A 57,671-nucleotide genomic window follows, 5' to 3' on the forward strand; every position below is an offset into this window, starting at 1 on the left:
AAATGATCATTTGATTATTTGCAACCTTGCTACAAACAGCTAAAAGGACAACAAGATCTGAAAGCAACTGCCGCTCTGCTTGCATAGAATGCTAACAGAACTACAGCCTAATGCTTATTATTATCTGAAAAGGAGATCTCTCCATGTTACGTTTGATGTGTAAAGGAAAAATACATCGTGCTACAGTTACTGAAGCCGATCTGAACTATGTGGGAAGCATCACGATCGACTCGCTTTTGATGGATAAAGCTCATATATTGCCTTACGAAATGGTACAAATAACCAATCTCAGGAATGCTACTCGATGGAAAACCTATGCGATACCCGATACAGCAGGCGCTGGGAAAATCGGTTTAAATGGTCCGCCTGCTCAGCTTTTCCAGCCTGGTGACCTTGTTATTATTTTGAGCTTGGGCCTGATGACGCAAGAGGAAATTGAGCTGCTGAAGCCAAGCGTCGTTTTTGTTGACTCCCGGAATCAATTGGTCAGCGTCGAGGCGCATGATCTGGTTATCAGCGAGCAAGAGGCGCATCGCAATGAGTAGGCGCAGCTCAAGCAAATGGAGCAAGTATAAGGTTCTTAAGAAATCGCAGTCATTGGTCCGCTACTTGCCAGCAACCTATCCGTTGAAAAAAAAGCCATTCTGGCGATTGTTAAACCAATACGATGAGGTTATTGTCAAGCCTACGGGCAGCTATGGTGGACGTGGGGTGCTGCTCATTAAAGCATTGGGCGGGCAAAAGTTCCTAGTACGTGCTGGAGCTAAAAGGAAAAAGATAACCGGCACAACCAAGCTGCTGAATTACGTGCGGCCTCCATCCTCAAAAAATTTAATCGTCCAGCAAAGAATCTCGCTTGCCACTATCAACGGGCGCCCTTTTGACCTAAGGGTTATGGTACAACGGCTGCGTAAATCCTCCTGGGAGATAACAGGGAAGCTAGCCAAGGTGGCAGGAAAAGGCTATATCATTACAAATATGAGGAGGAGCCATGGCTCCATACTCCCCGTGAAGAAAGCGATTCAACGCTCGCAATTAAAAAGCTTGTCCACCCACAGCCTGCTTGCCCATATCGATCAGGTGGCCTTGTTAACCGCCAAGCAGCTCAAAAGCTATTACCCTCGAATACGGTCGATAGGGATAGATCTGGGCCTCGATAAAAGCGGCAAGGTTTGGATTATAGAAGCTAATTTCAAGCCTGCTGCCTCGCTTTTCCTCAATCTCAAAGACAAATCGATGTATCGAAGAATCCGATTTTTTTCAAAATAAGATTAACTAACAGCCCATGGATCAGAAACATCCAAGGGCTTTTTTGTGTCCGGTCATGGAGAGTGGATGGACTTAAAATCTTGATAGCTTTTAATCAGCGGTAATTGCAGTTTAGTTGGGTAAAGCGTGTATTTCATTGCGTGCGAGGTATTGAAAAGCACTACCTTATCCTGGCCGAGGATCCAGCCCGAATCGATCAGCCGCTGCAATCCCGCCCAGGTAGCGGCTCCCTCCGGGGATGAAGAAATACCGCATAATCCCATTGCAGCCGTTGCTGCATGGATTTCTTCGCGAGTAACAGCAATGGCTGTGCCCTTTGTTTCGCGCAGGATCGAGACAATCAGATTCCTGTTAGGAGGCCGTGGCACCCTCATGCCTGTAGGCATCGGGCTTCCTGCCGGGAGAGTTTCGGGCTGGGCATGCTGCCAAAATGCCGAAACGATCGGTGTGCAGCCGTCCTCCTGAACCGCAACAAACCGCGGCAGCGCTCCCGTCACCAGCCCCATTGCCAGCAGCTGGTGAAAGGCTCGCCAAAGCCCGATAAGGCCGGAGCCTCCGCCTGCCGGATAAACAATAACATCCGGCAGCGTCCAATCCAGCTGCTCGGCGAGCTCGAAGCCCATCGTTTTTTTTCCTTCCACTCTTCCGGGCTCTCGCATGGTGCCTACATTATACCAGCCTTGCTCAAGCTTGCCTTCTTCTACTATAGCGCCGGCATCATGGATCAAACCATCGACCCTATAGGTGTGCGCCCCATAGTTGACACACTCCTCTATAATAAGCCCAGGGCAATCCGCAGGTAGGAATACGTAGGCTTCCATTCCAGCCCGGCTCGCATAAGCCGACAACGCCGCAGCTGCATTCCCGTTCGATGGCAATGCGACTTTTTTGATTCCGCTTTCGTTGATTAAAGTAAGTGCTGAAGCAAATCCCCTAGCTTTGAAGCTGCCGGTCGGGTTTTGCTCCTCCCTTTTTACGTAGAGACCTCCCAAAGGCAGCTTTTTCTCCCATTCTGTAAGCCTGACAAGTGGCGTGCTTCCTTCACCCAAGGAAATGATGCTGCTTAACTTAGCTATGGGCAATAATTCATGGTATTTCCACATGGAGGCCGGCCTTGCTCGCAGCCGCTTTTTCGTAAATGTCAGCGCCGCGCGCTGCAGGTCATATTCAACCAGCCATGTGCCTCCGCAGGTGCATTTCCCTTCTAAAGCAAACGGTATTTTTCGGCTGCATAACGAGCATATTAACCCAAATTTGTCCAAAATGGCAGTCCTCCGTTGTCGTGTAACTTCCACTGAAACCTCTAGCTTCCAGCTTCATAGCACTGCATCCTAGGTGCCAGTGTCGAGACAAAATTGGTGGCATTCCAGTTTTTATAACGTATTCGGGTTTATGCTTAAAATCACGGTTATCGCCTATTTTTGAATAAATGGACGTTTTCCCCCTTAAGAATGTAAGGAATCCGTTCCGAACCTTTTTACAGATTTAATGCGAGCACGTTCGATTTCAACCTCGCGATTGCGTGGATCGGCGTTGGTAACCAGTGAATCCAGCAAGGTTCGGGCAACCAGCGCGACTTCTTCAATCGCACGGTTAAACGCAGCCTCGTTCGCTTTTGAAGGCTGTGTGAAGCCAGACAGCTTTCTGACGAATTGCAGCGAAGCCGCCTGAACCTCTTCATCGGTCGCTGTCGGTTCAAAGTTAAATAATGTCTTTATATTTCGGCACATGACGTTTCTCCTTTTAGATACATTTATTTTAATAATAACGTAATAGCGATAACAATAAAACCAAAAACCCCCGAATTGGGATTCGAGGGCTCTTACATATATTTTTAAATCACATTGGTATGCTCATTCTTGAATTATCGCGCTCTCGTCCATATGCATGATTTCCCATAGATGTCCGTCTACGTCCTGAAAGCTCCATTGGTACATAAAGCCGTGGTCCATTGGTTCACTGGAAGCCTTGCCGCCAGCGGCTAATGCTTTATTGACCAGCTCGTTCACTTTTTCCTTGCTTTCAGCAGAAATGGCGATAATAACCTCTGTAGTTTTAGCAGAATCAGCAATTTCTTTGTTAGTGAAGCCTTTAAAGAACTCCTCAACCAGCAGCATCACGAATATATGCTCACTAATAATCATACATGTTGCATTTTCATCGGTAAACTGGGGTTTAATTCAAAACCAATGGCCGTAAAAAATTCGACGGATTTATTCAAATCTTTTACAGGTAAATTAACAAAAATCTTATCTGCCTGAACGCCCATTCATCGATCACCTCAAAGTTAGAATATCATGCACGTGGAATGCTTGTCTTTCTTAAGCACTTCCTTAGTATAGCATCTACTTGAGGCTGGGATTTCTTATCGATTGCTATCTTTATTCAAATAGCTTCAGCCCACCGCTGCCCGCGTTCGTTGCAAGGCAGCATCCATATGGAGCACCTGCTTAGCCAAGCCTTCGATTCGTTCGATGACGTAAGGATCGACAATTTCATTATTACCTTTAAAATGGTCCTATGCGCATATACATAATCCAAAACGGTATAGGCTCGGAAGTAGCGACGGCTTCCTCGAATTTTGATTTATGACTCTACTTAATGGGTTGGGTGTCTCTAATGATATGTCCCTGCCCTAATTCGATTTCATAAAAGCCAGCCATCTCCCGGGCCTGCCATTGGATAGGTGTATGACTACCCATTACAATAATGTTGCGTATGTCAGCCGCGCTCTCTGATGGCAGCATGAAAGCTTTAGAGAAAGCATAAATTTCTCTCAGTGTAGTATGAATGGCATTTACCAGCTTATCGTTGTGGGCTTTTCCCATCAGATTCATAATAAGGGCTCCCTGCTTGGATAGCTTTTGGTGGGTCATTGTGAAAAACTCCAAGGAAGTTAGATGCAACGGGGTTCCCTTTTTCGTGAAGGCGTCCAAAATGATATAATCTAACGTTTGACCAGCCTCGTTCGCGAGCAGCTCGCGTCCGTCTCCGACCCTTATATTATCCATATCATAATTGAAATAAGACCTGCTTAGCTCCACTACCTTCGCGTCAATTTCCGCTACGGTAAACCGCTTTTTGGGGTAATGGCCGGCAATCGTCCCAATTCCATGCCCAATGATAAATACCCGCTCGAATGTAGGGGCATGGTTATCCATCAAGTGGATAATTGCCCGAGGATACTCTAACACAATGCGTTTCGGATGGTTTAGGTCCATTGCACCTTGCACCGCATGATCGGAAAATTGCAAAAAGCGAAATTTTCCTTGCTCCCCATAAAGCTGAGTAGCCTCATATACGGAAATCTCATCATGGATGCTGGACTCTGCCGCTAATAAATACAAATCGTCGATCCCCTTTAGACTTCATTATGTAGGCGTTACCTGCTGCTGGACTGAACAACACGTTGGAGGAAGTTATTCATTAAAAAAGACAAAGAAATAAGAATGGGAGGGTCATCCTCTCGAGGCGTATAAAGCATCACCTGCTGGTAAGGGACAGCAGTATGAGGCAAGACTGTGATCGGCTCCTTCGACCTTGTACGCAAGGTCCTCTGTGGAAGCAAAAAATCGATTGCCTGTGTTCCCCACGACACCGATGTAGCCATTAGGTAATAAGTGCCTGGTTTGACGCCCGTCAAACCGAAATAACCCAAGGAAGAAACCAATGTTCCATAAAGGGGCATTCCTTCAGGAATCGGTTTGGCGAACAAGCCGATCAGGATAACCCCTTCGAATGGAACCTCAGCTCGAATGGTGCCTTGGATGGTTTCAGCCTGATTGAGGATAGGATAAGTACGCTCCCAACTTTCAAGTTTCATCAACGAGTGTAAATGGCTGTCAGCTTGCAGCTTGGAGTTGCGAAAATCGGATGGCGTTACGCCCACCCGTTCAGAGAATCGTGTGGTAAAGGTGCCCAGGCTTTGCTGCCCAATTTCCAGCCCGATATCGCGGACACTTAAATTGGTTTGCAGCAAAAGTTCCTTCGCTTTTTGCAATCGAAGAGACGACACATAATATAACGGAGAGAGCCCGATTCGTTCCTTGAATATCCGTGCAAAATGATAAGGGCTATAGCCTGCATAATCTGCCAATCGGGAAAGCAGCAGCGGTTCATATAGGTATTGATGAATGTATGTAATGACGCCGTCTATTTCTGCATACCGTTCAGTCAACGTTTTCCACCTACCTTCACAATAGGATACAGAACAATAGTTCGCATTAATTCTACCACACATTTCCTTTTTTTGAAATGGGACAAGTTGAATTGCTTTGTTAGGTAATCTCCTGCGGTGGAGCGAGGACGGGTAAAGGTGTATGGGATTCCAGCTGTTTGCTCAAAGATAAAAACGACCTTTTCCGCTCATTCCGCGGTTAAAGGTCGTTTTCACTGTAAGGAATATACAACAAAGCAAGTTAGAAGCTTTACAACAAAGCTCCTTCTGGATAGTCTACAGTTTTTCACAGCAGTATAACTATCGAAGTCCCAGTTCCTTCCTCAGACTCGATGCTTAATGTCCCGCCATGCCTTTCTACAATATTCAAACAGACAGTTAAGCCGAGCCCTGTCCCGCTATCTTTTGTTGTATAAAAAGGCTCAAATAGCTGGCTCATTTTATCTGGGGGAATGCCGCAGCCTGTATCGGAAATCCGCAATTCCACTTTGTCCATCACCCTTCTCGTCTTAACGATAACCTTCCCTCCCGCTTCCATGGCTTCCATCGAGTTTCGCAACAAATTAAGCAGCAGTTGCTTAATTTCCTTATCATCCAAAAGTAATTTATGTAGGGTTTCATCAAGACACAACCTCACGTCATGCCCTTTTAAAATAGCTTCTGCAGATATAATCGGATACAGGGTTTCTATAATTTTATTAAGGCATAGAGATTTCCTTTCGACAGTCCGATTTTTGGAAAGTGCCAGGAAATCGCTAATAATCTCATTAGTTCTGTCGAGCTCGTCGAGTATGATTTTGAAATAACCTTGATCCGATTCATTTTTTTGGGCCAAAAGCTGGATAAATCCACGGATGGTTGTTAATGGATTTCGGATCTCATGTGCAATACTGGCAGCTAACTGTCCAATTGTTGAAATTTTATCCGTTCTTCGGAGTAATTCCTCCTGCTGGGCTTTCATTTCTTCCAGATTTTTTTTGTCTGTAATATTCTGAATATGCGAAGTGTAATACAAGGGTTGTCCTACTTCATCATGGACTAGGGAAACCCCCAAAAACCCCCATACATTTTGGCCATTCTTATGGATGTATCTTTTATCCATATTGTAATTTGTAAGCGTTTGATTGCGAAGTTGCTCAAGAAACCAAATATCTGCTTTTAAGTCATCTGGGTAAGTGATTTCCTGGAAACTTTTTTCAAGCAGCTCCTGCTCGGAATAACCGATAAAATCACATAATGCCCTATTCACCTTTATTATATGCCCATCCAGAGCTACAAGAGCCATACCTATAGGTGCGTAATCGAACGCGTTACGAAACTTTTCCTCGCTCTCGCGCAATTCTGTTTCCGATTCTTTGCGCTCCGTGATGTCCCGACTGATACATACAACATAGGGATGCTCAATTCCTGTAATCTGGATCGTTTTATATGCGGTTTCGAACCAAATATAATGTCCTTTTTTATGACGGATTCGATAGCTAATTACTCCATTGCTGTTGTGGCACTGCTCACTAATCGTTTTCCTATCCTCGGGATGAAGGTATTCATATTGTACAGTACCCAATAATTCTGCTTGATCATAACCCAACAAAGTGTGAACGGATGGGGAGATATATTGGCATAATCCATCAATGGTAATAAAGGTAACTATATCTTCATGCGAGTTTTCAGATATTAAGATGAATAATTCATCAAAATCTTGTACCCTTTTCTTAAATCTGTAATCTACAGAAGTTGAGCTGAAAGAATTAACATCATCACAACTATCCAACACCATAAGTTACTTCCCCTTCATGTCATAGTTGTACAAGTACTATACTAGTCGCGTTGTTAGGTAATAATGGGTTACTGGCTTAAGCTACTCAGTAAATTAGGTATATTATACCTAATTTAATTTACTATTTATGTTCAAATAAGTAAATAGATTTGCGATCCTTTTCATAATTTAGTAGCGTTCTGAAATCACTACTATTTTCTTAACATTGTTTGTAATATGACATTTGTCATGTGGAGTAGCTGACACTTATGACTTACGCCAAGCGGCAACAATCTCTAGAATAGAAAGTGAAGCTGACGTCCTACAATCATAGCTTACGTAATCACTCCAAGGAGGAAGCCATGTCAAGTTCCGATCACACTCACGCTAGTTTAAGAAAAAATGTCGCTCCCTATGAAAAATCCAATCTCAAATCGAGCATCGGTCAGTTGCTTAACACATTGCCTCCTTTCTTCCTACTCTGGATTGCCGCTTATTTAAGCTTATCGGTATCCTATTGGTTAACGTTAGGCTGCTGCATTCTAGCTTCCGGATTTTTGATCCGCATTTTTATCGTGTTTCATGACTGCTGCCATCAATCTTTCTTCAAAAACAAATTAGCCAATGAAATTCTTGGTACTATAACAGGAATTCTTACCGTTTTCCCTTATCACCAATGGAAGCATAGCCATTCCCTCCATCATGCAACAAGTAGCAATTTAAATAAACGCGGCGTTGGCGATATTTGGATGCTGACCGTTGATGAATATAAAGCCTCATCGTTTTGGCATCGCCTTGGCTACCGTCTATACCGCAATCCTATCGTCATGTTCGGCATCGGACCCATTTTCACTTTTCTCATTCAATCCCGCTTTAATGTAAAAGGAGCTAAACGTTCGGAGCGGATCAATACTTGGATTACTAATTTTGCCATTGTCGCTTTATACGGCTTTCTTTGCTGGGCAATAGGCTGGCAGGCGTTCCTGCTCATCCAAGGCCCGATTTTTTGGATATCCGGTTCACTTGGTATCTGGTTGTTTTATGTTCAGCACCAATTTGAGGACTCTTACTTCGAGGATGAAAAGGAATGGAATTATGTAAAGGCTGCCATTGATGGAAGCTCTTATTACAAGCTCCCTAAAGTGCTGCAATGGATCACGGGGAATATCGGCTTTCATCATGTCCACCATTTGAGTCCAAGAGTGCCTAATTATAATTTGGAGCAAGCCCATAACGCTGTACCGCCGCTTCAGCAAGCCACGACGATTACAATTCCCACCAGCCTCAAAGCGCTCGGTTACAAACTATGGGATGCCGAGAACCGTACCTTTGTTGGCTTTAAGGAAATTAAGCTGAAGTAATGGTAAAATAGGATAAGGGAATGACCGAAGCTTAGTCATCTAGCCATTTCGGTTGTTCCAAAGCTGTTTTTCGATTTAGGAGCGACGCTACCATGCTGAAAAAGTATCATATTTTCCCAAAAAGCTCCGGCTTAAATCTTTATATGTGGCTCGGGTTCGGCATTATGCCCTTTTACTTTATAATCCGTTCCTCCTCCAATCTGCAGATTGTATCAGGAATCCTGCTTATTATTGCCTTCTTCTTCTGTTATAGGCTGACGCTTTCTTCCAAGGGGTGGCCGGTATATGTCGGCATCAGCTTGCAGATTGCTATTTCCATTGCTATGACCATTCTGTTTAGTTATAGTTATTTCTCGTTTTTTTTGGCTTTCTTTATTGGTAATATCCAGAATCGAGCAGGTTTTATTACTTTGTATACTATACATTTGGTCACAACGGTGATAACTATCAACATTGGCTTTGTCTTAGAAAACAAATTTTTCGTTACGCAGCTTCCTTTTATTTTAATCAGCCTGATCGGTGTCATCCTGCTCCCTCTTGGCAGCTATAACCGGAACAAGCATGGAGTACTTCAAGAGCAGCTTAAGGATGCGAACATCCGAATTGCCGAGATGGTCAAGATCGAGGAACGGCAGCGGATCGCCCGCGATTTGCATGATACACTGGGACAAAAGCTTTCGCTTATTGGGTTAAAAAGCGACCTAGCGAGCAAATTAATTATTAAAGACCCGGAGCAGGCACGAGCGGAGATTAAAGATGTGCAGCAAACAGCCAGAACCGCGCTAAAGGAAATACGCCAATTGGTTTCACAAATGCGTGGGACAAGAATTGAAGAGGAAATTTTTCGCGTTGAGCAAATTTTGAAGGCCGCCGAAATTGAGTTCAGCCTGCAAGGCAACCATACGATATCCGACATTTCGTTATTGTCCGAAAATGTGCTCAGCATGTGCCTGAAGGAATCAGTCACTAATGTTGTCAAGCATAGCGGCGCTTCGCTCTGCTCGCTCACCTTTGACCAGACACAAGCTGAGCTTCTGATGAAGGTGCATGACAATGGTAGTAACCGGAGTGAGGAATTGAAAAACCTGAAGGGTAATGGGTTACAAGGTATGAAGGAGCGACTGGAATTCGTAAATGGAAGCCTGAAAGTTGTTTTGGCGGAAGGAACCACGCTCATCATGAGAATCCCAAAAAATATAAAACAACCCGATAAGGATGATCACTTATGATTCGAATTGTGATTGCGGAAGATCAACGCATGCTGCTGGGAGCCCTTGGCTCTCTGCTCGATTTGGAAAAGGACATGGAGGTTGTCGGCAAAGCGGTTAATGGGGAGCAGGCGCTGGAGCTTGTCCGTCTGCATCAGCCAGATATATGCATTATGGACATTGAAATGCCGCTGAAAAACGGGCTTGAAGCCGCGGAGGAGTTAAAAGGAAATCCCTGTAAGGTGATTATCTTAACGACCTTTGCACGGACGGGGTATTTCGAGCGTGCGATCAAAGCGGGGGTTTGTGGCTATTTATTAAAGGACAGCCCCAGCGAAGAGCTGGCTCATTCCATCCGCAGCGTGCTGGCCGGCCGCCGTATTTATGCATCTGAATTGGTCGATGATGCTTATAGCGCAGAGAACCCGCTTACCGAGCGGGAAACAGAGGTGCTGGAGCTGATTGCCGACGGCAAAAACACAAAGGAAATCGCAAGCGAGCTCTACCTGACTACAGGGACCATTCGCAATTATATATCTGTTATCCTCGATAAGCTCGAGGTCAAAAATCGGATTGAAGCTATCAAGCATTTTAATGAAAAGGGCTGGTTCAAATGAGCGCCGCCAATCCATAAACCCCTCTGGAGGTTCGCAGAGGGGTTTTAGGTATGCATAAGTTTACATGTACGGGTTTAAACTTAAAGCAAGGCTTCAACGGCCGATCCCATATCAAGCGGCGAAACCGTGGATTCGAAGCGTTGAACGGGATTGCCTTCTTTATCAATCAGGAACTTGGTGAAATTCCATTTGATAGCATTACCTTCAAGCATTCCGGCTTTTTGCAACATATTGTGCAGCATTTTACCTGTGCCATCCTCCAGGTCAAAGCCTTGGAACGGCAGTTGCTCCGTCAAATAACCAAACAACGGATGCTGCCCTTCACCCAGTACATCTACCTTCTCAAAAAGCGGAAAGGTAACGCCATAGTTGATCTGGCAGAAGGTATCAACCTCTTCGTTAGATCCAGGCTCTTGCCCGCCAAATTGGTTGCAAGGAAAACCAAGGATAACAAGCCCTTGATCCCGATACTTCTCATACAGCTTCTGTAGCTCGGAATATTGCGGTGTAAATCCGCATTTGCTGGCGGTGTTGACAACAACGACCACCTTGCCTAAATATTGCTCCAATTGAACTTCCTGCCCTCGAATATTAGTTGCACGAAATGCTGTAGCTGTCATGTTTATTCCTCCTGTATAGTTTGATGAACTTCCTCTAACAGCTCAGTAAGCCGTTTCCTCATGGCGAACGCTTCTTCCGGAGCCATCTTAATCTGACAAAATACCTGCTCTGGCACCTCGTACGCATGTTCCTTCATCGCTTGGCCTTGCTCGGTCAGCTTGATGATGACGCTGCGCTCATCCTTAGGATCACGGGTTCTGCTGATGAGCTTCATGCCCTCAAGCTTCTTCAAAAGCGGCGTTAATGTCCCTGAATCCAAATAAAGCTTTTTGCCCAACTCTTTAACCGTCAAACTTTGTTGCTCCCACAGCACCAATAAAGCGAGATATTGGGTGTAAGTGAGACCCAGCTTATCAAGTATCGGCCGGTACAACTTGATTACTTCTTTAGAGAAAGCATAAATCGCGAAGCAAAATTGGTTTTCAAGCTTCAATAATTGTTCCCGGTTCATGTGCAACCTTTCTCCTTACTTTTTTAATGTATTTCATCAAATACAATTGCATACAATTAAAATAACACTTTTAAAAGGTGCTGTCAACCTTTGCTTTAATTAAAGACCCAGCTCTTGAGTTTCATTAACAATGTTAAATAGGATATCAACCGTAGTTTAGGGCCCCTTATTGTACTATCCTGCTGCCGTTAAAAACAACAACTGCTTTTTCTTTTTAATTTGATGTTTCTCTCCGTTGAATAAAATGATAGGATAATGACAGTTTACACATAAAAGCAAGTATACAAAATGGAGGATGATCACTATGGACAACTATCAAGGCAGCAAAGGTACAGAATTCGGAAGAAATGAAAGCGAGCTTAAGGGAGTAAGCCTGCTTGGAAACCAAGGAGTAGCTTACCCTTCCACATACAACCCGGAGATTCTCGAAACCTTCGTGAATAAACATCAGGACAATGATTATTTCGTCAAATTTAATTGCCCTGAATTTACAAGTCTGTGCCCCATGACCGGACAGCCCGACTTTGCCACCATTTACATCCAATATATGCCTGATATCCATATGGTTGAAAGTAAGTCGCTTAAGCTATACCTGTTCAGCTTCAGGAACCATGGCGACTTTCATGAGGATTGTGTCAACATCATCATGAAGGATCTTATCCGATTGATGGATCCCAAATACATTCAAGTGTGGGCGAAGTTTACCCCGCGGGGTGGCATCAGTATCGACCCTTTTGCCAACTATGGGCGCCCGGATACAGAGTACGCCAAAGTGGCCAAAGATCGTTTATTTGCACACGACATGTACCCTGAGCACATCAATAACCGCGGTTAAAGTATAGTTGCAGATGGAATACTGACATACTACTGTCAGTATTCATGGTTTATGCTTAGGTTAATGGTTCTTCCGCGACCGCGGCTTAAGTGCCTACACCCAATCAGGAGGATTAATTATGTCCGCAACTTTACCAAACCGTCCCACGCCTTCAACCAGCTCGACTCCAACCAAAAGCAATATCGGCGTTATTGTAGCTGCGCTTTTGCTCAGTATTTTGATGGCCTCCATGGACAATACGATTGTGGCCACAGCCATGGGCACCATCGTCGGCGACCTCGGAGGCCTGGACAAGTTCGTATGGGTCACTTCTGCTTATATGGTAGCTGAAATGGCGGGAATGCCTATATTCGGAAAGTTATCCGATATGTATGGACGCAAAAGATTTTTCGTCTATGGACTGATCATTTTTATGATAGGCTCCGCGCTTTGTGGTACTGCGCATTCCATTATAGAGCTCAGCATATACCGCGCGATCCAAGGCATTGGCGGCGGTGCGCTTATCCCCATCGCTTTTACGATTATGTTTGACTCCGTCCCCTTGGAAAGCCGTGGTAAATTGGGCGGTTTGTTCGGAGCTGTATTCGGGATGTCAAGCATTTTTGGTCCACTATTAGGCGCATATATTACCGATTATATCCATTGGAACTGGATTTTTTACATCAATCTGCCGCTTGGGCTGCTTGCTCTTGTATTGATTGCTAGCTTCTATAAGGAATCGCATGAGCATTCGAAGCAACGAATCGATTGGGGTGGGGCTGTTACGCTGGTTGGAGCCGTTATTTGCCTCATGTTCGCGCTGGAGCTTGGCGGAAAGGAATATGCTTGGGACTCTACCTTCATTATCGGCTTGTTTGCCGGATTTGTAGTGTTAGTGCTCGCCTTTATCAGGATCGAACGGCGTGTGGCCGAGCCGATTATTTCTTTTGCCATGTTTACCAAACAGCTTTTTGGCTCCAGCACGTTGGTTGCCATGTTTGGTGGAGCTGCCTTTATTACCGCTTCCGTGTATATTCCCATTTTCATCCAGGGTGTACTTGGCGGAACGGCAACAAATTCTGGTCTAGTGCTGCTACCGATGATGGTTGGTTCTGTGGTGACCGCAACCTTAGGCGGATTTTTGATGAATAAAATAAGCTTTCGCTCCATCATGATCCCGTCTACACTTCTCTTAGTCGTGGGTTCCATCCTGCTCTCCACGCTGAACGCAGAATCGACCCGTTTCATTGTGACCTTCTATATGGTCATTGTTGGCCTTGGCATTGGCGCCTCCTTCTCGGTACTAAGCAATGCTGCGATTCATTTGTTCGCTCCCCGACAGCGAGGTTCGGCTACATCTACGCTTAATTTCGTGCGCTCGCTTGGCATGACGCTTGGGATTACGATCTTTGGCATTATCCAGAGCCATAGCTTCGCGAACAAAATGAAGGAAGCACTTTCCGGAAATACAGCATCACAGGGCCTCTCCGACATGGATCCGCGAAGCCTGCTGTCACCTGCGACCCGAGTGCAAATTCCGACGGATGTGCTAAATAAAATTACGTCCGCCCTTTCCTCCTCCATTTCCTACACGTTCATGTGGGCGATCATTCCCGCTGTACTTGCCTTACTATTCACTTTCACCATGGGTGGGGAGAAATTGGATCCCCATGCCGAAGAAGGGGCACCCTCAGGCGGCCATTGATCGATGGCACAACCGGCTTATTTATGAAAATACTCATCCAGAAGCTGGTTGGCAGCGGCATTTAATTGTTGAATATCAGGTGTTGTAGGAGATAAGTCCTGCACCTGATATTTGTACTTTAAATGGATAATGCGGGCAAGGCTTTGATCAATCATCTCGATACGAATGCGGTTCTCCTTAACCGCATTTCGAAGCGCCTCAATGACGGAAACCACCTTATCATAATCATGCGCGACCATCACTACATTCGACCCTGCCAGCACCGATAGCACAGCCGCTTCACCAAGCTCGTAATTGGTCGCTATAGCTCCCATGGTCATATCATCGGTCATTACCAGCCCGTCAAAGCCCATCTCCTTGCGCAGTAAATCCGTTATGATCTTCTTGGACATGGATGCCGGATATTGCTCATCAACCTTGGGCAGCAAAATATGAGCTACCATAACCGCATCTGCTTGTTGGCTGAATGCCTCTGCGAACGGCAAAAGTTCCAGCTTGCGCAGCCGCGCCAGATCATGCTGGACAACGGGCAGTCCGACATGAGAATCGACAGATGTATCCCCATGTCCGGGGAAATGCTTGACGACTGGCAGCACCTGCTGTGCCTGTAGGCCTTTCATTACTTGAATGCCCATCGTGCCGACAATGGAAGCAACGGGACCAAAAGCGCGGTCGCCTATGACCGGGTTATTCGGATTGCTGTTAATATCTAAAACCGGTGCAAAATCGACATTTAAGCCATAAGCACTTAGCTCCTGACCGAGCACATTACCTACCCCATAGGCAAATTCCTTTTGGTTCGTCTTGCCTACCTCTTTGCTCGGAGGCATTTTTACGATGTCACCAGGCAGCCTTGTTACCTTGCCGCCTTCTTCATCCACACCCAGCCAGAGGGGCAGCTTATTTCCTCTGTTAGTTTGCTTTAAAGCATTCACCAGCTTGATTAGTTGCTTGGAATTTTCTATATTAGGTTTATATAGAATGAGCCCACCTACATGGTATGCTTCAAGCAGCTCCATCGTTTGCGGACTCCTATCGGTTCCATCGATTCCGGCAAAAATCATTTGCCCAAGCTTTTCATCAAGGGTTAGCTGTTGAATCATGTCCTGTATAGGATCAGGAGAAGCGACGGGCATAGGCGTCTTATCCGGTATTTGGGGTTGCACGGGTATTACTGCTTGTGGTGCTGTAGGAGCAGGGATAGCCGCTATAGGCTGCTCAGGCGATCGGATGCCATGAGTGCAGCCACTCAATAGGCTAGAGCACGCACAACCCACTAGGCTCCATCTCGTCCATTTTTTGACCCAATCTTTCTTAAACAATACGCTCATGATGTAGTCACCTTCTTGGAAGTATTAGGATATTTCAAAAATTGTTAACCGCGCTACATACTGGATTACATCCATTGTGGTATATTTATCTTAATTGTTTTTATGAAAGGATTGGATTAGGTGGCAAGCTTGAAACTTATTATACATGATCTTGAAACGATTAAAGCGGGACGTAGGCAAAACGGAGAATGTATTCAGATCGGAGCAGTTAAGGTTTTATTGGAGAATGACCAGTTTCAGGTCGTGGATACTTTCGATTCGTATATTAAGCCTAGAAGTCCACTTGATGCTAGCACCACCAAATTTACTGGTATTACTATTGCGCAGGTTGAACGCGCTGAATCGTTCCCAACCGTCAAAGATTTATTTTTGGATTGGATTGGGGAAGGCGAATATTATTTGCTTTCCTGGTCATTAAGTGACCGTGATATTTTTTTGGATGACTGCCGCAGGCATAAGCTGGAAACCAACTGGCTCAAAAATTATAATGATATTCAAAAAATGTTTATGCTGCGATTCGGGCTTGAACGCAGTATTAGTCTGGTGGCTGCGCTCAAACAACTGGAAATCGAACCTGTTGAGGCTCTCCATAACGGGTTAACCGATGCTTTATTAACCTATCAAATTCTCCTTAAAATATTCCAACCGAATAATCCCATATTTACAATGAATAAAAATGAATTCGTGGAAGGTTATGTTGAAGAAATCGTCTTGCATGAGGATTTTAAAACGAACCCCTTTGCTAAATTGGGCAATTTATTTGGCAACTAAGGTATAGCTGAGTTATAGACCCTTGTCCTGCTAGTTTATTGGGACCAGGGTCTATTCACCTTTTCATTACTTAATCAGCCTAAGCTTGATCGCTTGCTCCTCGGTTAGTATAAATTCCTCGTTAGGCCATATTTCCTCGTCGTTATCCCTGCCAAAAAGAATAATAATGTCCTCCCATATCCCCTTTTCCATCGCTTCGGATGCCGAAATCATAATTTTGATTGCTTCCACCTCCCCATTTAGCTTTTGCACATACCCGAAATTTCTACAAGACGACAAAATTCAACCTATTATTTTCATTTTCACAAAATATGCTCACCTTAATACCTTGTGACTTACTATTTTCAAAAAGATTGCTTTACTCTGTTTGAACATTTATGAGGCTGGGTAAATAAAGAATAGCTGGATGAGAAGAACCAGAGAAAAGAAATACATAATAAAAAAAATAAAAAAAATGGAGTGATTTAAGATGAAAAATTTTAAAATGAAATTGTCCGTACTAGTGGTAGCAGCAGCAATAATGGTTCCTTCCGTGGTGGGTGCCGCAACAGAAACAGCAACACCAGCTAACTTGTTGAACACACCTAACGTTAGTACATCAGCAACCCCAACGACTGCTCAATCCATCGGCGAAACTAACATCAGAGGCATTTTTGTTCCTGGTAACTTTGTAATCAATGCTGATACTAGAATTGCTTATATACTTGGCGGTGTAGGTCTTGTCGTAGTTGATAAATCAACTGCTTTGCCAACTACTTCTTATTACATTAACTAAATAGTCTCGTGTAGGCACCTACCGAACTTTTAAATCCTTACAGCTTATCAAGATGACTCTTAAGATCCTTTAGGAGTCTTCTTTTTTTATGAGGATTTCCCAGCAAATTCTAAAACAATTTTTACCTTTTGTCGTAACATGCTATAATCTAGTAATAACAAAAACTAGCAATAATCATATGGAGGTTAGATAATGAAAAAAATGATCTTGGGTTTAGTCATTGGCATGATGATTGGTTCTATAGCTACTGCCTCTGCAGCTTCACTAAGCGAAGTAACTGCGGTATTTGCAAATTTTATATTTAAAGTTAATGGACAAGTTAAGCAGCTGGATCGGGATACGACACCACTTGTATATAATGGCTCTTCCTATTTGCCTGTTCGCGGAATGGCAAACCTTGTGGGGTTTGATGTCGATTATAACACGGAAAGCCGGACTATTGAGCTGAAGGAGCGTCCGTTTATTCCAATTCCTAAAGTTGAACCTGTTGATCTTACCAAATGGGTGTCCTTGCTGGATCTAAGCTATGCCGGAATAAAAACTACCGTTTCCCCGGGAACCTCCCAAATTAAAATCGAATACGGAACGCAAAACTTTGTGTTTGAGTTACCGAACAATACTAATATCGAGAAGACCTCGATAAGCTCGCCTGGCGAGATTAAATTGCTAATCAGTGATGGCACGACTTACTTAAATATCATGGATTTACAAAGATTGAAATTACCTTTCAGCAATCCTACCCCTGCCACCCCTGTTCTGAAGTAATGGGGTCTGAGCCTATCTAAACGCCCAAGCCTATTGGGCGTTTTTCTTTTCACTTAGCATCCATATACATATGGTCCCGGGTTAACAAAAGCTCATTGTTAGTACCGCTGGAAAACAAAATTTGATGAATATGCAAATCTCCTGTACGAAAAAACGCTGCGCAGGACTGGAGATACAGCCTCCACATCCGGGTAAACCTCTCATCGAACATCTTTTGCACTTCGTCGATCGAGCTTTCGTAGCGTTCTGCCCAATGATCCAGCGTGTTTGCATAATGCAGCCTTAAATTTTCAATATCCAAAACATGAAAGTTATAATCGGGAAGCAAGTTCACAATTTCTCTTAAGGAAGGAATATAGCCGCCAGGAAAAATATACTTCTGAATCCATGGGTCTGTTGGTGCTTCTTTAGCGTGGGTGATGGTATGAAGCAAGGAAAGCCCTTTATCGGCCAGCATCGAATGAACAGCCTCCATAAAGACGGGAAACTGCGTTTGGCCCACATGCTCGAACATCCCTACCGAAGCGATTTTATCGAATTGCTCTCCTCTTGCGGCAAGATCCCGGTAATCAACTAATTCAACCTCCACTAGGCTGCCCAAGCCCTGCTCTGCTATCCGTTCAATCGTTTTCTTATATTGCTCTTCACTTAATGTGATACCCTTAGCTTTCACTTTATATTGCTTTGCTGCCTGAATAATAAGCCATCCCCAGCCGCTGCCTATATCCAGAAGCGTTTCCCCCGGCTTTAGCTGAAGCTTTCTTAGCACATGGTCTATTTTCTGTAGCTGGGCCTGCTGAAGGGTGTCTTCCTTGGAACGGAAATAAGCACAAGAATAGCTCATCGTCTCATCTAGCCATAACGAATAAAAAGCGTTGCCGATATCATAGTGGTGCTGCACATTGTTTTTTTGCTTGCTTTTAGTGGTAAACTTGCTCAAAATCGATGAAAAAACGCGGCTCCAAAGCTGTTCCGTATTTTGCGAGGCTAACCTGATTACGTCCTCGATCCTGCCTTCAATCTCAATAAGGCCATCCATATATGCCTCACCAAATGACATGACCGGCTCTTTAATAAAATCGACTACCGAAAGCTTCTCCTTAATAATCAGGTTAAAACGGGGGCTCTCTCCACCTTCTCCCCCATAGGTAACAACGCTACCATCCCAATAATTAATTTGAAAAGGTACAGACTTCATTCCGGCAAAAAAACGATCCAATAATTGTTTTTGCATATTCGCCATCTCTCTTTCAGCCTTATTATGAAAAACGAGATTTAAGCTTTCTCTGCTCTATTATTACTGTCCGTTACTAAATATATTCGAAAATCCTTTTTAAAATTCATCGTTCATTTCTTTTTTATATGAAGCATATAGAAAATAGATTAAGAGCAGAATCACAATGGATCGAAGAAGCAAAATAAAATAACTATCCGTAAACGCAAAGCTTAAAGAAATACTATACAAAATGGCTAGAAGGATCACGGAAAAACAAAAAATGTGAACAGGCAGGTGAATGCTTTGGTGCCTTGAAATAAATGTAAAGCCTATTCGAGATAAATGTAAATAGGCAGTAAGCATTAAAACGATAGAAATGATAATAAGGGCATCACCAAATATCGGCATATTTCTTAAAATAACAATTGAATCTTTGAGTGCAAATTTATTTTGTATATACATATAAGCTTTTTCAATAATGCGACATATTTCATAGCTGTAAATAATCATTATGGCTGCATGGATCCATTTGAATTTGAGAAATAGCTTAAAGCCTACAACTCCAAAGATGAGTTGAATAAGGGGAGCCAAAAATGAGAGCTCTAACCTTTGAATTGCCAAAGTGACCAGTATCATCATACCTGTTACTTGCCCTATTTCTTTCCAATAGGTGGCGGGTTTATATCTAAATAATACTAGAGCCAGTGAGCAAGTGACCAACCAAAGCAATGCACTTATGACCAAAATTTGTATGATTGACAAGGAGAACACCGATCCTTTGATTTGTCATAAGCCGCCGCTTAATTTACCTACGGATAATTCTATAATTCAGTCCTCCAAGATTACAATAATTTATGGATAATTTCAACAAATAAATCTAGGATTGGAATGACCTCTTGGAAAGGTTAAAAAATGTACGTTGATAAGGTTTTAAAAATAAGAAACCCATACGTTGGTGCGTTGGCGAGCACATGGGTATGGGGTTCCAGCCGTTGTTGAAGTCGTATTCCCTTTATTAGACGAGTCGGTGGGAACACGACTTCAAAAGACGGCCCGCAGGCTTTCCACCCCACACCCATGTCCTCTTTTCAGCTTTTAAGGCTGACTTCTACTTTTTTTAAGGTCTAAACCTTTGCCAGCGTATGATGGAGCAATGGCGAGATGGCATCCCCGTCCAGATTGTACCACAGCTCGAATCGTCTGCTTGGAAACAAAGTCCATTGGAAGCATTGCGCTGGAGCGAACCTGAACCTGCTCGAACAGCGCAATAGGCTATCAAAAAAAAAGCAGCAAAGCCCAACTTTCACTGGGTTTTGCTGCTTTTCTGCTATTCATTAGCTTGCATACTGTTACATATGCACGATTACGGCGCCATCCTCGACGGATACATCGAACTTTTCAACGGCTACCTCTTCGACTGTTACCTCGTAGGATTTAATTCGCACTTCCGGGTCAACAATCTGGCAGCCGGTTTTAATGTCAAATTCCCATTGATGCCAAGGGCAACGAATGATCTCCCCTTCCCGCTCGTATTCGAAGCGGCCGGGTGCGGATGAGACCACCAACGGCTTGGTCAAGCCTTTGCACAGCTCTGCACCTTGGTGGGGGCAAATATTGCGCAACGCATAAAACTGCCCATTAAGATTGTATACACCAAGGCTGCGCCCACCCGCCACAACGATCTTGTGGGAGCCTGGCGGAATCTCCGATACCAGGCCGATCTTATGCTTATGCCCTACCGCTGACTTGGACGTAGCAATGGACTTCGTTGACCTGCTGGCTGGTGTGGATTCTGCGGAATCACCAAACTTTGTGGGTAGTTTGGATGCTGTAGATTTTGCGGACTCTGTAGGTTGTGTCATTGCTTCTGCCCGTCGCTTTCCGCCTTACGAGGTGGCAGGTTATAGATCGCAGCCGCATTTTGGTAAAACACACGGTTCCATAGCTCATCCTCCAGCTTCGGTAACGCTTTCAATGGGGAATCGAAATCCCAATGCGGATAGTCGCTGCAGAACATCATCGTTTCCTCAGCGAAGATGCTGTCCATCATCTGATCGAATACTTGGCGATTGGGTGTGATCTCAATCGGCTGTGTCGTAACGCGCACGTTGGTGCGGAAATATTCGCTTGGCTTTTTCTTCACCCATGGTGTTTGTACGCGAAGCGCTACCCAATCCTGGTCAAGCCTCCATAAAAAAGGAGCAAGCCAGAACACACCCGCTTCCTGCAACACCACCTTCAAGGTCGGGAAGCGTTCGAACACCCCTTCAAAAATAAAGCTGGCCAGATGCGCCATCATGACCTGCGGGCGGGCAGCCCGTGATTCAATATAGTGGGTCACATACCCAGCTCCGGTTGTCGGAGCATTCACTCCGCTACCTTCGCCGCCAACGTGAATGGTGAATGGCAGATTATGGCGGACACAGGCTTCATAAATCGGGTAATAAAAGCGATTACCATAAGGAAATATCGAGCCGCTTGAGACGAGGACCTGCGCAATATCAGCCCTTCCTCCGATACGGTCAATCTCCTGTGCAGACAAATTCGGGTCCTGCTTGGGAATAAATATCGAGCCTTTGAGCCTACTGTCCTTCGCCAGCCAATGCTCAATGGTATAATCATTAGTGGCCGTGCATAGCGCGGCGGCATAATCATGGTTCAAGATACCATGCATACCCATACCCTCACCTGTCAGAATGCCATACTCCACATGATGAGGATCGAGGTGATGCGCTTTCATATAGCTCAGGTCACTGCCAGCCGGTCCGCCTTCTGGCGGGAACGAATCGACCATCCTGCCACCTACGCCTCCGTTAAAATGCATACCACCCGGCAAGCCAGATCCATACGTATCCACTAGCTCGCGGTACTCACGCGGCAAATAGGGCTTTATCACATCCATCCCTGTGTAGTGGTGAATGTCGCAGTCGATAATTGATCGCTTTAGCTTTGGCTTTATTGCTGTTGTTTGCTGTCCCATATCAGTAGCTTCCATTTCCTACTCCTCCAATCATATAATGATCGTCTTGTGAATAAGTTCATTATATAGCTGGGGAACTGGAATAGATTGCCGATGTTTGACGCGTTTCTAATCAATAATTGACATTTCAACGGCAAACCTATCATGCTGTCAGCCGTTGCTCTGTGTTTCCAGCAAACGTTGGCGGTATGCCGTAGGTGTCTCCTCGGTCAAAGCTCGAAAATGACGGCTAAAATGGGACGACGATGGAAAGCCGATTATAAAAGCAATCTCCGTTATCGAAACATCGGAGGTCTCCTTCAGTAAACGCTTTCCTGCAGCAACCCGTTGCAGCAGCACATATTGATAGAAGCTGATATTCATCTCCTTCGTAAAGCTTCTGGTTAAATGCTCTTCACTTACCGCGAACTTCTTCGCTACCGTTTTTAGTGTCAGCTCCTCGGCCAAATTATTGCATACATAGTCCGAGCAGAGCTGGACAAGATCATTTTTCCTGCCTTTCATTGGCGGTGTTATTTGATTTCCAGCGTTTCCCACATTCTCTACAATGGCTGTGCTCCTTTGCAGGAAGGCCGTAACCTGCAAAACATAAGCCAGCGCCATCCGCTCCCAGCCAATCTCACGAGCACTCAGCTCTTGGCGCAGCCCCTTGCACATCACTTCCATTTCCTGAAATTGCTTAGGCGTCAGTGAGAAGGTTAGGCAGGAATGCTCGGGCACCCAGCCAAAATCGATCAGCCGGTGTAGGCTAGGCAACACATCATGCTCAGCCTCAGCGAAATTGATACAAATGACCGCACGTTTATAGGACGACTTGGAGATCATCTGGTGGGGAACCGTTGCTCGAAAGACAACGACAGACCGCGGCGATTGTAATAATACCTGCCTGCCGACAACTAAGGTTCCCTCCCCTTCCTGTGTAATGTGGATCTCCAGACCAGGCTGATAATGGTAATTGGTTCCTTTTATCCATTCATTAAATCGCAGTAAAATCGGAAATCGATTCAGTGTATTTTCGATATCCGCATTCCACTCTAGCTGGTCATTATTCAAGTAATGCTGCATGTCCATAACCGTAAGTTCTCCAATCCGTTGAGCTTCATCTCTTCTCGCAAATTATATACCGCTTTGCCATAAGGGAATAACCTGTAAATCCCCACTCAACAAAGGCTCTTATATTCCCCATAACCTTCCTTATCTAATTGTTCTATCGGTATAAAACGCAGCGCGGCCGAGTTAATTCGGTAGTGGTCTTTGACAGGCTCGGGTCCGTCGTAAAAATAGTAGCCTAGATGGGAATGGCTCAGCCTGCTACGCACTGCCGTCCGCGCATGTCCATCGCTCAAATCCGCTTCCTTGCGAATGTAACCTTCGTGAATAGGCTTAAAGAAGCTTGGCCAGCCAGTGCCCGAATCGAATTTATGCTTCGAGCTAAACAGCGGATCACCACTAATGACATCGACATACAGCCCAGCGCTATAATGATCCCAATAGGCGTTCTGATAAGCGGGCTCGGTTGCTCTATTTTGCGTAACTTCATATTGTTGCCCTGACAGCTGCTTGCGTAATTGCGCTTGATCCTTCTTCGTGTTCCAGCTTCGTTTTGTGAAATCCTCACGCCCTGAGCCTTCCATGTACAGCTTGTAATTCATAACTTGATGTTTGTAGTAATGTTGATGGTAATCCTCAGCCACATAAAAATTTCCTGCTGGTATAATCTCGGTTACTATCGGAGCTTTGAAACGCCCACTTGCCTTAAGCGCTTGTTTGGAGGCCTCCGCTTTCCTTCGCTGATCCTCATTATGGACAAATATGGCGGTCCGATACGAAGAGCCGCGGTCATAAAATTGCCCGCCTGAATCTGTAGGGTCAATCTGCTGCCAGAAAAGCTCCAATAGCCGCTCATAAGTGAACACGTCTGGCTCAAACGTAATTTGCACAGCCTCGGCATGCCCTGTCAATTCTGTGCTTACGTCATCGTATGTCGGATTTTCTGTATGCCCGCCTGTATAACCCGATAGTACCGAAACAATGCCTGGCAGCTTGTCAAAGGGCTTGACCATACACCAAAAACAGCCCCCTGCAAAGGTCGCAAGCTGTTCACCTTTTTCCGCTTCAACACCTTCCAACTTACCCACCTCCGATAAAAAAGCTAAAAGCAAGCAAATTGAAGCCTAAGCCACATGCCTGTTTGCGTATATGCTTAAAAGTTGTGCGGTAGCTTCTGAGTAATACCATAGCTTCTGATATGTACGTATCGTATCGTTTACCTTCGATAATTACAAGAAAAAGACCGCACTATGGCGGTCTCATCCTTTACAAGAATGCGTCAACGCACTCTTATTTATTTGTAGCGCCCAGCTTAAGCGTGGAAGTTGGTTCCGTCAGTAACCGCTTGGATATAACCAGCACGGATTACAAAATCACCAAAATGCTCACCAGCAAGACGATCCTGTGCATACCGATAAAAGATGGGCTGCAAGGTTTGCAGAATTTCGTTTTCGTCAATATTTTCACGGAAAAGCTTATTCAGCCGATCTCCAGAGAAGCTTGCGCCCATATACATATTGTATTTGCCGGGTCCCTTGCCTATGAACGAAAGCTCAGCCAAAGCAGGTCTAGCGCAGCCATTCGGACAGCCGGTCATGCGAATGACGATTTCCTCTTCACGCAGGCCAACCTCTTCCAGAATAAGCTCTAGCTTGCCTAGAAATACAGGCAGGTAGCGCTCCGCTTCGGCCATCGCCATCCCACAGGTTGGCAAGGCCACACAGGCCATTGAATTTCTCCGCAAGGCGGAATGGTTCAAACCATCCGTAAGCCCGTACACATTGGCTAGCTTTTCAATTTTCTTCTTATTCTGGTTGGTTACGTTAGCAATGATCAGGTTTTGGTTCGCCGTAAGCCGGAAATCCCCCGTATGAACCTTGGCAATTTCACGTAATCCCGTCATTAATGTGCTGCCGTCTTCATCATCAATTCGACCGTTTTCAACCATAATAGTAAGATGCCAGTTTTTGTTGCTTCCTTTAACCCAGCCATAACGGTCGCCGTTGCTGTCAAACTGGTAAGGACGTGTTTCCTGAAGTGACCAGCCCAGTCTTGAGCTCAGCTCACTTACGAACCAATCGATTCCACGGTCATCAATGGTATATTTGAAACGAGCATGCTTCCGTACAGAGCGATCCCCGAAATCACGTTGAATCATAACCGTCTTCTCAGCTACATCGACGATTTGCTCAGGCAAGCAAAAGCCGATAACTTTAGCCAACTGTGGATAGGTCAGATCGTCTCCATGAGTCATCCCCATGCCTCCACCAACTGCAACGTTAAAGCCTTTGAGCTGGCCGCCTTCGTATATAGCAATGAAGCCTAAGTCTTGGGAAAAAACATCTACATCGTTAGATGGTGGCACGGCAATTCCGATTTTGAATTTACGCGGCAGGTAAGCAGGACCGTAAATCGGTTCTTGCACTTCTCCGGTATCCTGGCTATCCAATATCTTCTCACCATCGAGCCAGAGCTCGTGGTAAGCTTTAGTCTGTGGTGAGAGATGCTCACTTAACCGCTGAGACCAAGCGAATACCTGAGAGTGAACCTCAGATTGATAAGGATTAGGGTTACACATAACATTGCGGTTTACATCGCCGCAAGCAGCAAGAGTAGTTAACAAGGAATCGTTAATTTCCTTCATGCCTTCCTTCATGTTCCATTTGAGAATGCCATGGAACTGGAAGGATTGTCTAGTGGTCAAACGAATGGAGCCATTGGCATATTTCTGGCCAATACGGTCCATAACCAACCACTGATCTGGAGTAACGACACCACCGGGCGCGCGAACACGCACCATGAACTGGTAAGCCGGCTCAAGCTTTTGACGATGGCGTTCGTTACGCAAATCGCGGTCGTCCTGCATATAGCTGCCGTGAAATTTCATCAGGCGGTTATCATCCTCAGGAATCGAACCGGTGATCAAGTTTTCCAGCGTTTCTGCAAGATGCCCCCGTAAATAATTACTATTGAGCTTAATATGCTCTACCTCACTGTGCGGAGCACCATTTGGGGAAACCAGTGTTTCATGTGCCATTGTGCTATAACTCCTCTCGCTTACTTCATAAATCTGTCTCTAAGCTTCCATCTCTGGCTAGCCTTTTAGTACACATCACGCTGGTAACGCTTCTGCTGCTGCAGATCTACCAGATACGCCAAAGCCTGCTCTGAACTCATGCCGCCTTCACGCTCCAGAATCGTCGCCAAAGCAGCGTGGACATCATGCGCCATATTTTTCTCATCGCCGCATACATACACATAAGCGCCTTCTTCCAGCCATTGGTACAACTCGCGGCTTTTCTCCAGCATCCGGTGTTGTACATAAACCTTTTGGGCAGTATCACGGGAGAAGGCAACATCCATTCGCGTCAATGCACCCTTTTCAAGCCACTTTTGCCATTCCAGCTGGTACAGGAAGTCTGTAAGGAAATGCTGGTCCCCATAAAATAACCATGATTTTCCCGCAGCGCCGATTTCATTACGTTCTTCAACGAAGGCGCGAAAAGGAGCAACGCCTGTGCCGGGGCCGATCATAATGATAGGTGCATCCGGGTTGGCGGGTAGCTTAAAGTTCGGATTTTGATGAATGTAAATCGGCAGGGTGTCCCCTGGCTGGATTCGCTCTGCAAGCTGCACGGAACAGACGCCATGCCTGTCGCGTCCATGCGCAGCATAACGCACAGTACGGATCGTCAGATGTACTTCATCCGGATTAGCTTTGGAGCTGCTGGCTATCGAATAAAGGCGAGCAGGCAGCTTTCGCAGGATGGCTACAAAATCGGCAGCCGATCCTTCCCACGGGGAGTAATCCTGCACCAAATCCAACAAATCTCTTTCTTTGATATAGGCTCTAAGCTCTTGCTCACGAGCCGGCTCCAGAAGCTGCTTCAATTGAATATTAGACGAAAGCTTGACCGCTTGCTCCAATAAAGGCTTCGTTAGCACCGTAATTTCGAAATTACGCAGCAAAGCCTCACGCAATGGACGCACATCGCCGGTTTTATTGACAGCTACTGGCTCTTCAGGGTTCCAGCCTAATGTGCTAATCAGTGTGTCCACCAGCACGGGACTATTCTCCGGATAGACACCTAAGCTGTCGCCGGGCTCATATTGAAGGTTGGATCCCTCTAGGGATAGCTCAATATGGCGGGTTTCGCGGCTTGAGCCTCGACCATTCAGATTCAAATTTTCCAGAACCTCAGCTCCAAATGGGCTTGTCCTTGAATATCCCGATCCCTCTGCTGTTAATCCGTTTTCAACCGCTTGCGTCACTTCCGACACAAGAGCTGAAAGCTTCATCGTCTCACTTAATAGATTGCCTACAACATTACCAAACCACTCAGCGGCTGGTTCATCGTAATCCAAATCGCAATCGACACGCGGGGTAATTTGCTTACCGCCTAGCTCTTTCAAGCGCTCGTCGAAATCCTTGCCGGTTTTACAGAAAAACTCATAGGAGCTATCTCCCAAGGCCAATACGGAATATGATAAATCCTCGAGCTGAGGCGCTCTCTTACTATGGAGGAATTCATAGAATGGCAGGGCATTATCCGGCGGATCTCCGTCACCATGGGTACTGACAACAAGCAGCAGGTTGCTGATCTTCTTTAGCCCGTTGGGCTTAAAGTCGCTCATGGATGAGAGCGAAACCTGGAATCCTTGCGCTTGCAGCTTGCCCGAGAGGTCTTTGGCTAGCCTTTGTCCATTGCCGGTTTGCGATCCAAAAAGCACGGTCACTTCTTTGGAAATGACAGGCTGGGCAACAGCGGGGACCGCTTCAATAGCGACAGAAGCCGCTTGTTGATTAACTCCAATAATCCCAGTTGGAGCTGAAGATGGCGTTCTGTTAAAAGCAGCGATATAGCCACTCAGCCAAATTTGTTGGGATTCCGTTAGTGTGGGCAGTAGCCGATTTAAAAGCTCTACTTGCTCCTGATTAAAAGGGCTGTTCATAACCTGAAGTTGCAACGATTTTTCCACCTCACATGATATTGTAGCGATCATAAAACATAGTATCCATATAGAGTATTGGCCACTACACCAACCTATCATAACAGTCTTAGTGGGTCAAATAAATTAAAATGATAAATAAATGGCATAAAACGAAATTATATGGTGAAAAAAAGAACTACTATCAAGTACAGCATGGCCATTCCTTTCTCATGTGCACGACGCTCCTACCTTAAAACATGGTATGATAAAAGAAAAGGCTGCTTAAAGCATCCATCACTGGAGGATATACCATGAGCATAAAAGATAAATTCAACTTACAGCAGTACACAACAATTATTACGGGCGGGGCTGTAGGCTTGGGAAAAGCCATGGCTGGAGCTCTCGCCGAAATGGGCTCTAATCTTGTTATAGCCGATATGAATAAAGCTAACGCTGAATCCACTGCGGAGGAGCTTCGCACCCAATATGGGATACGCGTACATGTCGTAGAAGCAGATGTGTGCAGTCCTGAAGATGTACTGCGGGTTCAGGAGGAAACTATCCGTGAATTTGGACGAATCGATGTCTTGATCAACAATGCCGGTATTGTCAGAAACGCCAAAGCGGAGGATATGAGCTATAAGGATTGGTCGGACGTATTAAATGTAAACCTAAACGGCGTCTTTTTGATGTCCCAATGCATCGGTCGGGTGATGATCCAGCAGCAAAAAGGCTCCATTATCAACATTTCCTCAATGTCCGGCCTGATCGTGAATACGCCGCAATGCCAGATCGCCTATAATGTCTCCAAAGCCGGAGTCATCTCATTGACCAAAACCTTGGCTGCCGAATGGGCACCGCATGGCATCCGAGTGAACACGATTGCTCCCGGCTATATGAAAACGGAGCTAACGGAGCCTTTTTTCAAAGAAGGCGGCGCGCTGATTGAACGCTGGATGGGGATGACGCCAATGGGACGTCCCGGGCTGCCGGACGAGCTTCAAGGCATCGCCGTCTATTTGGCCTCGGAAGCGTCCTCCTACACGACGGGAGGCGTATTTACTGTCGATGGCGGGTACACAGCTTGGTAGGAGGCTTTGACCTTTTAAAGAAAGCCGGAAAGCACCCTATAACTGGTGTCTCCCGGCTTTTTTTGTGTTTATTTCGCACATGCTCCCCCTTCGCTGTTACACTACTTAAATAAGAGTACTTCCATACATAATCTGATATAAGTTGGAGGCAGCACAGATGGAGAAAATCGATGAGACAATCAAACGCCCTACGATCGCTTTAACGGGTGCCGGTGGATATATAGGGCATAACCTGCTGAAGCCATTAACAGAGCATGCTGATGTTATTGCCCTATCGAGGCATGTTGACGACCGCGAGACCATGAAGCATGTGGAGTGGCGCTCTTGCGATTTCTTTTCGATGGATGATGCCGAAAAAGGTCTGGAGGGTGCCGACTACGCGGTTTATTTGATCCATTCCATGCTCCCTTCCGCCAAGCTGACACAAGCCAAATTCGAGGATATGGATGTTATACTTGCCGAGCATTTTGGGCGTGCCGCGCTCAAAAATGGCGTGAAGCAAATTGTATATTTAAGTGGAATTCTTCCTTTAGACACGAAGAAAAACGAGCTCTCCCGCCATTTGCGCAGCCGGCTAGAGGTTCAACAAATATTGGAGTCGTTTGGCATTCCAGTAACGACGATTCGTGCCGGTCTCATCGTGGGACCAAAGGGCTCATCCTTTCCTATCCTCGCCAAGCTGGTTAAAAGGCTGCCGATTATGATATTGCCCAAATGGACACGTACACAAACGCATCCGATTGCGCTCTCCGAGGTGCTGAATGCACTAAAACATAGCATCGGCAATGAAAACCTGTCGGGAAGAGCCATTGATGTCGGAGGTCCGGAGGTGATGACCTATCAGGAAATGCTGAAGCAAACCGCTGAAGTGATGCACAAAAAACGATATTTTTTCACGGTGCCCTTCTTTTCCGTCATGCAGCAGCAATCCAAGTCCAACAAGCAAGCGATGAAATCAGATGTCCGCTCTGTGCAGCGGATGATTTTGCCAGAAGGTAAAGATGCCAATTGGGCAGCCACCTATTATTTATCCTGGCTCTCAAGCTTTGTTAAACCGTTTATTCGGACGATGCTTGATGACGCGGGTAACTGTCGAGTCTATATGTTATTTAGCCGCCGCCCTTTGCTGGAGCTTACGTATTCCCACATAAGAAGCACACCAAGCTGCACAGTTTACCAAATTACCGGCGGCTCCTTCGCGAATACCAATGATGGGCACCATGGAAGGCTTGAATTTATGCAAATCCCCGGATCGAGGGAATGTATCGTGGCGATTCACGATTATATGCCCTCCTTGCCTTGGTTCGTTTACCGCTTCACACAGGCTAAGGCGCATGTCTGGGTTATGTACGCCTTTAGGAAAAACCTGCTTCGTCTGATTCGGCAGCATGACAATCCTACCATCACTTAATGGAAGGAATATCGTTGATATGGTCTTCCCTTTCGCTCCGCCCAAACCACCTTCGCTTATTAAAAATCAGCGTTTTGTGCTATCAATAATTGTTTTGATTGCTTATGGTCACCGGGCTCAAAGCCGTACAATATAACTGCAAGCCGTACAAGGCAAGCAGCCTTTAGGAGCCGCTAGCACGGCGAGCAGCAACCAAACAATATTCGGAGGCGATACGTTTGATTACAAAAGGAAGTCCCTTCTCCCTGCAGCAATTTCGCGAGGAAGGCTACAGCGGACCCACACAAGGTCTGAGTCTACAGGAGGCCGATCAGTATTACAACCATTTCTTCGAGACGGCTGGGCAATCCAAATTCGAGCCAGGACCGGTGCAGACGAGTTTATCCGCTTGGCATCACAAGCATCGCTGGGCCTATGAGCTGGCTACACATCCCAGCATTGTTGAGGCGATGAAGCAAATTTTGGGCGATGATATTGTGCTCTGGGCAATGCAATTCTGGTACAAGGAGCCGAACAATGGTAAGTTTATACCATGGCACCAAGATATTAATTATTGGCCGATGGAGCCAGCGATCAATGCAACCGCTTGGGTTAGCTTGGGCTGGTCGATCCTCGAAAACGGCTGCCTGCGGGTCATTCCCGGTACCCACAAGTCTGTGGTGCCTCATGTTGCTACAGGAGATAGCCAAAGCCTATTCGAGCAAGGGCTGCCGCAGGCTGCCATCGATGAGTCCCAAGCTGTGGATCTGGAAATGTCACCCGGACAAATCGCTTTTTTCAATGAAGCCACCTTTCATGGCTCCTTAATAAACAGCTCCAATATTCCCCGTGTAGCCTTCTCAGTTCGTTACACAACACCAGAGGTTCAATTTCTAATGGACGAATGGGGTGGTGATACGAGCCGAATCCGTACTTTTCTGGTACATGGGGAAGACCATTTCAAACGCAATGAATCGATCCGTGGCCTTGTGCCTAGGGAATAGGCACAATTGAGGTGGCAACCGTAATGAATTCCTATCAATTGATGATTGATTCCTTGCAAGTACGATTTTTGCACATCAAATCGTATGCTCTGGACTATCATTGGCATGCTGCCAAGCGGACGCTCCACCATTCCGTGTTGTGGTATGTCGAGCAAGGAAGCTTTTATCTGACGTTAGACGAGATTTCCTATACTTGCCAGGAGGGGCAGCTTTGTGTGTTGCCTGCGAATGGGGAAATTAGCTATCGGGCGATTTCGGATGAGCTGCGAATTATTAGCATAAATTTTGATGCCGAAATTTCCTTTTTAAGTGATCGGAGCTGGGAGCATGTACTAAATATCCCTGTAATTTTTGAGGCGGGAGCTGCGGAACTTCAACCGTTGGTGGGCGAAATGCTTGACCATTCAGGTGTTGCTTCCCCTTTCCTGTCTCTTTTTATGCAGTCGTCCCTGCTGCGTATTTTATATGTAGTCTTGCAGCAAAGCATGGCAGATCCCGTTGCTGCCTCCTTCCAACGAATGGATGAAAGAATTCATACGATTATCCACTACCTGCTAGCCCATCCCGATCAAATGCCAGAAGTGGCCCAGCTCGCTGACCTGGTTTCACTAAGTGAATCCCATTTACGGAAATTGTTTATCCAGTATACCGGACAAGCTCCGCTGCATTTCATTCATCGCTTGAAAATCGAACAAGCCAAAAAGCTGCTGGCTGCCAGCACCAAAACCATTTCACAAATTTCCTATGAGCTTGGTGTGCATCATGCGAATTATTTTACCCGCTTGTTTAAAGCCAAAACCGGCTTCACCCCGCAGCAGTACCGCCAGCAATTTGGTATGTGGCTAAATGAGTGAAGCCTCCATTCATTATAAAATGTGACCATTCATCAGCCCCGCTGATCTAATTACTGTAAATAACAATTAAAGATCTGCACATATGCAGATGTTAAATTGGAGGTCACAGAGACTGTATTTGACGGGACCCGCGCTGTATTTCTGGTCGATGTTACAGCACCCAATTTGGTCAATGGCCAATTGGATACCGAAAAAAATGGTCAAGCTTAGCAATGCTATCGAAAGTGTTATTTTCAAAGTAAATGGTAAAACCCAAGCTAATCCTGATTCCCGTTTATTAGGATTATCCTATAATGGTGCCGGAGCCGCACACCCTTATGAAGATGATATTAGCGAAATACCGCGTGAGGGCCAATATATTAAAGAGCTGGAAATGAAGATTGAGCTTTCTGCTCCATAATAATCTTATATGGGACAGCAAACAGATAGTTGATTTCGTCAGCTATCTGTTTTATTTATATATCGGGATGCTTTAAATTCCCCCTTCCCATTTGCCATTAATACTTATAAAATTATAGCAACAACAGTGTAAAGGAGTTACCTGAATGCAGGATAGATCAAGACGCCTTTCTCGACGTACAGCCTCCGGATATTCCACTCCGCAGCAGGGGAACCACAATGTTCCAGACGCTATGGCCTCTACAACCGGTATATCTTCAGCTGCCGGCATTATGCAATTACAGCGTTCTATAGGAAACCAAGCAGTTGGTAGAATGCTGGCAGACCAACGTATTCAACGAATCACGTCCCCTCCGATTGTTACGCCACCCACAGATCCAAAGCTGCCTGCCATTTTGCCTAATTCTAAGGCGGTTGCGATGAAATCATTAATGGGTGCGCATATGCGTGACTATGATAAGCAAACGGATCCATCAACAAGTAGCGAGACATATAACGTAGCTGAAGATAAGCCGATAGGCTCTAAAATCTCTTATCGCGGCGAGTTTGAGGTTTATGAAATTACGGATCAAACCGGTTTATGGAAATTGGCCAAATTCGAGGGAAAGCACGGCTTTGTCCGTATTAGCAAGGTCGGTCCTATGCGAGGTCTTTCCGGCGCGAGGGATAAACTAGCGGAGATCAAGGCACAGAATCTACTAAATCCACCGCCGATAGTTCCGGCACCTGCGGATGATCGCAATACCATCGATGACGGGTTAGAGAGTGCTGGCCAAACTACAGAAGTGTTAGGTACAGGTCAAGGTGGCGTAAAAGAATCTTATGATATGCGTGCCGATGCTTTAGAGGATGTAAAAGGCCAGGAAGCTGCCAAGGAGAGCCTAGAAATGGAGAGTGCCAAGCTTGGCATGGCAACTGCTCCTGGCGAAACGCTGCTCGCCGGGCTTAACGGCATCGTAGCGATGAAGAAAATAATCGATACGGCCCGGGATACCGACATGTCCAAGACGGAGAAAGGGTTCAACATTACGGAAGGTATCATCGATACGGGCAAATCGCTGCAAAAGGGTGTAGAGAGCACCTCAGGCTTTGCCGATAATATTGGCAAGCTTTCTGGAAGCACGGTCAAAGGCGCGGAAGCGGTTAGTGATTGGTCAGGTTCCGTAGGGGAAGCGATCTCTGCCATCAAGAGCTCGTTCAGCATAGTCAGGAATATATATGATGTCTTTAGTAAAACGTTCAGCAGTGAGGGCATTAGCGCCGATGAGGTAGTTAGCGCCGGCATGGAAGTCCTCAGCAATGGCCTTCAAGTGGCCCAGTCCGCAGTCAAGACCGTCAAAGCGATCCTCGATATCCTCAAGGTTGGCTCAGCAGGACTGGCACAAGCGATTCCGGGCTTGGGCATTGCGATCAGCGGCATTATGATCACGATCAAGGTATACAAGATGATTAAATCCTCACTTGCTACCTATCGAATGACCAAAGCCAAGCGAGAGTTTAAAGATAAATATAGCAGTAAAGACTATGTAGGAGCCCAGCAGTATACGCTATTTGGCAGGAATCTTTGGAAGTCCTTTAATCCTGGTACAGATTCGGGCAAGCTGCTGAGCCGTAAGCAGGAATTAATAGCTAAGGGAACGGCCGCCACCGAGCCGGAGAAGCTGGAGTTAAATGATATTCAGGAATATGAGGTCGCCAAAGAAATTAAATATATCAACCAGAAACGATTGGCAAGAGCAGGCATTCAAATCGGGCTGGAAATGACCAATATAGCCGGGGATATCGCTACTTTGAGTGGAGTCGGAGCCCAGGCAGGAGTGCCGCTTAAGGCAGTGGCTGCTGGCGCTGGCATTACCATGAGCTTAGGGCGCAAAGCCAAACAATTCGGCCGGGACCGTGCAGCCAAGCCTGGTGCATGGAAGCTTACCAAAATGGTGTTTAATGAGGGTAAATCCTCCACACTCAAGCATCAGAAAAGAGTGGAACAAACGAACATCATTCTGGAGATGATTACGAATCTTCCCGAGTATAAGCCTAGAGATGCTGATATTAAAAAACAATACAAACGTGTAGAGAACTTCATTTCGAGCTGCGGTGTGAACCCGATTGAACTGTATAGGCTTAATGGAAATGTAGAAAAGCAGCGGGCATTGCTGATCAAAAGCATGAAGAGTCGTGAATAGGAGGGCCTAACATGAATACGAATAAACAGGCAAGAGATCTGGCAGAGCTTGGCTTTTTGCAGCAATATTTCAAGGAAGCCGGACTGGAGTCCGAGGTTATTGACCCTTCCGAGGAGGTGCCCATTGGCACACTGCTTGTGCCCTTAACCAAGGACAGCCAGCAGCGGGATCGTTATCTAACCTTCAACTTCGTACCTTCCTTAGCTCATGAGGGCATCGAGCATATTCGGCTGCTGCAAATATACACGCAGATTCCAGTAAGCTTGGTGGACGGGAGCCTTGAGAAACTGGAGAAGCTGCTGCTGGCGATCAACTGCCATCTGGCGATTGGCCACTATAGCATTCGTGAGAACCAAGAACTCCATTACCGGTATGTGTGGTGTACGTCCAGCGGTCATTTAATTCCCAAGGAGCAAATATTGGAAATAACGGATTTGTTCATATTGATGCTCGATACGTTCGGAGGCATGATCGACAGTGTCGCGTCCGGACAAACAGAGCTATCTGAGGCACTAGCCTTTCTAGAGCAATAAGTACGGATTACATAAAAAAGCACCTCTGATTCCACGTAAATAGTGGAGCCTGGGGTGCTTTTTCTATTCCGATCATCTGGAGGTTTGCCGCTTTCTATTTACCTACCTGCTATATTGCGCCTGATGCAGCTTACTGTAAACCCCACCGGAGGCTACTAATTCCTGATGCTTGCCCTGCTCAGCGATTCCGCTCTCATTGACAACTACAATGCGGTCGGCATTTTTGATCGTCGTAAGCCGATGCGCAATGACCAAGGTTGTGCGTCCCACGGATAGCTCGGACAACGATTTCTGGATCGCAACCTCTGTTTCCGTATCCAGCGCCGAGGTTGCTTCATCCAAAATCAGAATCGGCGGATTTTTCAGGAACATCCTCGCGATTGAGAGACGCTGCTTCTGGCCGCCAGATAGCTTGACGCCACGCTCCCCGATAACCGTATCCAGTCCGGCGGGCAGCTTGCTGATCAAATCCTCAAGTGAGGCTCTTTTAGCTGCCTCCACAATTTGCTCCTCTGTGGCGTTCAAGTCGCCGTAAGCAATATTTTCCCTAATCGTGCCCGAGAACAGGAATACATCCTGCTGGACAATGCCGATATGCTTGCGCAGCGATTCGAGCTTGATCTGCCTAATATCGACGCCGTCTACCGTAATATGGCCTGCATCCACATCATAAAATCTAGGCAGCAAGCTGCATATCGTGGTTTTCCCGGCTCCCGATGGTCCTACAAAAGCTACCGTTTCACCAGCATGAATCGTCAGGTTGATATTGCTCAGAATTTGGCTGCTTTTCTCGTAGCCGAAAGAAACGTTGTGGAAACGAATCTCCCCCTCCACCCTCTTCAGTTCAACCGCGTCAGGCACATCGGCAATATCGGGTTCTGTATCGAGAATTTCGACATAGCGCTTGAAGCCTGCAATCCCTTTGGGATAGGTTTCAATGACCGCATTAATTTTCTCAATGGGCCGAAAAAACACGGTGGAAAGCAACAGAAACGCCATAAATTCACCCATTTCCAGCTTCCCTTGTATAAAGAACCAAGCCCCGCAAATCATCACGAATACGGTAATAAGGCGCATCATCATATAGCTGATCGAGATGCTTTTTGCCATTGTTTTATAAGCAAGCAGCTTAGTTAAGCGAAAGTTTTGGTTATCGACGGCAAATAGCTTGTTCTCATGCCCTTCGTTAGCAAAGGATTGAACGACACGAATCCCACCGACGTTGTCTTCGATCCGGGCATTAAAGCTGCCCACATTGCGGAATAATTGCCTGTAGGTTTTCGTCATTTTTCCACCGAATACGATAATGAGCCATGCCATAAATGGGATAATAATAAAGGTCATTAACGCCAGCTCCAGATTAATGTAGGCCATCAGCGTGAATGCACCTACCAAGGTCATAATGGCAATAAACACATCCTCGGGACCATGATGGGCTACCTCGCCTATATCATTAAGGTCCGTCGTTATATGTCCAATCAAATGCCCTGTTTTATGATTGTCAAAAAAGCGGAACGACAATTTCTGGATATGACCAAACATCTTTCTGCGCATATCCGTCTCAATATTAATGCCCAGCATATGGCCCCAATAAGTAACTATGTAATTCAAAACCGTATTAAGTGCGTAAACCGATAACAAACCGATGCAGGCAAAAACAATGACCGGCCAATTTTGCCCTGGCAGCAAATCATCGATAAATTTACTGACAGCAAGCGGAAACGCTAGCTCAAGCAGCCCTGCGATAAGGGCGCATATAAAATCCAGCAAAAACAATCCTTTATAAGGCTGGTAATATGAAAAAAAACGACGAAGCATTCCTGATCACTCTCCATATAGTCTTTTAAAAATTGGGAAATATCACTAATATCTGACAATCGTTCGTTAGTTCCGTACTAAGTATAGGTTACATTATTTATTTCCACAATATGTTTTTGTGAGCTCTAGCCCTTTTGAGTTATGGGTAGTTCCCTGTCTCGTATGCTATAATGATATCGATTTATACATACAAAGGGATTCTACATGGAGAGAGGCAGCCTATGAAACCATTTTTACAAAAGCATGGATTTAAACTATTGGTTACCCTAATGTTAGTCGCGCTTGTTGGCAGTGTTATATCCTGGGTTACCCAAAGCCCCACCTTGCCCGTACTCAAGCAAGCTCCCAACTTTACACTTAGCAATCTGGACGGTCAAAAGGTCAATTTAAACGATTCCAATGGAAAGGTTCGTTTAGTGGAATTTATGTTCACTAGCTGCCCAGACATTTGCCCCATGACCACCTTCAATATGGTCAAGCTTCAGGAAGAGCTTAGGAAAACGAATCAATGGGGCAGCGAGGTACAGTTTCTATCCATTACCTTCGACCCTCTTAAGGACACACCGAAGGTGTTGAAGGAGTACGGGGACCGCATGCGGATCGATTATAGCGGATGGACCTTGTTAACCGGAACCGAGGCAGAAACAGCGGCAGTAGCCAAGGATTTTGGAGTGCTGGTGCAAAAATTACCAGATGGACAATTCGTCCATACGGTTACCTCTTTGTTTTTAGTGGATGGCACGGGTAAAATTCGCAAAATATTCGCAATGGGCGACCAAATGGACAATGCTGACATAATAAAATCGATCCAGCAAATTGCTGGATCGAAGTCGAAATCTTAATATTAGGTTATGCTGTAGGCTCTAGCAGAGGACCATCCGGTTCCTCTGCTTTATCTTTCTCACGTTCGTACCACCCATAGAACACATAAGCCAGAATACAACCATATGCAAGTTCTTGGACGATCTTCATAATAACGCCACCCAGCTGTTGATCCATAATCGGTGTGAGCCAAGAAATATTGACAATCGGCTTATCCACCACCATGGAATAAAACGGAAGGCATAATAATTGCATCGAGCCGGTGTAAGTCGTATAAATAAGGTCACCGGCAAAAATAATTAATGCACAAGCGGGCGTAAGTAAAAAACCATTCAAGAAAATGTAGCCCATTTTTTTCAAATCACTCATCGAGTTAATCGCCCCTTTAGGACTAAAAACCGACCACCACATACAAAACGCTGAGAAAAAGATAAAAATATGCAGCACATTATGCAAGGCGTAATTGGACATCGTCGCATCAAAGATCATCGGGATATGATAAAACGAAAAGGATCCATTAAACGTAATAATAGCCACAAGTGGATGTGCGAAAAATCCTATAAACTTGCGCGGTCCATTTTTTGAGGACAAGTAATGAAAAACAGCCTCCGGCAAGCCCCTGTATAGCAAGGGTGGCACGATCAGGTATAGTGTGGACTGTTGGAGCATATGGCTGCTAAACCAGAAATGCCCAAGCAGATTTAAAGGACCACCTAGGGCAAAATAAAATAAAAATAACCCTAACAAAAAGCTAAGCCGCCCTTTCAGCTTCACCTGGTTGCCCAAAAAGCGCAAATAAAAAGTAGCTAAAATCGTTACAATAATGAACAGCTCGGGACTAAACATGGCTCGAAATCCGTAGGCTTCCATCAAATCTAATATATTCATTGTCACGGTTCTCCTTCATCTTGATTACAACCCTATCGTATCATTTAACTATCTTGAAATCCACCTCCTGATACCCAAATGGAGCCAAATTCCTCCGGTAGCTGTTCACAAAGGCTTCAAGATTTGTTCACCAAAATGACGCTCGTTAAAATAAAGGCAAAGAGGGTTTGAAGCCGCTTACCAATTCCAATAATCCTTCTTAAGCCCGAGCTTATGTAATAAGACATTATAAGCAGACATTTTAACTCCTGCAAGCGACTGCTCCGTGCACACCGAATCCGGCTTGAAATCCAACTCCTTGGTTTTAACTAAGGTGGACTCGGACAAATTATTCGTAATGACGGCTTGGTCGAAGCAAGGAGGGGAAATATAAGTAAGCTTGGACCGTTCTAGGATTAAACGGGTATTGTCCGGTGGCTGTAACGTTACTGGTATGGTGAAAAGACCTGTTATCCCAATCAATATGAGCACAGCTACTCCCACTTTTACATTTTTTTTCGAAGGCTTCATCGCAATACACCTCTTATTCATGTTTTGCTTCCTAGCATAACTTAAGCAACCTAAGGTGTGCGTGACTACAAAGAGCTATAATTGTTATTGTTCTGTGAAATATACTATAGTTAGTAAGTAATGATTACAATACAGATGTCCAGAGGAGGAAGCCATATGGAGCAGAGAACTTTAAATAAGCTTGTTGTTTCAGCAGTTGGACTCGGATGTATGGGAATGTCGGACTTTTACAGCGGGCGTGATGACGAGGAATCGATTCGTACCATTCACAGAGCTTTGGAGCTTGGCGTAACGTTTCTGGATACTGCTGATATGTACGGCGTTGGCAAAAACGAAGAATTACTTGGCCGGGCTCTGAAGGGACGCCGCAATGAAGCTGTGATTGCTACCAAGTTCGGCAGTGTGCGAAGTGAGGATGGCAAGTTCCTTGGCGTCAACGGCAGTCCCGAATATGTGAAATCCGCTTGTGAAGCAAGTCTCCGCCGGCTAGGAGTCGATTATATTGATCTATATTACCAGCATAGAGTTGATCCCAATACCCCGATCGAAGAAACCATTGGAGCGATGGCGGAGCTGGTGCGTGAGGGCAAAATTGGTCATATCGGGCTGTCCGAAGCCGCTCCCGCTACGATACGGCGCGCCCACGCTGTACATCCGGTAACAGCATTGCAAACCGAATATTCGCTTTGGAGCCGCGATGTGGAAGACGAGATACTCCCGACCTGCCGTGAATTGGGTATCGGCTTCGTACCCTACAGCCCGCTTGGCAGAGGATTTCTTACCGGACAGTTCCAAAAGTTCGAGGATTTGGCGGAAGATGATTTCCGTCGCCACTCCCCCCGCTTCCAAGGTGATAATTTCAAAAAAAATCTCGATCTTGTGCAGCGGATTCAAGAAATTGCCGAGGCAAAGGGCTGCCAGCCTTCACAGCTGGCATTAGCTTGGCTGCTTGCACAGGGCGATGATATAGTTCCTATTCCCGGAACAAAGCGTAGAGTTTATCTGGAGGAAAACGTAGGTGCTCTTAGCATTAAACTTACTCAGGAAGAACTGCGGCTGATTGACGAAACAGCTCCCAAAGGTGTCGCCTCCGGTGAACGTTATGCGGAGGCTTCCATGAAAAGCCTTAACCTATAGCATATCCATAAAAGCTTAACTATAATTCTGCCCGAAACATCTTATCTTAAAAGCCGTTCCCAGTCATAAGTGACTTAGGAACGGCTTTATTTTATCCACGTTTAAGAAATAAATTCTTGCACCCAAGCCCCATTGTAGTGGCCGATCCCTATTTTCGTAAATCCGCTGTTCAAAATATTGGCTCTATGCCCTGGACTGTTCATCCAATCATTCATCACCTGCTCGGCGCTAGTTTGGCCTTTGGCGATATTTTCGCCTGCTGAGCTATAAGTGATTTGAAAACTGTCCATCATATTGAAGGGCGACCCATAGGTTGGAGAATTGTGGTCAAAGTAATTGTTGTCGTACATATCCTGTGCCTTGACCAACGCCATCTTGGACAAATTATTATCCATCACAAGAGCAGGCTGTCCCATGCTTGTTCTATTTTTGTTGACTAACTGCAGCACTTGCTGCTCGAAATTAGAGCCTGTTGCTGTCTGTTCAGCTGGAATCGCCGGTTGTGATGGGTTTTCGGTACACCAATTAGAAGAATTGGGTGCCTGCAGCATCGAAATCGAAGATTGGGGCACACCCACTGTCGCTGTTGAGGATGCTTGGGTCAGGATGGGCAGCTTTCCAGCCGCGTGCGCCGTGTTATTGACGCGTATTTCTTGGGAAGCCGCCTGCTGCATCTTGGTTCTGTTTGCATATTCCGTGCAGCCTGTTGACAGTAACGCCAATAACATTGCCGCTAATACATAAATAATTTTCATGTGATCAACCACCTCTTGATGTCATTGTAGGTTCACCTCTGTTTGTTCTCATTACTAACATTTGTAGGTATCGCGACATTTATTCCAAATTTCATTAAAAGGTTGTGACTGCATCTATGCATGAAAAAAGTGGCGATATTCAGAAGCCCCTTTTAGGGAATGAACTGAAATCACCACTTCATTTTAAGGTCTCATAGCTAGGCTAACAAACCGTCAGTGTTGAACCGTTTCCGTTTCTTGCTGCTCCTTTGCAGCCGATGCGTGCTTGTGCGCCAATCGCTGTTTCACCCATTTGGCGATAGGCAAGGCGATTGATCTGGCCAGCATCACGGGAACGGCATTGCCAATTTGTTTATATTTTTTATCTATATGCGAGTTTTTCAACTCGACATGCTGTGGATTGAATACATACCAATCGGGAAAGGTTTGAATTCTTTTCACTTCCGTTACGGAAAGCCGCCTATTTTCTTCAATCGGTTCTGTAAATTCCCAATGGTCGGTTTCGATAAACCTCATCGGTTCACCACCTGGATGTAGTGGCGCTTGGCGACCGGAGGCTTGAATGGTGAAGCTTTGCTCATCCCAATTTTTTTTGCGGTTACGCGACATGTACATCGAGGAAAAAGAGCCCTTGTAATAGTCCCCAGGGTGGTCTTTCAGGTCGCCAATGGCATCCTCTAACGTCACATAAGCTTGGCCCCCTATACCATGGCTTGGCTGTGGAAGCTCATATTGAAAATCTTTAATCGAATTTTTTACGCCGACTAAAAAAACACGTTCCCTAAGCTGGGGTACCCCATAATTTCGGGAATTCACAAGATTAGGATACACGGTGTAGCCTACGGCTGAGAAGTCTTCTACAATTTGCCTAAAGACCTCACCATTACCTAATGTCAGCATACCCTTGACGTTCTCAGCCACAAAAATTTCCGGCTCAGACTGGGTCAAGCAACGAATAAACTGGAGGTACAAAAAATTACGCTTATCGTCAATCAGGCGGGGACCAGCCCCAGAAAAGCCTGGGCAGGGGAATCCTCCAAGCACCAGGTTGGCACGGGGGAATTTTTTCACCTTACGGATATCCCCATTTAGCACTTTAATATGCTCCGGATTATTAAGCGTGTAGGTTTCAAGCGCCTCTTTAAAAAAATCATTGGCAAAGATGGTATGGAACACACTTTGTTCACGAAGCTCCTTATAAACCTCTCTGTTAGCAAAAGCGTCCAAAGCCTGCTGCTCGCCAATCTCCGCTTGCAGTCCAGCCAATTCAAAGCCAAGATCAAGCCCCCCTGCTCCGCAAAACAAGGAAACTACATTAAATTTATCGTCACGGGGTTGCACTTCCCCTTCCAAATCAATAACCGCTTCGGTTTGTTTCTCCTCCAAAATACGTTCATTTAAAAATTGCTTGATTTCTTCCGTAGATAAATTAGGAGCCGGCCGATACTTACCACGACCTCGCTGATCAACCTTCATAGTCCGCCCCTTCTCACAGCCACCTAAGCACTCGCTATTTTCATCTGTTTGCTTCTTAATTGTCCGCAAGCGGCGTCGATATCGGCTCCATGCTCAAGACGCACCGTGCAATTCATGCCTTGCTTTTTTAAAAGGTCATAAAATGCCATAATCGATTCCTGCTCACTTCGTTGATATTGGCTATGCTCATCCACCGGATTGTAAGGAATTAAATTAACCGTAAGCAGGTTGCGCTTATCGCCAATAAGCTCGACCAGCTCCGCGGCATGCTCGAGGCGGTCATTAACATCCTTAAGCAAAATATATTCAATCGTCACTTTACGATTCGTTTTCTCCAAATAATAGGCAATCCCCTGCATCAGCTTCTCAATAGGAACGGCACGGTTTATTCTCATAATCCGCGTACGCAGCTCGTTATTAGGTGCGTGTAAGGAAACCGCTAAATTTACCTGTAATTGGGTATCTGCGAATTCAACGATTTTTTCAGCAAGGCCACTGGTGGAAACCGTGATATGCCTGGAGCCAATGGCTAAACCTTTATGATCGATAACAACCTTGATAAAATCCAACAAATTTTGGAAATTATCAAATGGCTCACCAATGCCCATTACTACGATATGACTCACCTTTTCACCAAGCTCCAGACGATCTAGATGGTGTTGAACATTCATAATTTGCTCCACTATTTCGCCGCTGGATAAATCGCGTTTCTTAGGCAATAACCCACTTGCACAAAAGCTGCAGCCAATATTACAGCCTACTTGAGTGGTTACACACACCGATAAACCGAATTTATGCCGCATCAATACCGTTTCAATTAAATCCCCGTCACTCAGCTTGAACAAAAGCTTGATCGTTCCATCCTTGGACTCTTGCTTCAAATGCTCGGTCAAGGTTTGAATGACGTAATGGTCTTGCAGCAGTTGAATACAATCTTTATTGACATCCAGCATGTCCGAGAAATCCGTTACCCGTTTTCTATAAAGCCAATCCCAAACCTGTAAGGCGCGGGATTTTTTGTGTCCATGTTCAATAAGCCAAGCGGTTAGTTGTTCCAAAGTTAATCCAAGTATGGATGTTTGTTTCATGCGATACCCTCATTTCAATACTTAACCATCATTTGATTACGTTTCTTCTATTTTACTTAAGATTATTTATTTAAACAAGGTGGCCGTGCAAAAACCAGGAAAAACCGTCCGCAAAAACCAAGCGCATCGGACGGTCTTTAGATGTAAAATTTGATGTTGGAACACGGTTATGGTGTATACATACTTGGCTGGGCAGGAGTAGACATGCCATCACCCAAATAAAAGCTAGTATGTGGCGGCTGGTTATAGGCTATATTTTGCCATGCGACACCCAAACGATATACGGGATCATGCATCAACGTATAGAATCGGTAATTCGATTCGTAATTGGTCGTATAGAAACGCAAGGCTGAATTATCGCTTTTGCGCCAGACCGCTTCCTCACGCCAGTCTCCGAATATATCTGCCTGCAGGGACGGATTACCTTTTGTCGTATTGTTGGACAAGGTTCCTGTTGCTGTCAGCAAATTGGAGGTCGTGGAGGCTGTGTAATCCCACTTGTCAATTTTTCCCACACCTGTGGAGCTGCTGCTTGAATATGTATGATCAAGCAGCTCACGCAGCAAATCGCCATCCCACCATATACCGAAATTCGTTGATGATGGAAGCGTATTTGTAATTAATGTGCCTGTTACCGTACGCAGCCCCACTCCATTGCCCGCCCATACCTCTTCACCGATGGTTCGCGGATCGATATCAGCTGACAGCCCTCTGCCTGTATCCGCTCCCGTATTTACACCCCATAGGATCGCGCCTGTATTGGGGTCATACATCGCAGCACCATAGGCGCCGTGGTACTCTCGTTCACCTTGAACACCTCGTAGCCTGCACGATTCGGATTCAAATCCCCTACATGAAGCGCATCGCCATGGCCCATCGCTGTATTAACCTTCTTCGTTCCGTTATCATCTACGACCAGTGCACCATAGATGATCTCATCCTTGCCATCCCCATCAACATCGGCAACACTCAGATTATGATTGCCTTGACCCGCCGTTCCGGCATTCGCGGAGCTATTGCTGTCAAATGTCCACCGCTGGGTCAGTGCACCTGCCCGCCAATCATAGGCAACCAATACGGTTCTGGTATAATAGCCACGCGCCATCACGATGCTTGGCCGTACTCCATCCAGATACGCAACCCCTGCCAAAAATCGATCCACACGATTGCCATAGCTATCACCCCAGCTCGATACGGTTCCTCGTGCAGGCAACTAATTCGTTGTGGTCAGCGCAGCACCGGTATCACCGGAGAACACCGTCAAAAATTCAGGTCCAGTCAGCACATAGCCGCTGGAATTCCGATAGTCCGCTGTGGCACTACCGATGGTAATACCCGTTCCATCTACGGTTCCATCCGCCGTTTTACAAACAATTTCTGCTTTCCCGTCACCATCAAAGTCGTAAACGAGAAATTGTGTATAGTGCGCGCCGGCGCGTATATTTTTGCCGAGATCGATTCTCCACTTGCGGGTTCCATTAAGCTCATAAGCATCCAGAATAACGTTGCCTGTATAGCCCGACTGAGAATTATCCTTGGAATTGGAAGGATCCCATTTCAAAACAATTTCGTACTCTCCATCCCCATCCAGGTCACCGATACTCGCATCATTAGCATTGTAGGTATAGGCAGAACCATTAACGGCTCCACCTGCAGGCTGCTGAAGCGGAACATCCAAATAATTATTGGCCAATACGCTGGCGGAGGGTGATGCACTCTGTTCAACCCCACCCACAACAGCGCGTACGGTGTAGGTCGAGGAAATCGTTCCTGTAGTATCCAAATAATTGGTTTTGGATGTAATCGGCGTCGTGTTCAGCTTTGTAGATCCTCTGTACAGGTTAAAGCTGACCGAACTTGCTTCCGTGCCCAGCAGCCGCCAGCTAACCAATACACCTGCCGTCAGCTTGACGGCAACAACTCCGCGACTCAGCAGCTCCATTTGGCGTGGGGCAGCGGCTGCAGTGGTTTGGCCAATCTCAAGGAATGGTCCAGCCAACAACAGACTGCTTATTACTAACGTTGTTAATCTTGAGGGCTTTCGAAACCAACTTCTCATACAATTCCTCCTTCAGATCGCATCAACTGTTTATCCATTCAAAGTATATGGTTGCGGTTACATGGGTTTATTCAAAAAATCCGACTATTCTGTTCAATAAACAGTGACGACTTGATCGTCGCCATTAATACATGTAGCCAATAATTTGAAGCACTAAAAAGACCTAAGCCGCAAGCACTTAGGTCTTTCTTTGATCTAGACAAATGCGAGTGCTGAAAACTAGCTCCGCGATGTGTGTTTCACTATAGCTACGATGATTCCTTCCCACTCCGCCTTAGGAATTTCATGCCCTGTGCCTTCGAGCGTAATTAAAGCTGCCTTAGGAATTTCATTCTCTAAAGCAATGCCATGCTCATAAGGAAGCACAGGATCTTCCGTACCGTGAATAACTAAGGTAGGCACGTCGATATCCTTGATCCGACCAACATAGGATTCCCCCCCACCAAGGAGCGCATGGTTAAACATGCTGAGCAGATTATTCGCTCTTTGGGCTTCCGCTGTAGCCAGCTTCAAAGCCTGCTGCTTATCGAAGGGATGCTTGGAGCCAGCCAATAAGCGCCAGCCTTCGGCCATGTAGTCTGCCGCTATGGACTTATCAGCCCAATTAACGTTTCCACCCAGCGCGTGGTAGTCCAGTATCTTTGGATCAATCTGCGGTAATCCCTCATTGGGTCCAAATATACTCGACATCATCAATGTCAGGCTTACAACCCGCTCTGGATTCCGCAGCGCTGCCAATTGCGCAAGCATCCCACCCAATGACATACCTACCAGATGGGCTTGCTTGATTCCGTTCGCATCCAATACCCCGACCGTATCCGCAACCATATCTTCAATATCATATAGGGGTTTACCCGGTACGTATGAAGTAGTACGTCCGACATCCCGATTATCGAAGCGAATGACATAACGCCCATAATCCGCCAAGCGCTGGCAAAATTCAGCGTCCCACCAAATCATCGATGCCATGGCGCCCATAATTAACAAAACAGCAGGATCCTTAGCATTCCCGAAGGTTTCTGAGCATACTTCAATACCGTTGATTGCATTTATCTTTTCGTTCATTGTCATTTCCTCATTTCATTCGTATTGGTTAATAAGAAAAAGCATAAAAAAATAAACCCATCGATTTTTCGCAAAAAAAAAGATGAATGTACGTGACTTTTCCTTAAATTAACGTAACCGAATGAATTTGATAATCACAGTCGTCAGCACTCCTGTACAATAAAGTATGGACAATACGCCCACACTTAATTGTAACACAAACCTGCTGTTAAATCACTGAAAAAGCCTCCAATCCCCGCTTTTGAGAGCAGGTAATTAGAGGCTTTGTTAGTTCACCTTTTATATAAAGGATAGGTTACTGCTGTCGGCACCTGAATAAGAATGATCCGCATTTCGGCTTCCCCCGCCGCTAGCAGTTGGATTTCTTCCTCTGTGTCTGCCTCCATAACAATGAAATCTTTATGCTGGTGACCTATAGAAGAAGGAGCACTGCTACTCCTGTTCCACACCCCTCCACCACGAATAGCCAAGGCTGCAAGTGAATATCCGGCAGGAATCGTATGCTTATACTCACTTCCAGCCTCTAAATGGATATCCCACATGTTAACATCCGCCACCAATTTAATAGGAGAGTCCCTCCCGATCACGGTTTTAACAACAACATGGTCCAATGAAGCCACTGGGAAATCCTCATGTATAAATTGATTGTAGGTAGGTTTTCTTTGGATCGCTTCATTCAGATTAGGCTCGAACCAGATCTGGAACATTTCTGCCTTCGGTCCGACAATCCGTTCTTTATGAGAAATACCCGAGCCCGCTTGCATAACCTGAGCCCCACCAGAGGTCACTATACTGTTCGTCCCTAATGTATCTCCATGCTCGGCAACCCCGTTGATCACATAGGTCATAATTTCAAAGCCTTGGTGGGGGTGAAGCCCAAGCGCCCCTTCTTGCTCCACAAATCCCCAAGCCCAATAAAATAAAGGGCCTACACGCTGTGCTACAGAACCTTCCCGGGGGAATCCGATCGGCTTTTGCTCGATGATTTTCCCTCCGTCAAAGGAGCCAACTGCCTGCTGCTCGGGTGGGTACACGTTGATGTTCATTTTAAGTAACCTCCTTAAGTTTGTTCCGCGGCTATACCCAGCTTTTTGAGTATGTCTATACCCTGCTTTTGTTCTTCTTGGGTCACTGCTTGCATCAAGGAATGAATGGTAGACGCATGAATGGGAAAAATAGCATCAAATAGCTTATTACCGTCCGTAGTCATTTCTGCATAGATGACCCTTCGATCCTCTGCACATGGTACCCGATTCAGCAAGCCTTTTTTCTCCAGTTTATCAATATTATAGGTCATGCTTCCGCTAGTCACTAAAATTTTATCGCCAATTTGCTGTAAGGGCACTCTCCCCTTCGCATATAACACTTCTAATACCATAAATTCAGAAGGAGATAAGCCGTATTTCTTCACATCTTTAGTTGCCTGATCCATTAATGCTTTATAAGCCTTGGAAAGTACGATAAATAGCTTAAGCGAAATTGCTTGATCCTCATCTAATTGAAAGGGCATGAAAGCCACCACCTAACTATCTTTAATTTCATTATTTCAATTTAAAGATATATGTTTTGGCGATCTCAGTCAAGCTGTTGTTTTTGTTGTTTTCCTTTCCAATCTTCATGCTTTTATCCCAAAGCATAGGCACCTGGACCAATCAACGCAATTCCAATAGCAACCACCATTAGCACTAACGGATATTCATAGCCATTAGCTGTTGCCCAAATTCCATTTTTACCATGTACCTTGATGATCGCTCCCAGCATAGTCAGTGTAATTAATACAGCAGCCAGTGGAGTGAACAGCCCCGTAGCAAAGAGAATGCCTCCCAACAATTCCATAACCCCAGCCAAGACGGCCATCACAACACCCGGTTTAATTCCAATCGACTCCATCCACCCACCTGTACCTTTAGGACCGTAGCCACCAAACCACCCAAACAGCTTTTGCGCACCATGCCCAATAAACAATAATCCCACGACCAAACGAATCAACAATAAGCCTAATGCCAACATAGAAATCACTCCTCATTTAGTTTTAATTAAATTATCTTTCATTTAATTATCTTAACTTAAAGATATAATATTCAACGCTCATTGTCAATACCCATTTGCCCTAATTTTAAAAAGGACTCAAACGGTGGTTAGATTTCTGAAATCGAAGAAAACCCTACTGAGGCTGCTGTAGGGTCTTCTTAATGGGGAGGTGCACCCATTAATTTACTCCGTTAATGGACAATTGAATCTTATTGACTCCTTCAACCTCAGCCTTACTCTCATAGCCATTAGGATTATTGACCTGCCAGCGCCAAGCATCGCTGCACATCGTTTCCAAGCCGCGTTCCGCAACCCAACCTAGCTGCTGCTTCGCTTTTAATGGATCTGCATAACAAACGGCTACATCACCTTGCCTACGAGCAACAAATTCGTAAGGAACTGATTTCCCTGAAGCAAGCTCGAAGGCCTTCATCATTTCAAGAACACTAACCCCTTTGCCAGAACCCAAATTATAAGTATGTACACCAAAACCCGTATCCAGGCTTGTACGCTCAACTGCTTTTAAATGACCAATCGCTAAATCAACTACATGTATGTAATCCCGAACGCCAGTGCCGTCTTGTGTTTCATAATCATTTCCGAATATTCGCAGCCGCTTCAGCTTTCCAATGGCCACTTGGGTGATATAGGGCAATAAATTGTTAGGAATACCGTTCGGGTCTTCACCTATTCGTCCACTTGCATGGGCACCAATCGGATTGAAATATCGAAGCATAATAATGCTCCAGCTAGCATCCGAAATATAAAGATCACGTAAGATTTCTTCAATCATCAGCTTGGTCCGGCCATAAGGGTTGGTTGCCAGTAATGGAAAATCTTCCGAGATTGGCATTTTCTCCGGCGTTCCATACACCGTTGCGGAGGAACTGAAAACCAGTTTTTTGACACCAAATTTTTGCATTGTGTGACAAAGGTTTAGGGTGCCTGTGATATTATTATGGTAATATTGCAACGGGATTTTCACGGATTCTCCAACTGCTTTCAGACCGGCGAAATGAATAACAGTGTCGATATGATGGTGCTCAAAAATATGTTCAAGACCTTGCCGATCCAGCAAATCCATTTTATAAAATACCACATTCTTGCCGGTAAGCTCCTCAACGCGTTGCAATGCTTCCGGCTTGCTGTTTTGCATATTGTCTACTACAATAATCTCATAGCCGCTATTTAACAGCTCCACACAAGTATGGCTTCCAATATAGCCCGCTCCACCCGTTACCAAAACTACCAATGTATGACCCCCATAATTAAAATGGTTGTTCAAAAAAATTGTGCGCTGAACTTCTCTTCATTCATTATACCAATCCCAACTGTTGTTTTCCAACATTTTTTTCCAACATTTTCCATCAATAACCGCGCTTATTCGCTTCTTTCCCCTAAATAAATTCGTCATAATTCCCGTTTCTTTATAGGATTGGTTGTGCTTTGAACCCGAATCAAATATATATTATTTAGTAGGTTACTTTAATGTGCCTACTTCACTTTAATACGTAATGCATGTATGATAAAAATGCGTGATGGAGAAAATATGTTATTCCACAAATAGAAGGGAAGTTATTTATAATGGCAACTGTATTGTATATTACCGCACACCCGCATGATCACCAAACTTCGTTTAGTTTGGCAGTAGGTAAAGAATTTATTGATGCTTACCGCGAAACCAATCCGACAGATGAAATCATTCATCTGGATTTGTACAAAGAAAACATTCCTCATATCGATGCTGATATTTTCAGTGGTTGGGGAAAGCTAAGATCAGGAACTGCTTTTGATCAACTTTCTGCTGTTGAGCAAACTAAAGTAAGTCGCCTTAATGAATTGGTTGATCAATTTGTAGCAGCCGATAAGTATGTATTTGTTTCACCAATGTGGAACTTTTCCTTCCCTCCAGTACTTAAAGCATATATCGATTCCTTTTGTATCGTGGGTAAGACCTTCAAATATACAGAAACCGGACCTGTTGGCTTGCTAACAGACAAGAAAGCCCTGCACATTCAAGCTAGCGGCGGCGTATATAGCGAAGGACCTGCTGCCGGTTTCGAAAGTGGACATAGTTATCTTGCAAAAATCATGCAATTTGTGGGTGTTCCTTCCTTCGAAGGTTTGTTTGTTGAAGGTATGGCAGCTGCTCCAGACCAAGCTCCAGCTATTAAAGAAAAAGCGATCGTTAAAGCTAAACAATTGGCAACTACATTCTAAACGAGTAGCTAATCGTATAAAGCTCCACAGCCCATTTGGCTGTGGAGCTTTTGTGTCGTTACGGCATAGCGAGTTATCCGTGCACAAATGCAAAAAAGCTACCTCAACGAGGCAGCCTTTTTGCTTGTATGTCTAGGATCGATTAATAGAAATTAAGGATCTACGCCAAAATCGGTGCTTGACGATGTTGAAAGCAGATCAGTTGGACGAGCATACAAGTGGTCATAGGCAGAAAGATGGATGAGCGGGACCTGTCGGGTCAAAATCGACACGCAGCAACCCGTATACTTCGGTGCCACTCATGCAGACTAATGTCGCTTCCTTCTAACTCCAATTTAGCTACTCCGCATTCGTCAAGCACTTGTTTCTGCATAGAGCCGAAATTAATATAATTTTTTCAAGGCGTCCGCGGTAAAAGGAACTAGCTCGTCAACGCGTCCATCGCGAATTTTGGCAGCCCAAGCGGGATCAACCAGCAAGGCACGACCGATGGCGACCAAATCAAACTCATGATGATCCAGCTTTTCGATCAGCTGCTCAAGATTGGAATTCTCGGCACCTTTGCCTTCTATGAATAGACTCATAAATTCTTGGTCAAGCCCGACCGATCCAACCGTAATGGTTGGCTTGCCAGTCAGCTTCTTCGTCCATCCGGCAAAGTTCAGCTCAGAGCCTTCGAACTCCGGCTCCCAGAAGCGGCGGGTCGAGCAATGGAATACATCAACCCCTGCTTCCACAAGCGGAGCCAGGAATAATGCCAGCTGCTCAGGCGTTTCCGCCAGCTTCGCTGTGTATAAAGCCGATTTCCATTGCGAAATACGCAGGAAGATCGGGAAATCGGGACCTACCGCACGGCGGCATGCCTCGATCACCTCGACAGCAAAACGGGTACGGCCTACCATATCTCCGCCGTATTGGTCAGTGCGCTGATTCGTTCGCTCCCAGAAAAACTGGTCGATCAAATAACCGTGCGCACCATGAATTTCCACGCCATCGAAGCCTAAGCGTTTGGCATCGCCTGCCGCTTGCGCGAAAGCCTCGACTATTGCGTTAATCTCTGCTATGCTCATAGGCTCAGTCACCTTATTGCCATTCAAATCGAGACCGGACGGCCCGATTGGCAAGGCCTCCGGGTTCGGTAAGCTTCCAATTTCCCTTGTCAAGCCTACATGCCAGATCTGCGGAATAATTTTGCCACCAGCTTCGTGAACTTCCTTCACGACCTGTGCCCACCCATTCAGCGCAGCTTCGCCATGGAAATTAGGCACGTTAAGGCCGCCTGCCGCGGGATGGTTAATCAATGTGCCTTCCGTTACAATCAGGCCAACACCATTTTCTGCGCGGCGGCGGTAATAAGCGGCAACATCGGCGCCAGGAACGCCATCAGGTGAAAAGCTTCTGGTCATAGGAGCCATCACGACACGGTTAGCTAGTGCCAGCTTGCCAAGCGTAAACGGCTTAAACAAGGATTTAACAGATTGGGCTTGTTCAACTTCATTCATATTACTCATTATGGAGCCTCCAGTTAATAGTAGATTTTTAAATCATCTAAAATCTATATTTACATAAATATAAATATATATACCAAAAAAAAAGCTTCAAGCCTATGTTCAGCTATGCTTAAAGCTCGCTTTGAAGGTAAGCGACAAAATTTCTAATACCCTCCTCATCACGTCTGTAATAGGTCCATTGTCCGATCCTTCGGGATTCGAGCAAACCAGCTGCTTGCAGCTTGACCAAATAACCAGAAACAACCGATTGTGCCAGCCCCGTTTTCTCTGAAATGGAGCCTACACATACGCCTTGGAAGTCACCATCCTTGGCTAAATGGATTTGTGGACTGAAATTATCTTCCGGCGTTTTCAACCAATCCAAAATATTGTACCGTGTTTCATTAGACAAAGCTTTAATTACTTTTAGAATGTCCATTTCTTTATTATATCTATTTTTATGTAAATGTAAATACAAAAAAATAAAAAACAACTAGCCCATGAAAAAGACAAGTTGTTTTTTATTTAAGTATCTGATATTTGATATTAGCTTATCGAGGTTCATTGCTGCCGCCTGCCTTCCGATGACTAATCCCATAAAAAAAGCTATAGCCCACTTATCGTTACAGTAGTCTAAAGCTTTCCCAGCTTTATTAAGGATTTTCCGTATCACTGCTATCTGTAAATAGCTCGCCTGCATAAACGGCTTCTTTAAATTTTTCGCCGTGAAGCTGGCTTTTATATTTTTGTTGGATGCAGGGCACCAAACTGCCAGTACACAATCACTCCTTTCCCAATAATCTACTGAATTTGAGCGACCATCCGTTACACATTCTCATTCGCGCTCGAATCGCGAAACATTTCGTCGGCATAGACGGATTCGACAATTGCAATTTCAACTTATGGATTGTATATTTTTCAATTTCATGGAAATTCTATTGAATAACCTATACCTACTTGGAGGAGTAATCATATTATGGGAAACAATGCTGCAACCCATCACAAAATCAATTTAACATCTGCCGAAATTGCTAATATATGGACTAATTACCAAAATGATACTATGGCGGTTTGTACGATTGGTTTTTTCTTAATACATGTAGAAGATGTGGAAACTCGGTCTGTTCTGGAGTATGCCTATCAGCAGTCACAAGCGCATATCAACAAGTTAAAAGCATTTTTTAATGAGGAGCAATTTCCAATTCCTGCGGGATTCCAGCCTGAAGTGGATGTTAATATGAAAGCTCCACGTTTATTTACGGACGATTTTTATTTATTCTATATCCAAAATATCGGAAAAATCGGTTTGGCCTCATATGCCAAGAGCTTGTCCAACTCTGCTCGTTTGGATATGTGTGAATATTATACGGAATGCTTGAATGAATCGGCCAAGCTTCTCAATAAAGCAACCGAGCTTATGCTGAATAAAGGAACTTTTATTCGCGCTCCTTTTATTCCAAAGCCGCAAATGGTCGAGTATATCCAAAAACAAAGCTATTTAGCGGGGTGGTTTGGTCGCAATAGACCTTTAAATGCGATTGAGATGTCCAATATTTATTTTAACCTGATCCAAAACCAACTGGGCCGCACCTTATTAATGGGCTTCAGCCAAGTTGCCACTTCTCCGAAAATTCGCGATTATTTGATTCGGGGCAGGAATATTGCCGACAAGCATGTAGAAATATTCGGTTCTTTATTGAGCAGCGAATTTCTGCCATCCTCTAGCGCGTGGAGCACATTACCAACGGATTCCACAACGACTACCTACTCAGACAAGCTTATGATGTTTCATACGTTAACTCTAAACGCAGCAGGCATAGGCCATTATGGTGTTAGTCTAGGCCTGAGCCCTAGAAGTGACCTTGGAACTAATTATATTCGGTTAACGGCCGAAATCGCTTCATATACCGAGGATGGAGCCAAACTTATGATTGAGAACGGTTGGATGGAAAAACCGCCACAGGCTGCGGACAGAGACCAATTATCTAATGATAAGACGTGAATGGAATGGGCAACAATAAACGTATTGAGGTTCTTCTTTGGAGTATTGCCCTGCCAGGATTTGGGCAGCTGTTAAATGGGCGTGTGTTCAAGGGGTTAATTCTGATTAGCCTGGAATTTCTTGTAAATGTGCAATCCAATTTGAATCAGGTAATTATTTCAAGCTTTCATGGGGAGATTCAGCAAGCCGTCATAGAGACGGATTACCAATGGCTTATGTTTTATCCTTGTGTTTATATGTTCGGTATGTGGGACGCATATAAAGAGGCGGGCAGTGGTCTATTGCCTTACTCTTATCTCCCATTCGTCTTAGCGGCTTTTCTTGCAACAGTAGGCCTGATCTACTCGGATAAGAAGCTATGGGGATGGTACTTTGGCCCTGTATGGCTGCCGATGTTATTATGTTTTATCGGGGTTGGCATTGGTCTGTACATGAAAAAAAAATTAAACCAGCACAAACCGCCTGCCTCAAATGAGCCTTGAATGAGCATCTTCTACGGCTGTCAAGTATGAACAAACATAAGGGATGTTGCTATGGATACCTTCCGCAATAATAACCAACACAGGCGTTACAAAGCCCATGTCGGCATCGGTGGCACCACTCAGTTCCATCTGCGCAACCCCTATGTGATTGCATGGTGGTCTGCCGCCTTTCCCGGATTTGGCCATCTTTTACTAAGTAAATACCTTCGGGGATTTGTCCTGTTTCTATGGGAGGTTTTCGTAAATAATCAAGCCAAACTCAATTTAGCTTTAGTCCATACCTTTTGCGGAGATATGGAGCTTGCCAAGCAATCACTGGATTCCAGATGGATGCTAATGTACATTCCCGTGTACATGTTTAGCATCTGGGATAGCTATCGCACCACCGTAGATATGAACAACGTATATATACTAGCAGAGAGGGAAAACGCGCCTTTTAATGCCTATAGCATCAATACTCTTGAAATCAACTATTTGGACAAACGGAGTCCGACGATGTCCATCATTTGGTCTTTATTTATGCCGGGGCTTGGACATTTACATATTCATAGATTGTTATCCGCATTTTTTTCCTTAATTTGGACCATCATCTTTTTGTATTTTTCAAAAACTCTAATTGCCGTGCAGCTTCTTTTTTTGGGCGAGATTCAACAAGCAACCACGATATTGGATAAACAGTGGCTCCTATACATGCCCTCCATGTGGGGATTTTCCACTTATGATTCTTATGTCAGTACAGTGGAAAACAATAAGCTATTTGAAAACGAACTAAAAAACTATTTAATAAAAAATTATCATAATCCCAAGTTTCGCTTAAAAAAAGGAATCGTGGTGCAAAAATGATGCAAATTATAGCTACCTTTGGCTATTCTGTTTCTTTAGAGCTAGCTATTAGCTCTTTAGAGCTTGAAGGAATAAAGAAAGAGCATATTTTTGCAGTTCCTTTAACCATTCAAAAAACGGAACGAAGAATGTTCGACACTATACACAATGCGGATGGCATTTCGCTTATCAGTACAGGAGCCGCTCTTGGAACGGCTTTTTCTGTCATTGGGGCAAGCGTCGGTTTCTCCTTACAGTGGGGACCTATTTATTGGGGGCTGATTGGAGCCGTTGGCGGTTTTTTGTTAGGCTTCCTGATTGATATATTTATAAATAAAATTGTTAAAAACCGCCAACGGCTTCTACGTGGTAAAAATCCTGTAGTCATCTTAATTATCGATTGTAAAGACGAGCAAGCTGATCGTATTGAGCATATTCTATGGCATCACTTTGCTCTTGGCACAGCAAGAGTTATCGTTTAAAGCATAAACATAAGCCCTCTATCCAATGGACAGAGGGCTTTGCTGTAACGACAAGGCTTTGCAAAATCGTTCGGGAACTTCATATTCATCTTTTGCGGTAACCTTTTTATCCCTGTCGCACCTGATCCATAATTCGCTTCGCCAGTACCTGTGCATCGCCATCCTCAATTGTCGTCAATTGGATGCGGCAAAACGGTAATACATGGCACTGAAGGCAACGACGGAAGCAGTCGACGATACTGACGTCCACCTCTTCGGCAAAGTCTTTGCGCAATAGATCCACAACGCTTGCTGCCTCGGTCCTTTCCACATTACGCTTGCAAAACTTGGCTACTCGTTTCGTCATGCCCAGTCATTACTCATCATAATGGAAAAACTGGATGTCCAATGTACGCAAATACGTTTGTAGCCCCGCATCCTGGATCGGGATAATATACGCCGGCTTGCCCGATTCATTATGGTGAGAGTGCCATAAGCCCGGAGGGGTGACGAATGCTTTACCTACCTCCCAATCAATTCGGATCGGGTCAATAATATGCTTGGTCACAGGATCAACCTGGTCTCCAACCAGTGTGTAGGCACCGGGCTCGGCATAAGCGACAAAATCAAGCGCAACGGATTTGTGGCTATGCGGTGCTTGGTTAGAGCCAACAGGTACAATACCATACATTGCCCAAAGGACATGAGTGATCGTTAAGGTTTGGTCAAACTTTTGGTTGTTCAGCAGGATAGATATCCTGTTTTTCAAATGGGCATCGGGTGCATTCGCAACCTCATCCAGCTTTGCCTGAGCCTCTTCAGCAGTAAAAATCGTTGGGCTGAAACGGGCTTCACTGGCTCTCACTCCAAGGTAATCAAGTAGCGGGGTATCCAATATATAATAGATGGTACTATCCTCGACCGCGGTATGGCGGCTGCTTGATCCAGCAGGCAACGTGATAAAATCACCCTTTTTCCACTCTATCGTGAACCCGTTAATATCGGAGTGGCCCTTGCCGGAAATAATATAATACAATTCACTCGTTGCATTGGGCTGGGTAGTAAGTGAATCGTCCTTAAGTATTCGTATAAAATGGGCAAGCAGTGATGGGCTTGTAGCCGGATAAGGAGTGCGTAATTGCTCAGATAAATCCAATTTTACGATCCGTGTTTCACCGCTGTTATATAAGTCGGCTTTAAATTGTGCTGTAGGGATAGGGCTGATCATACCCGAGCCGATCGGGTCAGCCGCACTAGCATATTCGTAGAAACGGGCATCCCCCGTCCAATCC

At 45.2% G+C, this 57,671-nt stretch carries 56 protein-coding genes and 2 pseudogenes (1 of these 58 only partly in view); 24 read left to right on the forward strand and 34 right to left on the reverse strand.

The window, feature by feature from the left end; translation table 11 throughout:
• Window positions 1-143: 143 nt before the first annotated feature.
• Both panD and G9U52_RS11645 read left to right on the forward strand, forming a co-directional pair.
• Window positions 144-545 (forward strand): aspartate 1-decarboxylase, encoded by a 402-nt coding sequence (gene panD / locus G9U52_RS11640; RefSeq protein ID WP_166149644.1) that lies wholly within the window; start codon window positions 144-146, stop codon window positions 543-545.
• The gene (locus G9U52_RS11645; protein WP_166149646.1) at window positions 538-1,269 is read left to right on the forward strand and encodes a YheC/YheD family protein; all 732 of its coding nucleotides are present in this window, start codon (window positions 538-540) and stop codon (window positions 1,267-1,269) included. Before panD ends, G9U52_RS11645 begins: the two co-directional genes overlap by 8 nt.
• A gap of 53 nt (window positions 1,270-1,322) precedes the next feature.
• Here the strand turns inward: G9U52_RS11645 and G9U52_RS11650 are convergent, their stop codons facing one another.
• From G9U52_RS11650 to G9U52_RS11675, 6 genes and pseudogenes are all read right to left on the reverse strand, one after another.
• Window positions 1,323-2,531, reverse strand: coding sequence for a threonine synthase (locus tag G9U52_RS11650; RefSeq protein WP_166149648.1), 1,209 nt, complete (start codon window positions 2,529-2,531; stop codon window positions 1,323-1,325).
• Window positions 2,532-2,714: 183 nt separating this feature from the next.
• Window positions 2,715-2,999, reverse strand: coding sequence for a DUF2277 domain-containing protein (locus G9U52_RS11655; RefSeq protein WP_166149649.1), 285 nt, complete (start codon window positions 2,997-2,999; stop codon window positions 2,715-2,717).
• A 123-nt stretch (window positions 3,000-3,122) separates the two neighbouring features.
• Window positions 3,123-3,538 (reverse strand): annotated as a pseudogene (locus G9U52_RS11660) (VOC family protein).
• A 325-nt stretch (window positions 3,539-3,863) separates the two neighbouring features.
• The gene (locus tag G9U52_RS11665; protein WP_166149651.1) at window positions 3,864-4,616 is read right to left on the reverse strand and encodes a spermidine synthase; all 753 of its coding nucleotides are present in this window, start codon (window positions 4,614-4,616) and stop codon (window positions 3,864-3,866) included.
• Between the two features lie 35 nt (window positions 4,617-4,651).
• Complete coding sequence (locus G9U52_RS11670; RefSeq protein WP_166149653.1) at window positions 4,652-5,446, reverse strand: helix-turn-helix transcriptional regulator; 795 nt, start codon at window positions 5,444-5,446, stop codon at window positions 4,652-4,654.
• Window positions 5,447-5,732: 286 nt separating this feature from the next.
• The gene (locus G9U52_RS11675) at window positions 5,733-7,223 is read right to left on the reverse strand and encodes a PAS domain S-box protein (RefSeq protein WP_166149655.1); all 1,491 of its coding nucleotides are present in this window, start codon (window positions 7,221-7,223) and stop codon (window positions 5,733-5,735) included.
• A gap of 341 nt (window positions 7,224-7,564) precedes the next feature.
• Here G9U52_RS11675 and desA point away from each other — a divergent pair, with 341 nt between their 5' ends.
• From desA to G9U52_RS11690, 3 genes are all read left to right on the forward strand, one after another.
• Complete coding sequence (desA, locus tag G9U52_RS11680; protein WP_166149657.1) at window positions 7,565-8,563, forward strand: Delta(5) desaturase DesA; 999 nt, start codon at window positions 7,565-7,567, stop codon at window positions 8,561-8,563.
• Between the two features lie 92 nt (window positions 8,564-8,655).
• Complete coding sequence (locus tag G9U52_RS11685) at window positions 8,656-9,792, forward strand: sensor histidine kinase (protein ID WP_166149659.1); 1,137 nt, start codon at window positions 8,656-8,658, stop codon at window positions 9,790-9,792.
• Complete coding sequence (locus tag G9U52_RS11690) at window positions 9,789-10,388, forward strand: response regulator transcription factor (protein ID WP_166149661.1); 600 nt, start codon at window positions 9,789-9,791, stop codon at window positions 10,386-10,388. Before G9U52_RS11685 ends, G9U52_RS11690 begins: the two co-directional genes overlap by 4 nt.
• 80 nt (window positions 10,389-10,468) lie before the next feature.
• Here the strand turns inward: G9U52_RS11690 and G9U52_RS11695 are convergent, their stop codons facing one another.
• A complete protein-coding gene (locus tag G9U52_RS11695; protein WP_166149663.1) occupies window positions 10,469-11,008 on the reverse strand; it encodes a glutathione peroxidase in 540 nt (179 codons plus the stop codon).
• Window positions 11,009-11,010: 2 nt separating this feature from the next.
• Entirely contained in the window at window positions 11,011-11,460 is a 450-nt protein-coding gene (locus tag G9U52_RS11700) for a MarR family winged helix-turn-helix transcriptional regulator (protein ID WP_166149665.1), read from the reverse strand.
• Between the two features lie 304 nt (window positions 11,461-11,764).
• On the opposite strand from G9U52_RS11700, the gene queF reads away from it, so the two are divergent.
• Together queF and G9U52_RS11710 are read left to right on the forward strand one after the other, a co-directional pair.
• Window positions 11,765-12,295 (forward strand): preQ(1) synthase, encoded by a 531-nt coding sequence (queF, locus tag G9U52_RS11705; RefSeq protein WP_166149667.1) that lies wholly within the window; start codon window positions 11,765-11,767, stop codon window positions 12,293-12,295.
• Between the two features lie 118 nt (window positions 12,296-12,413).
• Window positions 12,414-13,979 (forward strand): MDR family MFS transporter, encoded by a 1,566-nt coding sequence (locus tag G9U52_RS11710; protein WP_166149670.1) that lies wholly within the window; start codon window positions 12,414-12,416, stop codon window positions 13,977-13,979.
• Window positions 13,980-13,996: 17 nt separating this feature from the next.
• On the opposite strand, the gene nagZ is transcribed toward G9U52_RS11710, so the two are convergent.
• Entirely contained in the window at window positions 13,997-15,310 is a 1,314-nt protein-coding gene (gene nagZ, locus G9U52_RS11715; protein ID WP_166149672.1) for a beta-N-acetylhexosaminidase, read from the reverse strand.
• 129 nt (window positions 15,311-15,439) lie between these two features.
• Here nagZ and G9U52_RS11720 point away from each other — a divergent pair, with 129 nt between their 5' ends.
• Window positions 15,440-16,081 (forward strand): 3'-5' exonuclease, encoded by a 642-nt coding sequence (locus G9U52_RS11720; RefSeq protein WP_166149674.1) that lies wholly within the window; start codon window positions 15,440-15,442, stop codon window positions 16,079-16,081.
• Window positions 16,082-16,147: 66 nt separating this feature from the next.
• Here the strand turns inward: G9U52_RS11720 and G9U52_RS11725 are convergent, their stop codons facing one another.
• Window positions 16,148-16,312 (reverse strand): hypothetical protein, encoded by a 165-nt coding sequence (locus tag G9U52_RS11725; protein WP_166149548.1) that lies wholly within the window; start codon window positions 16,310-16,312, stop codon window positions 16,148-16,150.
• Window positions 16,313-16,550: 238 nt separating this feature from the next.
• Here G9U52_RS11725 and G9U52_RS11730 point away from each other — a divergent pair, with 238 nt between their 5' ends.
• Window positions 16,551-16,856: a hypothetical protein gene (locus G9U52_RS11730; protein ID WP_166149676.1), complete on the forward strand. Its 306-nt coding sequence runs from the start codon at window positions 16,551-16,553 to the stop codon at window positions 16,854-16,856.
• A 192-nt stretch (window positions 16,857-17,048) separates the two neighbouring features.
• The gene (locus tag G9U52_RS11735) at window positions 17,049-17,621 is read left to right on the forward strand and encodes a stalk domain-containing protein (RefSeq protein ID WP_166149678.1); all 573 of its coding nucleotides are present in this window, start codon (window positions 17,049-17,051) and stop codon (window positions 17,619-17,621) included.
• Between the two features lie 49 nt (window positions 17,622-17,670).
• Here the strand turns inward: G9U52_RS11735 and G9U52_RS11740 are convergent, their stop codons facing one another.
• The 8 genes from G9U52_RS11740 to G9U52_RS11775 form a co-directional block, all read right to left on the reverse strand.
• Window positions 17,671-18,855 carry a class I SAM-dependent methyltransferase gene (locus G9U52_RS11740; protein WP_166149680.1) on the reverse strand — a complete coding sequence of 395 codons (1,185 nt, stop codon included), beginning with the start codon at window positions 18,853-18,855 and terminating at the stop codon, window positions 17,671-17,673.
• Window positions 18,856-18,954: 99 nt separating this feature from the next.
• Window positions 18,955-19,599, reverse strand: a complete 645-nt coding sequence (locus tag G9U52_RS11745) for a hypothetical protein (protein WP_166149682.1) — start codon at window positions 19,597-19,599, stop codon at window positions 18,955-18,957.
• Between the two features lie 587 nt (window positions 19,600-20,186).
• Window positions 20,187-20,699: a Rieske (2Fe-2S) protein gene (locus G9U52_RS11750; protein WP_166149684.1), complete on the reverse strand. Its 513-nt coding sequence runs from the start codon at window positions 20,697-20,699 to the stop codon at window positions 20,187-20,189.
• A complete protein-coding gene (locus tag G9U52_RS11755; protein ID WP_166149686.1) occupies window positions 20,696-21,832 on the reverse strand; it encodes an amidohydrolase family protein in 1,137 nt (378 codons plus the stop codon). The genes G9U52_RS11750 and G9U52_RS11755 overlap by 4 nt, the downstream gene beginning before the upstream one ends.
• Window positions 21,833-21,967: 135 nt before the next feature.
• Window positions 21,968-22,888 carry an AraC family transcriptional regulator gene (locus tag G9U52_RS11760; protein ID WP_166149688.1) on the reverse strand — a complete coding sequence of 307 codons (921 nt, stop codon included), beginning with the start codon at window positions 22,886-22,888 and terminating at the stop codon, window positions 21,968-21,970.
• A gap of 89 nt (window positions 22,889-22,977) precedes the next feature.
• Window positions 22,978-23,946 (reverse strand): peptide-methionine (S)-S-oxide reductase MsrA, encoded by a 969-nt coding sequence (msrA, locus tag G9U52_RS11765; RefSeq protein ID WP_166149690.1) that lies wholly within the window; start codon window positions 23,944-23,946, stop codon window positions 22,978-22,980.
• Window positions 23,947-24,179: 233 nt separating this feature from the next.
• Entirely contained in the window at window positions 24,180-25,904 is a 1,725-nt protein-coding gene (gene cysI, locus G9U52_RS11770; protein WP_166149692.1) for an assimilatory sulfite reductase (NADPH) hemoprotein subunit, read from the reverse strand.
• A gap of 65 nt (window positions 25,905-25,969) precedes the next feature.
• Window positions 25,970-27,835 carry an assimilatory sulfite reductase (NADPH) flavoprotein subunit gene (locus tag G9U52_RS11775; protein ID WP_166149694.1) on the reverse strand — a complete coding sequence of 622 codons (1,866 nt, stop codon included), beginning with the start codon at window positions 27,833-27,835 and terminating at the stop codon, window positions 25,970-25,972.
• A 275-nt stretch (window positions 27,836-28,110) separates the two neighbouring features.
• Here G9U52_RS11775 and G9U52_RS11780 point away from each other — a divergent pair, with 275 nt between their 5' ends.
• From G9U52_RS11780 to G9U52_RS11810, 7 genes are all read left to right on the forward strand, one after another.
• Entirely contained in the window at window positions 28,111-28,890 is a 780-nt protein-coding gene (locus G9U52_RS11780; RefSeq protein WP_166149696.1) for an SDR family oxidoreductase, read from the forward strand.
• Window positions 28,891-29,047: 157 nt separating this feature from the next.
• On the forward strand, window positions 29,048-30,301 hold the full coding sequence (locus G9U52_RS11785; RefSeq protein ID WP_166149698.1) for an NAD(P)H-binding protein: 1,254 nt from the start codon (window positions 29,048-29,050) through the stop codon (window positions 30,299-30,301).
• A gap of 218 nt (window positions 30,302-30,519) precedes the next feature.
• Entirely contained in the window at window positions 30,520-31,284 is a 765-nt protein-coding gene (locus G9U52_RS11790; protein WP_166149700.1) for a phytanoyl-CoA dioxygenase family protein, read from the forward strand.
• 23 nt (window positions 31,285-31,307) lie between these two features.
• Window positions 31,308-32,138 carry an AraC family transcriptional regulator gene (locus G9U52_RS11795; protein WP_166149702.1) on the forward strand — a complete coding sequence of 277 codons (831 nt, stop codon included), beginning with the start codon at window positions 31,308-31,310 and terminating at the stop codon, window positions 32,136-32,138.
• A gap of 172 nt (window positions 32,139-32,310) precedes the next feature.
• Complete coding sequence (locus G9U52_RS11800) at window positions 32,311-32,538, forward strand: hypothetical protein (protein ID WP_207952931.1); 228 nt, start codon at window positions 32,311-32,313, stop codon at window positions 32,536-32,538.
• Between the two features lie 145 nt (window positions 32,539-32,683).
• Window positions 32,684-34,720, forward strand: coding sequence for a hypothetical protein (locus tag G9U52_RS11805; protein ID WP_166149706.1), 2,037 nt, complete (start codon window positions 32,684-32,686; stop codon window positions 34,718-34,720).
• 11 nt (window positions 34,721-34,731) lie between these two features.
• On the forward strand, window positions 34,732-35,253 hold the full coding sequence (locus G9U52_RS11810; RefSeq protein ID WP_166149709.1) for a hypothetical protein: 522 nt from the start codon (window positions 34,732-34,734) through the stop codon (window positions 35,251-35,253).
• A gap of 102 nt (window positions 35,254-35,355) precedes the next feature.
• Here G9U52_RS11810 and G9U52_RS11815 read toward each other — a convergent pair whose 3' ends face one another.
• Complete coding sequence (locus G9U52_RS11815) at window positions 35,356-37,071, reverse strand: ABC transporter ATP-binding protein (protein WP_166149711.1); 1,716 nt, start codon at window positions 37,069-37,071, stop codon at window positions 35,356-35,358.
• A 221-nt stretch (window positions 37,072-37,292) separates the two neighbouring features.
• Here G9U52_RS11815 and G9U52_RS11820 point away from each other — a divergent pair, with 221 nt between their 5' ends.
• Window positions 37,293-37,913, forward strand: coding sequence for an SCO family protein (locus G9U52_RS11820; protein ID WP_166149713.1), 621 nt, complete (start codon window positions 37,293-37,295; stop codon window positions 37,911-37,913).
• A 7-nt stretch (window positions 37,914-37,920) separates the two neighbouring features.
• On the opposite strand, the gene G9U52_RS11825 is transcribed toward G9U52_RS11820, so the two are convergent.
• Both G9U52_RS11825 and G9U52_RS11830 read right to left on the reverse strand, forming a co-directional pair.
• The gene (locus tag G9U52_RS11825; protein ID WP_166149715.1) at window positions 37,921-38,781 is read right to left on the reverse strand and encodes a cytochrome c oxidase assembly protein; all 861 of its coding nucleotides are present in this window, start codon (window positions 38,779-38,781) and stop codon (window positions 37,921-37,923) included.
• 177 nt (window positions 38,782-38,958) lie between these two features.
• Complete coding sequence (locus G9U52_RS11830; RefSeq protein ID WP_166149717.1) at window positions 38,959-39,291, reverse strand: hypothetical protein; 333 nt, start codon at window positions 39,289-39,291, stop codon at window positions 38,959-38,961.
• A gap of 156 nt (window positions 39,292-39,447) precedes the next feature.
• On the opposite strand from G9U52_RS11830, the gene G9U52_RS11835 reads away from it, so the two are divergent.
• Window positions 39,448-40,428 carry an aldo/keto reductase gene (locus tag G9U52_RS11835; RefSeq protein WP_166149719.1) on the forward strand — a complete coding sequence of 327 codons (981 nt, stop codon included), beginning with the start codon at window positions 39,448-39,450 and terminating at the stop codon, window positions 40,426-40,428.
• Between the two features lie 101 nt (window positions 40,429-40,529).
• Here the strand turns inward: G9U52_RS11835 and G9U52_RS11840 are convergent, their stop codons facing one another.
• The 9 genes and pseudogenes from G9U52_RS11840 to galE form a co-directional block, all read right to left on the reverse strand.
• On the reverse strand, window positions 40,530-41,183 hold the full coding sequence (locus tag G9U52_RS11840) for a CAP domain-containing protein (protein ID WP_166149721.1): 654 nt from the start codon (window positions 41,181-41,183) through the stop codon (window positions 40,530-40,532).
• 213 nt (window positions 41,184-41,396) lie between these two features.
• Complete coding sequence (locus G9U52_RS11845) at window positions 41,397-42,659, reverse strand: DNA cytosine methyltransferase (RefSeq protein ID WP_166149723.1); 1,263 nt, start codon at window positions 42,657-42,659, stop codon at window positions 41,397-41,399.
• Between the two features lie 23 nt (window positions 42,660-42,682).
• Window positions 42,683-43,747 (reverse strand): dual-specificity RNA methyltransferase RlmN, encoded by a 1,065-nt coding sequence (gene rlmN / locus G9U52_RS11850; RefSeq protein WP_166149725.1) that lies wholly within the window; start codon window positions 43,745-43,747, stop codon window positions 42,683-42,685.
• A 167-nt stretch (window positions 43,748-43,914) separates the two neighbouring features.
• Window positions 43,915-45,806: pseudogene (locus G9U52_RS11855) on the reverse strand (rhamnogalacturonan lyase).
• A gap of 219 nt (window positions 45,807-46,025) precedes the next feature.
• Complete coding sequence (gene mle / locus G9U52_RS11860; protein ID WP_166149727.1) at window positions 46,026-46,871, reverse strand: alpha/beta fold macrolide esterase; 846 nt, start codon at window positions 46,869-46,871, stop codon at window positions 46,026-46,028.
• Between the two features lie 272 nt (window positions 46,872-47,143).
• Window positions 47,144-47,917, reverse strand: a complete 774-nt coding sequence (locus G9U52_RS11865; RefSeq protein WP_166149729.1) for a pirin family protein — start codon at window positions 47,915-47,917, stop codon at window positions 47,144-47,146.
• Between the two features lie 14 nt (window positions 47,918-47,931).
• Complete coding sequence (locus tag G9U52_RS11870) at window positions 47,932-48,381, reverse strand: MarR family winged helix-turn-helix transcriptional regulator (protein ID WP_166149731.1); 450 nt, start codon at window positions 48,379-48,381, stop codon at window positions 47,932-47,934.
• Window positions 48,382-48,494: 113 nt separating this feature from the next.
• Complete coding sequence (locus G9U52_RS11875) at window positions 48,495-48,881, reverse strand: DoxX family protein (protein WP_166149733.1); 387 nt, start codon at window positions 48,879-48,881, stop codon at window positions 48,495-48,497.
• Window positions 48,882-49,080: 199 nt separating this feature from the next.
• Window positions 49,081-50,154, reverse strand: a complete 1,074-nt coding sequence (gene galE, locus G9U52_RS11880; protein WP_166149735.1) for a UDP-glucose 4-epimerase GalE — start codon at window positions 50,152-50,154, stop codon at window positions 49,081-49,083.
• A 332-nt stretch (window positions 50,155-50,486) separates the two neighbouring features.
• Here galE and G9U52_RS11885 point away from each other — a divergent pair, with 332 nt between their 5' ends.
• Complete coding sequence (locus G9U52_RS11885) at window positions 50,487-51,122, forward strand: FMN-dependent NADH-azoreductase (protein WP_166149737.1); 636 nt, start codon at window positions 50,487-50,489, stop codon at window positions 51,120-51,122.
• 383 nt (window positions 51,123-51,505) lie between these two features.
• Here the strand turns inward: G9U52_RS11885 and G9U52_RS11890 are convergent, their stop codons facing one another.
• Entirely contained in the window at window positions 51,506-52,633 is a 1,128-nt protein-coding gene (locus tag G9U52_RS11890) for an NADH:flavin oxidoreductase (RefSeq protein WP_166149739.1), read from the reverse strand.
• 109 nt (window positions 52,634-52,742) lie between these two features.
• A complete protein-coding gene (locus G9U52_RS11895; protein ID WP_166149741.1) occupies window positions 52,743-53,051 on the reverse strand; it encodes an ArsR/SmtB family transcription factor in 309 nt (102 codons plus the stop codon).
• Between the two features lie 537 nt (window positions 53,052-53,588).
• On the opposite strand from G9U52_RS11895, the gene G9U52_RS11900 reads away from it, so the two are divergent.
• Genes G9U52_RS11900 through G9U52_RS11915 form a run of 4 tightly spaced genes read left to right on the forward strand, consistent with a single transcriptional unit; the run spans window position 53,589 to window position 56,400 of the window.
• A complete protein-coding gene (locus tag G9U52_RS11900; RefSeq protein WP_166149742.1) occupies window positions 53,589-54,614 on the forward strand; it encodes a DUF3231 family protein in 1,026 nt (341 codons plus the stop codon).
• Window positions 54,615-54,619: 5 nt separating this feature from the next.
• On the forward strand, window positions 54,620-55,096 hold the full coding sequence (locus G9U52_RS11905) for a hypothetical protein (protein WP_166149743.1): 477 nt from the start codon (window positions 54,620-54,622) through the stop codon (window positions 55,094-55,096).
• A 51-nt stretch (window positions 55,097-55,147) separates the two neighbouring features.
• Window positions 55,148-55,939 carry a hypothetical protein gene (locus G9U52_RS11910; RefSeq protein WP_166149744.1) on the forward strand — a complete coding sequence of 264 codons (792 nt, stop codon included), beginning with the start codon at window positions 55,148-55,150 and terminating at the stop codon, window positions 55,937-55,939.
• Window positions 55,936-56,400: a hypothetical protein gene (locus G9U52_RS11915; RefSeq protein WP_311764851.1), complete on the forward strand. Its 465-nt coding sequence runs from the start codon at window positions 55,936-55,938 to the stop codon at window positions 56,398-56,400. Before G9U52_RS11910 ends, G9U52_RS11915 begins: the two co-directional genes overlap by 4 nt.
• A 106-nt stretch (window positions 56,401-56,506) precedes the next feature.
• Here the strand turns inward: G9U52_RS11915 and G9U52_RS11920 are convergent, their stop codons facing one another.
• Together G9U52_RS11920 and G9U52_RS11925 are read right to left on the reverse strand one after the other, a co-directional pair.
• Window positions 56,507-56,746, reverse strand: a complete 240-nt coding sequence (locus tag G9U52_RS11920) for a DUF1450 domain-containing protein (protein ID WP_166149745.1) — start codon at window positions 56,744-56,746, stop codon at window positions 56,507-56,509.
• Window positions 56,747-56,755: 9 nt separating this feature from the next.
• Window positions 56,756-57,671, reverse strand: partial view of a cupin domain-containing protein gene (locus tag G9U52_RS11925; RefSeq protein WP_207952932.1) — the 3' portion only. Its footprint extends 53 nt past the window's final position; only the last 916 of its 969 coding nucleotides appear in the window; its start codon lies off the right edge, out of view; its stop codon occupies window positions 56,756-56,758.

The organism is Paenibacillus agricola (genome assembly GCF_011440305.1).
Lineage (GTDB): Bacteria > Bacillota > Bacilli > Paenibacillales > NBRC-103111 > Paenibacillus_S > Paenibacillus_S agricola.

What these genes read in the sequence shown, in the direction of transcription:
- G9U52_RS11895 (WP_166149741.1), bottom strand. Translation starts at nt 53,051, where the DNA reads ATGGACATTCTAAAAGTAATTAAAGCTTTGTCTAATGAAACACGGTAC.
- G9U52_RS11695 (WP_166149663.1), bottom strand. Translation starts at nt 11,008, where the DNA reads ATGACAGCTACAGCATTTCGTGCAACTAATATTCGAGGGCAGGAAGTT.
- G9U52_RS11780 (WP_166149696.1), top strand. Translation starts at nt 28,111, where the DNA reads ATGAGCATAAAAGATAAATTCAACTTACAGCAGTACACAACAATTATT.
- G9U52_RS11820 (WP_166149713.1), top strand. Translation starts at nt 37,293, where the DNA reads ATGAAACCATTTTTACAAAAGCATGGATTTAAACTATTGGTTACCCTA.
- nagZ (WP_166149672.1), bottom strand. Translation starts at nt 15,310, where the DNA reads ATGAGCGTATTGTTTAAGAAAGATTGGGTCAAAAAATGGACGAGATGG.
- G9U52_RS11710 (WP_166149670.1), top strand. Translation starts at nt 12,414, where the DNA reads ATGTCCGCAACTTTACCAAACCGTCCCACGCCTTCAACCAGCTCGACT.
- queF (WP_166149667.1), top strand. Translation starts at nt 11,765, where the DNA reads ATGGACAACTATCAAGGCAGCAAAGGTACAGAATTCGGAAGAAATGAA.
- G9U52_RS11810 (WP_166149709.1), top strand. Translation starts at nt 34,732, where the DNA reads ATGAATACGAATAAACAGGCAAGAGATCTGGCAGAGCTTGGCTTTTTG.
- G9U52_RS11675 (WP_166149655.1), bottom strand. Translation starts at nt 7,223, where the DNA reads ATGGTGTTGGATAGTTGTGATGATGTTAATTCTTTCAGCTCAACTTCT.
- G9U52_RS11835 (WP_166149719.1), top strand. Translation starts at nt 39,448, where the DNA reads ATGGAGCAGAGAACTTTAAATAAGCTTGTTGTTTCAGCAGTTGGACTC.
- G9U52_RS11825 (WP_166149715.1), bottom strand. Translation starts at nt 38,781, where the DNA reads ATGAATATATTAGATTTGATGGAAGCCTACGGATTTCGAGCCATGTTT.
- G9U52_RS11815 (WP_166149711.1), bottom strand. Translation starts at nt 37,071, where the DNA reads ATGCTTCGTCGTTTTTTTTCATATTACCAGCCTTATAAAGGATTGTTT.
- cysI (WP_166149692.1), bottom strand. Translation starts at nt 25,904, where the DNA reads ATGGCACATGAAACACTGGTTTCCCCAAATGGTGCTCCGCACAGTGAG.
- G9U52_RS11755 (WP_166149686.1), bottom strand. Translation starts at nt 21,832, where the DNA reads ATGGAAGCTACTGATATGGGACAGCAAACAACAGCAATAAAGCCAAAG.
- G9U52_RS11900 (WP_166149742.1), top strand. Translation starts at nt 53,589, where the DNA reads ATGGGAAACAATGCTGCAACCCATCACAAAATCAATTTAACATCTGCC.
- rlmN (WP_166149725.1), bottom strand. Translation starts at nt 43,747, where the DNA reads ATGAAACAAACATCCATACTTGGATTAACTTTGGAACAACTAACCGCT.
- G9U52_RS11690 (WP_166149661.1), top strand. Translation starts at nt 9,789, where the DNA reads ATGATTCGAATTGTGATTGCGGAAGATCAACGCATGCTGCTGGGAGCC.
- G9U52_RS11795 (WP_166149702.1), top strand. Translation starts at nt 31,308, where the DNA reads ATGAATTCCTATCAATTGATGATTGATTCCTTGCAAGTACGATTTTTG.
- G9U52_RS11870 (WP_166149731.1), bottom strand. Translation starts at nt 48,381, where the DNA reads ATGCCCTTTCAATTAGATGAGGATCAAGCAATTTCGCTTAAGCTATTT.
- G9U52_RS11890 (WP_166149739.1), bottom strand. Translation starts at nt 52,633, where the DNA reads ATGAGTAATATGAATGAAGTTGAACAAGCCCAATCTGTTAAATCCTTG.
- G9U52_RS11845 (WP_166149723.1), bottom strand. Translation starts at nt 42,659, where the DNA reads ATGAAGGTTGATCAGCGAGGTCGTGGTAAGTATCGGCCGGCTCCTAAT.
- G9U52_RS11885 (WP_166149737.1), top strand. Translation starts at nt 50,487, where the DNA reads ATGGCAACTGTATTGTATATTACCGCACACCCGCATGATCACCAAACT.
- G9U52_RS11920 (WP_166149745.1), bottom strand. Translation starts at nt 56,746, where the DNA reads ATGACGAAACGAGTAGCCAAGTTTTGCAAGCGTAATGTGGAAAGGACC.
- G9U52_RS11840 (WP_166149721.1), bottom strand. Translation starts at nt 41,183, where the DNA reads ATGAAAATTATTTATGTATTAGCGGCAATGTTATTGGCGTTACTGTCA.
- G9U52_RS11760 (WP_166149688.1), bottom strand. Translation starts at nt 22,888, where the DNA reads ATGGACATGCAGCATTACTTGAATAATGACCAGCTAGAGTGGAATGCG.
- panD (WP_166149644.1), top strand. Translation starts at nt 144, where the DNA reads ATGTTACGTTTGATGTGTAAAGGAAAAATACATCGTGCTACAGTTACT.
- mle (WP_166149727.1), bottom strand. Translation starts at nt 46,871, where the DNA reads ATGAACGAAAAGATAAATGCAATCAACGGTATTGAAGTATGCTCAGAA.
- G9U52_RS11785 (WP_166149698.1), top strand. Translation starts at nt 29,048, where the DNA reads ATGGAGAAAATCGATGAGACAATCAAACGCCCTACGATCGCTTTAACG.
- G9U52_RS11735 (WP_166149678.1), top strand. Translation starts at nt 17,049, where the DNA reads ATGAAAAAAATGATCTTGGGTTTAGTCATTGGCATGATGATTGGTTCT.
- G9U52_RS11830 (WP_166149717.1), bottom strand. Translation starts at nt 39,291, where the DNA reads ATGAAGCCTTCGAAAAAAAATGTAAAAGTGGGAGTAGCTGTGCTCATA.
- G9U52_RS11800 (WP_207952931.1), top strand. Translation starts at nt 32,311, where the DNA reads ATGGCCAATTGGATACCGAAAAAAATGGTCAAGCTTAGCAATGCTATC.
- G9U52_RS11805 (WP_166149706.1), top strand. Translation starts at nt 32,684, where the DNA reads ATGCAGGATAGATCAAGACGCCTTTCTCGACGTACAGCCTCCGGATAT.
- G9U52_RS11915 (WP_311764851.1), top strand. Translation starts at nt 55,936, where the DNA reads ATGATGCAAATTATAGCTACCTTTGGCTATTCTGTTTCTTTAGAGCTA.
- G9U52_RS11730 (WP_166149676.1), top strand. Translation starts at nt 16,551, where the DNA reads ATGAAAAATTTTAAAATGAAATTGTCCGTACTAGTGGTAGCAGCAGCA.
- G9U52_RS11700 (WP_166149665.1), bottom strand. Translation starts at nt 11,460, where the DNA reads ATGAACCGGGAACAATTATTGAAGCTTGAAAACCAATTTTGCTTCGCG.
- G9U52_RS11875 (WP_166149733.1), bottom strand. Translation starts at nt 48,881, where the DNA reads ATGTTGGCATTAGGCTTATTGTTGATTCGTTTGGTCGTGGGATTATTG.
- G9U52_RS11685 (WP_166149659.1), top strand. Translation starts at nt 8,656, where the DNA reads ATGCTGAAAAAGTATCATATTTTCCCAAAAAGCTCCGGCTTAAATCTT.
- desA (WP_166149657.1), top strand. Translation starts at nt 7,565, where the DNA reads ATGTCAAGTTCCGATCACACTCACGCTAGTTTAAGAAAAAATGTCGCT.
- G9U52_RS11905 (WP_166149743.1), top strand. Translation starts at nt 54,620, where the DNA reads ATGGGCAACAATAAACGTATTGAGGTTCTTCTTTGGAGTATTGCCCTG.
- G9U52_RS11865 (WP_166149729.1), bottom strand. Translation starts at nt 47,917, where the DNA reads ATGAACATCAACGTGTACCCACCCGAGCAGCAGGCAGTTGGCTCCTTT.
- G9U52_RS11750 (WP_166149684.1), bottom strand. Translation starts at nt 20,699, where the DNA reads ATGACACAACCTACAGAGTCCGCAAAATCTACAGCATCCAAACTACCC.
- G9U52_RS11645 (WP_166149646.1), top strand. Translation starts at nt 538, where the DNA reads ATGAGTAGGCGCAGCTCAAGCAAATGGAGCAAGTATAAGGTTCTTAAG.
- G9U52_RS11910 (WP_166149744.1), top strand. Translation starts at nt 55,148, where the DNA reads ATGGATACCTTCCGCAATAATAACCAACACAGGCGTTACAAAGCCCAT.
- G9U52_RS11655 (WP_166149649.1), bottom strand. Translation starts at nt 2,999, where the DNA reads ATGTGCCGAAATATAAAGACATTATTTAACTTTGAACCGACAGCGACC.
- G9U52_RS11740 (WP_166149680.1), bottom strand. Translation starts at nt 18,855, where the DNA reads ATGCAAAAACAATTATTGGATCGTTTTTTTGCCGGAATGAAGTCTGTA.